The organism is Candidatus Pantoea soli, assembly GCF_007833795.1.
In the GTDB taxonomy this organism is placed as follows: Bacteria; Pseudomonadota; Gammaproteobacteria; order Enterobacterales; family Enterobacteriaceae; genus Pantoea; species Pantoea soli.
This window is the reverse complement of sequence record NZ_CP032703.1, coordinates 455,591-510,935: the sequence shown is the minus strand read 5'-3', so window position 1 is coordinate 510,935 and position 55,345 is coordinate 455,591. Positions and strand designations below refer to the sequence as shown.

General features: G+C 58.2%; 56 protein-coding genes and 1 pseudogene (1 of these 57 only partly in view). 26 read left to right on the top strand and 31 right to left on the bottom strand.

What is annotated here, in order from left to right; translation table 11 throughout:
* Positions 1–56 precede the first annotated feature (56 nt).
* Both D8B20_RS19800 and D8B20_RS19795 read right to left on the bottom strand, forming a co-directional pair.
* Complete coding sequence (locus D8B20_RS19800; RefSeq protein ID WP_145891511.1) at positions 57–527, bottom strand: OsmC family protein; 471 nt, start codon at positions 525–527, stop codon at positions 57–59.
* A gap of 240 nt (positions 528–767) precedes the next feature.
* Positions 768–1,670, bottom strand: a complete 903-nt coding sequence (locus D8B20_RS19795) for an alpha/beta hydrolase (protein ID WP_145891510.1) — start codon at positions 1,668–1,670, stop codon at positions 768–770.
* A gap of 522 nt (positions 1,671–2,192) precedes the next feature.
* Here D8B20_RS19795 and D8B20_RS21690 point away from each other — a divergent pair.
* From D8B20_RS21690 to D8B20_RS19775, 4 genes and pseudogenes are all read left to right on the top strand, one after another.
* Positions 2,193–2,543 carry a DcrB-related protein gene (locus D8B20_RS21690; RefSeq protein WP_186454449.1) on the top strand — a complete coding sequence of 117 codons (351 nt, stop codon included), beginning with the start codon at positions 2,193–2,195 and terminating at the stop codon, positions 2,541–2,543.
* Between the two features lie 452 nt (positions 2,544–2,995).
* Complete coding sequence (locus tag D8B20_RS19785) at positions 2,996–4,159, top strand: PAAR domain-containing protein (RefSeq protein ID WP_145891508.1); 1,164 nt, start codon at positions 2,996–2,998, stop codon at positions 4,157–4,159.
* Between the two features lies 1 nt (position 4,160).
* On the top strand, positions 4,161–4,388 hold the full coding sequence (locus D8B20_RS19780; protein WP_145891506.1) for an Imm74 family immunity protein: 228 nt from the start codon (positions 4,161–4,163) through the stop codon (positions 4,386–4,388).
* 298 nt (positions 4,389–4,686) lie between these two features.
* A pseudogene (locus D8B20_RS19775) lies at positions 4,687–4,981 on the top strand (chorismate mutase).
* 62 nt (positions 4,982–5,043) lie between these two features.
* On the opposite strand, the gene D8B20_RS19770 reads toward D8B20_RS19775, so the two are convergent.
* The 3 genes from D8B20_RS19770 to D8B20_RS19760 all read right to left on the bottom strand — a co-directional run bounded on the left by D8B20_RS19770 (position 5,044) and on the right by D8B20_RS19760 (position 7,205).
* Positions 5,044–5,445: a VOC family protein gene (locus D8B20_RS19770; RefSeq protein ID WP_145891504.1), complete on the bottom strand. Its 402-nt coding sequence runs from the start codon at positions 5,443–5,445 to the stop codon at positions 5,044–5,046.
* Positions 5,442–6,290, bottom strand: coding sequence for an alpha/beta hydrolase (locus D8B20_RS19765; RefSeq protein WP_315901179.1), 849 nt, complete (start codon positions 6,288–6,290; stop codon positions 5,442–5,444). Before D8B20_RS19765 ends, D8B20_RS19770 begins: the two co-directional genes overlap by 4 nt.
* Before the next feature lie 294 nt (positions 6,291–6,584).
* Complete coding sequence (locus D8B20_RS19760; RefSeq protein WP_145891502.1) at positions 6,585–7,205, bottom strand: protein phosphatase CheZ; 621 nt, start codon at positions 7,203–7,205, stop codon at positions 6,585–6,587.
* A 206-nt stretch (positions 7,206–7,411) separates the two neighbouring features.
* Here D8B20_RS19760 and D8B20_RS19755 point away from each other — a divergent pair, with 206 nt between their 5' ends.
* Complete coding sequence (locus tag D8B20_RS19755; RefSeq protein ID WP_186454448.1) at positions 7,412–7,681, top strand: hypothetical protein; 270 nt, start codon at positions 7,412–7,414, stop codon at positions 7,679–7,681.
* A 266-nt stretch (positions 7,682–7,947) separates the two neighbouring features.
* On the opposite strand, the gene D8B20_RS19750 is transcribed toward D8B20_RS19755, so the two are convergent.
* Together D8B20_RS19750 and D8B20_RS19745 are read right to left on the bottom strand one after the other, a co-directional pair.
* A complete protein-coding gene (locus D8B20_RS19750) occupies positions 7,948–9,486 on the bottom strand; it encodes a methyl-accepting chemotaxis protein (protein ID WP_145891500.1) in 1,539 nt (512 codons plus the stop codon).
* A 771-nt stretch (positions 9,487–10,257) separates the two neighbouring features.
* Complete coding sequence (locus tag D8B20_RS19745) at positions 10,258–10,752, bottom strand: MarR family winged helix-turn-helix transcriptional regulator (protein ID WP_145891498.1); 495 nt, start codon at positions 10,750–10,752, stop codon at positions 10,258–10,260.
* Between the two features lie 195 nt (positions 10,753–10,947).
* On the opposite strand from D8B20_RS19745, the gene D8B20_RS19740 reads away from it, so the two are divergent.
* Complete coding sequence (locus D8B20_RS19740) at positions 10,948–12,096, top strand: MFS transporter (protein WP_145891496.1); 1,149 nt, start codon at positions 10,948–10,950, stop codon at positions 12,094–12,096.
* A 1,375-nt stretch (positions 12,097–13,471) separates the two neighbouring features.
* Here D8B20_RS19740 and D8B20_RS19730 read toward each other — a convergent pair.
* A complete protein-coding gene (locus D8B20_RS19730) occupies positions 13,472–14,110 on the bottom strand; it encodes a glutathione S-transferase family protein (RefSeq protein ID WP_145891494.1) in 639 nt (212 codons plus the stop codon).
* A gap of 118 nt (positions 14,111–14,228) precedes the next feature.
* Positions 14,229–14,852 (bottom strand): TetR/AcrR family transcriptional regulator, encoded by a 624-nt coding sequence (locus D8B20_RS19725; protein ID WP_145891492.1) that lies wholly within the window; start codon positions 14,850–14,852, stop codon positions 14,229–14,231.
* Between the two features lie 148 nt (positions 14,853–15,000).
* Between D8B20_RS19725 and D8B20_RS19720 the strand changes: the two genes are divergently transcribed.
* Both D8B20_RS19720 and arsC read left to right on the top strand, forming a co-directional pair.
* The gene (locus D8B20_RS19720) at positions 15,001–15,417 is read left to right on the top strand and encodes a RidA family protein (RefSeq protein ID WP_145891490.1); all 417 of its coding nucleotides are present in this window, start codon (positions 15,001–15,003) and stop codon (positions 15,415–15,417) included.
* A 237-nt stretch (positions 15,418–15,654) separates the two neighbouring features.
* Entirely contained in the window at positions 15,655–16,083 is a 429-nt protein-coding gene (arsC, locus tag D8B20_RS19715; RefSeq protein WP_145891488.1) for a glutaredoxin-dependent arsenate reductase, read from the top strand.
* 221 nt (positions 16,084–16,304) lie between these two features.
* Here the strand turns inward: arsC and D8B20_RS19710 are convergent, their stop codons facing one another.
* Entirely contained in the window at positions 16,305–16,517 is a 213-nt protein-coding gene (locus tag D8B20_RS19710; protein WP_145891486.1) for a hypothetical protein, read from the bottom strand.
* 519 nt (positions 16,518–17,036) lie between these two features.
* Between D8B20_RS19710 and D8B20_RS19705 the strand changes: the two genes are divergently transcribed.
* Positions 17,037–17,606 (top strand): DUF4142 domain-containing protein, encoded by a 570-nt coding sequence (locus D8B20_RS19705; protein ID WP_145891485.1) that lies wholly within the window; start codon positions 17,037–17,039, stop codon positions 17,604–17,606.
* Positions 17,607–17,869: 263 nt separating this feature from the next.
* A complete protein-coding gene (locus D8B20_RS19700; RefSeq protein WP_145891484.1) occupies positions 17,870–18,046 on the top strand; it encodes a type II toxin-antitoxin system MqsA family antitoxin in 177 nt (58 codons plus the stop codon).
* A gap of 234 nt (positions 18,047–18,280) precedes the next feature.
* Here the strand turns inward: D8B20_RS19700 and D8B20_RS19695 are convergent, their stop codons facing one another.
* A complete protein-coding gene (locus D8B20_RS19695; protein WP_145891482.1) occupies positions 18,281–19,030 on the bottom strand; it encodes a DeoR/GlpR family DNA-binding transcription regulator in 750 nt (249 codons plus the stop codon).
* A gap of 78 nt (positions 19,031–19,108) precedes the next feature.
* Here D8B20_RS19695 and D8B20_RS19690 point away from each other — a divergent pair, with 78 nt between their 5' ends.
* Together D8B20_RS19690 and D8B20_RS19685 are read left to right on the top strand one after the other, a co-directional pair.
* Positions 19,109–19,699: an NUDIX hydrolase gene (locus D8B20_RS19690; protein WP_145891480.1), complete on the top strand. Its 591-nt coding sequence runs from the start codon at positions 19,109–19,111 to the stop codon at positions 19,697–19,699.
* Complete coding sequence (locus tag D8B20_RS19685; RefSeq protein WP_145891478.1) at positions 19,696–20,061, top strand: NUDIX hydrolase; 366 nt, start codon at positions 19,696–19,698, stop codon at positions 20,059–20,061. The genes D8B20_RS19690 and D8B20_RS19685 overlap by 4 nt, the downstream gene beginning before the upstream one ends.
* Before the next feature lie 116 nt (positions 20,062–20,177).
* On the opposite strand, the gene D8B20_RS19680 is transcribed toward D8B20_RS19685, so the two are convergent.
* The gene (locus tag D8B20_RS19680) at positions 20,178–21,098 is read right to left on the bottom strand and encodes a LysR family transcriptional regulator (RefSeq protein ID WP_145891476.1); all 921 of its coding nucleotides are present in this window, start codon (positions 21,096–21,098) and stop codon (positions 20,178–20,180) included.
* Positions 21,099–21,213: 115 nt separating this feature from the next.
* Here D8B20_RS19680 and D8B20_RS19675 point away from each other — a divergent pair, with 115 nt between their 5' ends.
* Positions 21,214–21,963 (top strand): SDR family oxidoreductase, encoded by a 750-nt coding sequence (locus D8B20_RS19675; protein ID WP_145891474.1) that lies wholly within the window; start codon positions 21,214–21,216, stop codon positions 21,961–21,963.
* Positions 21,964–22,103: 140 nt separating this feature from the next.
* Positions 22,104–22,415 (top strand): hypothetical protein, encoded by a 312-nt coding sequence (locus D8B20_RS19670; RefSeq protein ID WP_145891471.1) that lies wholly within the window; start codon positions 22,104–22,106, stop codon positions 22,413–22,415.
* A gap of 48 nt (positions 22,416–22,463) precedes the next feature.
* On the opposite strand, the gene D8B20_RS19665 is transcribed toward D8B20_RS19670, so the two are convergent.
* Positions 22,464–23,621 (bottom strand): MFS transporter, encoded by a 1,158-nt coding sequence (locus tag D8B20_RS19665; RefSeq protein WP_145891469.1) that lies wholly within the window; start codon positions 23,619–23,621, stop codon positions 22,464–22,466.
* A 200-nt stretch (positions 23,622–23,821) separates the two neighbouring features.
* Here D8B20_RS19665 and D8B20_RS19660 point away from each other — a divergent pair, with 200 nt between their 5' ends.
* Positions 23,822–24,712: a LysR family transcriptional regulator gene (locus tag D8B20_RS19660; protein ID WP_145891467.1), complete on the top strand. Its 891-nt coding sequence runs from the start codon at positions 23,822–23,824 to the stop codon at positions 24,710–24,712.
* Positions 24,713–24,747: 35 nt separating this feature from the next.
* On the opposite strand, the gene D8B20_RS19655 is transcribed toward D8B20_RS19660, so the two are convergent.
* From D8B20_RS19655 to D8B20_RS19625, 7 genes are all read right to left on the bottom strand, one after another.
* A complete protein-coding gene (locus tag D8B20_RS19655; protein WP_145891465.1) occupies positions 24,748–25,947 on the bottom strand; it encodes an MFS transporter in 1,200 nt (399 codons plus the stop codon).
* A gap of 40 nt (positions 25,948–25,987) precedes the next feature.
* Positions 25,988–26,749 carry an SDR family oxidoreductase gene (locus tag D8B20_RS19650; RefSeq protein WP_145891463.1) on the bottom strand — a complete coding sequence of 254 codons (762 nt, stop codon included), beginning with the start codon at positions 26,747–26,749 and terminating at the stop codon, positions 25,988–25,990.
* Between the two features lie 54 nt (positions 26,750–26,803).
* A complete protein-coding gene (locus tag D8B20_RS19645; RefSeq protein WP_145891461.1) occupies positions 26,804–27,619 on the bottom strand; it encodes an SDR family NAD(P)-dependent oxidoreductase in 816 nt (271 codons plus the stop codon).
* 149 nt (positions 27,620–27,768) lie between these two features.
* Complete coding sequence (locus tag D8B20_RS19640) at positions 27,769–28,707, bottom strand: GlxA family transcriptional regulator (RefSeq protein ID WP_145891459.1); 939 nt, start codon at positions 28,705–28,707, stop codon at positions 27,769–27,771.
* A 56-nt stretch (positions 28,708–28,763) separates the two neighbouring features.
* Positions 28,764–29,729 carry a LysR family transcriptional regulator gene (locus D8B20_RS19635; protein WP_145891457.1) on the bottom strand — a complete coding sequence of 322 codons (966 nt, stop codon included), beginning with the start codon at positions 29,727–29,729 and terminating at the stop codon, positions 28,764–28,766.
* 316 nt (positions 29,730–30,045) lie between these two features.
* Complete coding sequence (locus tag D8B20_RS19630) at positions 30,046–32,439, bottom strand: glycoside hydrolase family 31 protein (protein WP_145891455.1); 2,394 nt, start codon at positions 32,437–32,439, stop codon at positions 30,046–30,048.
* A gap of 11 nt (positions 32,440–32,450) precedes the next feature.
* On the bottom strand, positions 32,451–33,752 hold the full coding sequence (locus tag D8B20_RS19625; protein ID WP_145891453.1) for an MFS transporter: 1,302 nt from the start codon (positions 33,750–33,752) through the stop codon (positions 32,451–32,453).
* Positions 33,753–34,111: 359 nt separating this feature from the next.
* On the opposite strand from D8B20_RS19625, the gene uxuA reads away from it, so the two are divergent.
* The 5 genes from uxuA (at position 34,112) to D8B20_RS19600 (ending at position 40,056) form a co-directional block, all read left to right on the top strand.
* Entirely contained in the window at positions 34,112–35,290 is a 1,179-nt protein-coding gene (uxuA, locus tag D8B20_RS19620; protein WP_145891451.1) for a mannonate dehydratase, read from the top strand.
* A gap of 77 nt (positions 35,291–35,367) precedes the next feature.
* Entirely contained in the window at positions 35,368–36,849 is a 1,482-nt protein-coding gene (locus D8B20_RS19615; RefSeq protein WP_145891449.1) for a fructuronate reductase, read from the top strand.
* A complete protein-coding gene (gene uxaC, locus D8B20_RS19610; protein WP_145891447.1) occupies positions 36,846–38,264 on the top strand; it encodes a glucuronate isomerase in 1,419 nt (472 codons plus the stop codon). The genes D8B20_RS19615 and uxaC overlap by 4 nt, the downstream gene beginning before the upstream one ends.
* A 74-nt stretch (positions 38,265–38,338) precedes the next feature.
* Positions 38,339–39,115 (top strand): Uxu operon transcriptional regulator, encoded by a 777-nt coding sequence (gene uxuR / locus D8B20_RS19605; RefSeq protein WP_145891445.1) that lies wholly within the window; start codon positions 38,339–38,341, stop codon positions 39,113–39,115.
* 239 nt (positions 39,116–39,354) lie between these two features.
* Entirely contained in the window at positions 39,355–40,056 is a 702-nt protein-coding gene (locus tag D8B20_RS19600; RefSeq protein WP_145891443.1) for a DJ-1/PfpI family protein, read from the top strand.
* A gap of 44 nt (positions 40,057–40,100) precedes the next feature.
* On the opposite strand, the gene D8B20_RS19595 is transcribed toward D8B20_RS19600, so the two are convergent.
* Complete coding sequence (locus D8B20_RS19595) at positions 40,101–40,709, bottom strand: NAD(P)H-dependent oxidoreductase (RefSeq protein ID WP_145891441.1); 609 nt, start codon at positions 40,707–40,709, stop codon at positions 40,101–40,103.
* A 209-nt stretch (positions 40,710–40,918) separates the two neighbouring features.
* Here D8B20_RS19595 and cybB point away from each other — a divergent pair, with 209 nt between their 5' ends.
* Positions 40,919–41,443, top strand: coding sequence for a cytochrome b561 (gene cybB / locus D8B20_RS19590; protein WP_145891439.1), 525 nt, complete (start codon positions 40,919–40,921; stop codon positions 41,441–41,443).
* A gap of 84 nt (positions 41,444–41,527) precedes the next feature.
* Complete coding sequence (locus D8B20_RS19585) at positions 41,528–41,878, top strand: DUF3147 family protein (RefSeq protein ID WP_145891437.1); 351 nt, start codon at positions 41,528–41,530, stop codon at positions 41,876–41,878.
* 54 nt (positions 41,879–41,932) lie between these two features.
* Here the strand turns inward: D8B20_RS19585 and D8B20_RS19580 are convergent, their stop codons facing one another.
* The 8 genes from D8B20_RS19580 to D8B20_RS19545 all read right to left on the bottom strand — a co-directional run bounded on the left by D8B20_RS19580 (position 41,933) and on the right by D8B20_RS19545 (position 50,412).
* On the bottom strand, positions 41,933–42,643 hold the full coding sequence (locus D8B20_RS19580; protein ID WP_261388112.1) for an ArsR/SmtB family transcription factor: 711 nt from the start codon (positions 42,641–42,643) through the stop codon (positions 41,933–41,935).
* The gene (locus tag D8B20_RS19575) at positions 42,640–43,032 is read right to left on the bottom strand and encodes an amino acid-binding protein (RefSeq protein WP_145891433.1); all 393 of its coding nucleotides are present in this window, start codon (positions 43,030–43,032) and stop codon (positions 42,640–42,642) included. The genes D8B20_RS19580 and D8B20_RS19575 overlap by 4 nt, the downstream gene beginning before the upstream one ends.
* Positions 43,025–43,348 carry an antibiotic biosynthesis monooxygenase family protein gene (locus tag D8B20_RS19570; RefSeq protein WP_145891431.1) on the bottom strand — a complete coding sequence of 108 codons (324 nt, stop codon included), beginning with the start codon at positions 43,346–43,348 and terminating at the stop codon, positions 43,025–43,027. The genes D8B20_RS19575 and D8B20_RS19570 overlap by 8 nt, the downstream gene beginning before the upstream one ends.
* A gap of 115 nt (positions 43,349–43,463) precedes the next feature.
* The gene (locus D8B20_RS19565) at positions 43,464–44,174 is read right to left on the bottom strand and encodes a hypothetical protein (protein WP_145891429.1); all 711 of its coding nucleotides are present in this window, start codon (positions 44,172–44,174) and stop codon (positions 43,464–43,466) included.
* A 52-nt stretch (positions 44,175–44,226) separates the two neighbouring features.
* Positions 44,227–47,304: an efflux RND transporter permease subunit gene (locus D8B20_RS19560; RefSeq protein WP_145891428.1), complete on the bottom strand. Its 3,078-nt coding sequence runs from the start codon at positions 47,302–47,304 to the stop codon at positions 44,227–44,229.
* Positions 47,301–48,449 (bottom strand): efflux RND transporter periplasmic adaptor subunit, encoded by a 1,149-nt coding sequence (locus D8B20_RS19555; RefSeq protein ID WP_145891426.1) that lies wholly within the window; start codon positions 48,447–48,449, stop codon positions 47,301–47,303. The genes D8B20_RS19560 and D8B20_RS19555 overlap by 4 nt, the downstream gene beginning before the upstream one ends.
* A gap of 101 nt (positions 48,450–48,550) precedes the next feature.
* Complete coding sequence (locus tag D8B20_RS19550) at positions 48,551–49,720, bottom strand: sensor histidine kinase (protein WP_145891424.1); 1,170 nt, start codon at positions 49,718–49,720, stop codon at positions 48,551–48,553.
* Positions 49,717–50,412 carry a response regulator gene (locus D8B20_RS19545; protein ID WP_145891422.1) on the bottom strand — a complete coding sequence of 232 codons (696 nt, stop codon included), beginning with the start codon at positions 50,410–50,412 and terminating at the stop codon, positions 49,717–49,719. Before D8B20_RS19545 ends, D8B20_RS19550 begins: the two co-directional genes overlap by 4 nt.
* Positions 50,413–50,537: 125 nt before the next feature.
* Between D8B20_RS19545 and D8B20_RS19540 the strand changes: the two genes are divergently transcribed.
* Positions 50,538–51,317 carry a MipA/OmpV family protein gene (locus tag D8B20_RS19540; protein ID WP_145891420.1) on the top strand — a complete coding sequence of 260 codons (780 nt, stop codon included), beginning with the start codon at positions 50,538–50,540 and terminating at the stop codon, positions 51,315–51,317.
* A gap of 336 nt (positions 51,318–51,653) precedes the next feature.
* Entirely contained in the window at positions 51,654–52,880 is a 1,227-nt protein-coding gene (locus D8B20_RS19535) for a sensor domain-containing diguanylate cyclase (RefSeq protein ID WP_145891418.1), read from the top strand.
* A 46-nt stretch (positions 52,881–52,926) separates the two neighbouring features.
* Here D8B20_RS19535 and D8B20_RS19530 read toward each other — a convergent pair whose 3' ends face one another.
* Positions 52,927–53,163, bottom strand: a complete 237-nt coding sequence (locus D8B20_RS19530; RefSeq protein ID WP_145891416.1) for a DUF1330 domain-containing protein — start codon at positions 53,161–53,163, stop codon at positions 52,927–52,929.
* A 257-nt stretch (positions 53,164–53,420) separates the two neighbouring features.
* Here D8B20_RS19530 and D8B20_RS19525 point away from each other — a divergent pair, with 257 nt between their 5' ends.
* On the top strand, positions 53,421–54,053 hold the full coding sequence (locus tag D8B20_RS19525; protein ID WP_145891414.1) for a LysE family translocator: 633 nt from the start codon (positions 53,421–53,423) through the stop codon (positions 54,051–54,053).
* 64 nt (positions 54,054–54,117) lie between these two features.
* Here the strand turns inward: D8B20_RS19525 and D8B20_RS19520 are convergent, their stop codons facing one another.
* The gene (locus D8B20_RS19520; RefSeq protein WP_315901173.1) at positions 54,118–54,882 is read right to left on the bottom strand and encodes an SDR family oxidoreductase; all 765 of its coding nucleotides are present in this window, start codon (positions 54,880–54,882) and stop codon (positions 54,118–54,120) included.
* Between the two features lie 155 nt (positions 54,883–55,037).
* Between D8B20_RS19520 and D8B20_RS19515 the strand changes: the two genes are divergently transcribed.
* On the top strand, positions 55,038–55,345 hold the 5' end (the start) of the coding sequence (locus D8B20_RS19515; RefSeq protein WP_261388110.1) for an AraC family transcriptional regulator. The gene runs 565 nt beyond the window's last position; the window shows 308 of its 873 coding nt (coding positions 1–308); it begins with the start codon at positions 55,038–55,040; its stop codon lies beyond the right edge, outside the window.

Genomic DNA, 55,345 nt, shown 5'->3' with positions numbered 1-55,345 from the left:
GCAAAACAGAAGTGCCGCAAATAACTCCTCTTAATTCTGTAGGAGGAAAATTGGTTTTACAGATGACTGATTACAAATTCAGGCTCATACAAGACAGGGAAATTTACCGATCTTGCAATAAAACAGACTTTATGAATTTCATGATGAATAGCTAGTGCTAAGTCAAGATCAGTACCCTCCGCGACAGTAATTTTAGGTCTCAATACCGCCGAAACAAAGCGACCGGCACCGCTCTTTAGAACTTCACCAGTAGCTATGGGGGAATCTTCATACTCCAGAACAGTGATCCCGGCATCTGAGGCAAGGTGCAGATACCAGAGCATGTGGCAGGCAGAAAGCGATGATATCAGAAGGTCTTCAGGATTCATTTTACTGGCATCACCTCCCAGTAACGGATCGTTGGAGCAATGGATGATTTCTTTGCCGGCTACAGCGATGTCCCATGTCCGCGCATAGGTTTTATAGCCCGATGTGCCCGTGCCCAGATTCCCTGTCCATAATATGCGCGATGTGTATTGGTGCTCCATGTTCACGACTCTCTTAATAATGATAAAAAATGGGCTCCCGCCAAAATCACAGATATGAGCCACTTCTGCTGTTACTAAACCACCATACTTTGGCTCATAAAATCATCATAATCGAAATCGCAATAATGTCCGCTTCTGACACAAAGCGGGCATCGATAATACGCAAGGTCTGTTATGAGCGAGCAGCGCACGTTTCACTTATGACAGCTGAGTGGTTCTAATACGTTGAACATAACTTTCTTATTGCGCTCTTGAAGTCAGGCCAGTGAAGTGTTCCCTCACCATATCCGTTAACTCGAAAATACAATCGAGATGTGTACTATCTGCCACAACTCGACTGCTTACATTCGGATTGCCGCAGTTCCTGAAAAACTCTTCCATACGGCTTACATCAAACAGTTCATCATGCTCAGCAAGCATGATTGTTACTGGAATAGAGATTTCTTTAAGTTGCCTTTCGGGATTACGAGGGGTGAGGGCGTTAGCCATATTAACGCTGTATGTCTGAACAAAGTCAGGCCTTGCATTGATAACCTCACAGGGGAAATTAAGCCTTACTCCTGCACGACGTCCAAACAGAAAACCTGCACTCATTGCATTGATCATGAAGCTCAAACGGTTTATCGATGCAAAGGGAGAGGAAAAATCGCGGTTCAGAGCAGGAGGTGAAAAAGGACCTAATGCTGGGGCTAGCAAGATCAGGCTTTCAACAACCCTCGATAGAGAGTATCGGGTAAAGTAATTTATCAGCATACCGCCTCCACTTGAGTGCCCAAGCAAGTGAATTCTGGCATCAGGAAAAGAGGTTCGGACATAATCAATGACGACATCCACATCACGCCAGATTTGAACAGGACTGGAAGCTTCTCCCCGGACACCTACCGAACGACCGTGCCCACGGATATCGACGAGACAAACACACACGGGCAGATCGTAACTCAACTGTCGTGCAAGAATGTCGTAGCCAGCGTCAGAGTTGACCCCGCCACCATGGTAGACAATAAGAACCTCATCAAGGGCTGCCATTGGCCTGTATACCCGGATATATAAATCATTGATCCGGCTTTCGGTTATGTTATTAAAAGGGAGTAATGAGGCGTTAAACTGCTCATAGCGTTCGACAAAGCGGGTGAAGTCAATCACGTCCTGAATTCCTTATTCAATCGGATTCACTACCTGTGAATTTGTGACATGAAGCATGCAACATTTCCTGTATGCACGAGAGTTTTTTAATATAAAAGTGTCTGCTGCACCGCCTGAAAAGCCCTCAGCGCTTTTCTGCGGCCTGAGGGCTGTTTCCGGCATCTTTCCTGTCCGAAACACTGACAAACGCCCCTGATGATTCCTGTGTATCTGTATGGTTATGCAGTGAAAGCTATTCTCCACAGGTTAGTGCATACAGATGCCGGAAACGTCCGCTTCTGGCATAAAGCGGTCTTACGAACATACCCGTGTCCGTTCCGTTATAAACAAAAAATGCACATCCGTAGCTGTCTTTACACTTAGAGAATTTGCTTGCATAGTCGTGTATTCATTAATAGGGAGCAAATCAAAAGGTGCAAAGATACTCTTTAAATTAGGTCAAATTTAAATAAGAATCACTTAGAGAACATTTTCATAAACGTTGATATTCTGTTCCAGACTCACGGACCGGAGAAGTTTTACATGTCTGAATATACCCTGCAGGACTGCAACATTACGGTGCCTGACGTATTTCGCGATCGTACCATGAACCTTTTTACACTCAGCCATACGAATGCCAATGAATTCAACTTTGTGATTTCACGTGCAACGGCTGCTGCAGAAGACACGCTTCAGTCAGTATCTCAGAGGCTGTCATCAGAACTGCAGGCGACTCTGCAGGATCTCTCACTCAGCTATGCCCGGCTCACTGAACTCAATGGCAGGCAGGCACTGGAACTATTCTACAGTTTCAAATCCGGCGAAAGAATTATCTTTCAGAAGCAGCGGGTGGTTTTGAGATCTGAAAACAGTACGGGGAAAAAGCTGCTCTGATTTATTGGCACCTGCCCGGATGCGTTTGACGATTACCATGGCCGAATCTACGACAGCATCACGGATAGCATTACGTTTCCGGACGATGCAAAGGATTCCCCCGTACTGGGCAAACAGATCCCTGCCGACAGTCAGGAAATCTTCTTCAGTTTTGACCGTGACAGCCGCGAGCTGATCGTATTCTCTTCAATTTCTGACCTCTACTCATCGATTAATCTCAGCCGGGCGAGGAACGGCAGCTATTTGTTCTTTGACGCAGCTGGCGGACCTCTGATGCTGTCCCCAATACCTGACGGCGAGCATTCCGGTCGCTTTGCACTGTGGAAGATGACAGGTGCCAAGGTACCGGGACTGATCTCAAGCCTGCTTCTGACCAGAAGTGTCCGGGGTATTGATGGTCTGGATACTACTGAAGCCGTTGAGGATTACCTCAGTCAGCGGATGAATGAAAAATGAGTGTGGCCGCTGAAACCTTTTCCGCTGCACGCGTGGGAGACGGCATAGAACATTCCGCCTCTAAAGGCTGGCTGGTGCTCGGACTGATAGGCGGGGCCATTGCCGGTGCGGCGTTCACGCTGGCCACGGGAGGCGTCGGAACGGTAGTCCTGGCCGCTACGGTCGCCAGTGCAGCTGGCGGCGGCGGGCTGGGAGAAGTTCTGGGCAGCATGTCCTGGGCCCCCCACTACGAAAGTGGCCATCTGGTCATCGGCTCATCAAACGTGTTCATCAACGGAAGGCCGGCGGTGATGGCGCATATATCTGTAGGTGACTGTGGCGAGCACGGCCCAGCCTTGCAGCGGGTAGCCGAAGGGTCTTCACGCGTCTATATAAACGGACTACCCGCTGCCAGGACGGGGGATCGCCTGACATGCAGTGGTATCATCAGCGGCGGCTCTCCCAACGTCATTGTTGGTGGTAGCAAAATACAGACTGATGAAATCAGTCCGGAAGTCCCGGACTGGGTGGACAGAGTACTACTGGGCGTAGGCCTGGCGGCCACGGCCGTTCTGGCGGGGCCGACGATAGCCCTATTGGGTTTTGCGGGAGGCTTGGGAGGAGGCTATGGTGGCTCTTACATTGGCGGGAAATTATGGGGAGAAGGTTCTGACGGTCAGAAGTGGCTTTCGCTGGGCGTTGCGTTTGCAGGCGGCCTTGCCGGCGTAAAAGGAGGCGCTGCCTTCAATGCGTGGCGTAACACGCCCAGGAGCCTCATCAACCTTAAAGAAATAGAACCCCAACTGGCCACCGATCCGAACAGTGCCTTTTTCTGGTCAGGACGCACTGAAGGTGTCGGCGGCCCCGATGTCGCAGAAGTCATCGCGAAGTCCCGGGGCGGTGTCACGCTCGAATCCACAATCAAAGATAAAAACATTAAAATGCCTGAATGGGATTTCGATAACCCGCAGAGTATCAAGGCCTGGGAGGACGTCTCCGCATCTTATGCAAAACAGGTATTAGGAGAAGTCAGAGCCGTAGTAGGACAGTCGCTGCGTGAAGGGAATATATGGGAAAACGTTGAGCTACCGCGCTTGATGGGCAATGATAATGTGACGAAAATCACAACAATCGATCCGGTATCACAAACGGAAAAAGTCATTTTTGTAAGGGAAAACTGATATGAAAATTACAGGCACCAGTTCGTATGTGATGCTCGATATCGACGGCAGAAAAATCAAGGCAGAGGGTGAGATGGTCGTAGGCGGTTTTGTGGCTGATAAAAACACCATGAAACAGTTTGAACCCCCCTATGAAAGTGAACCCGTAACTGATGCCGTCCGCCAGCATTATATCGATGAAGCAATCAAAAAAACCCAAGGATCTCATATGGTCCTGAAATTTGTTTAAATCTGTACCGGGAAGGTGACCTGCTAATCACTTTCACATCTCACTCCCGCCACAGCATTCAGGCAGACGGAAAGGGGGGCATTGCCGTTCTGGCCTGCCCCCGTAAACTAACCTATCATGATGCAAGCAATGTCCGCTTTTGACACAAAGCGGACTCAGATTAAATCAACCGCTATGAGCGAGAAGCGGATTTCTGCAATGCCTTGCCTGATCCGGGCCTTTCTCAGCTTCTAAAGCTGGCATCAGACAATATTTACGGTATCCTGTGGACTCGTGTACTAGTCTGAGGGTTCAGTGTATGTGCTTTTCCGGTATTGAAGAAGTCAGAGACCGTATCGATCACATTGATCGCGAGCTGGTCAAACTTATTGCGCAGCGGGCAGCGTGCGTTAAAGCCGCTGCTGCGTTTAAAACCGACTGTCACGCTGTGCGTGCACCTGCGCGCGTGGAGCAGGTGATTGCTAAAGTCCGCGCGCGCCGGTGAAGAAGGCCTTCCTGAAGACATTATTGAGAAAGTTTATCGCAGCATGATCGCGGCATTTATCGACTATGAACTCAATCAGCATCAACAAGCGCAACAGCGTAAAAACTGACAGCCTGCGCTACCAAAAACCCGCGTGAAACCGGCGTTTAACGGAGGTGCGCAGCGGGCAGATTATGATTGTGCATTCTGGTAGAGGTCCCAGCGGTTACCATACATGTCCTCAAATACCACCACTAACCCGTATTCCTCCTGGCGTGGCGCTTCGCAGAAACGGACGCCCTTTGCCTGCATGGCGTGGTAGTCGCGCCAGAAGTCGTCGGTTTGCAGAAACAGGAAAACCCTTCCGCCGCACTGGTTGCCGATAAATCCTTGCTGTTGCTCGTCAGACGCGCGAGCCAGAAGAAGATGACAGTCACTCTCCAGGTTCGGCGTCACCACGACCCAGCGCTTGCCCGGCTGCGGCGTATCCTCGACCAGGACAAAGCCCAGCTTATCGGTGTAGTACTCAATCGCGCGATCGTAATCGTCGACCACGATCGCGACATATCCCATACATCGCTTTTGCGTTCTCATTTTTTGCTCCGTGTGTATTCAGTCTCACAAGACAGTAACAGGAACTGAGAGACGTTTTCTGCCAGTGCTTGCAGGAAATCGTTGCGGGAGGGGTGAGGGTCGGTCACCTGTGGAGGGAGCGTATTCATAAAAGTAAAGTGGCCCGCGTTCTCAACGATGTGTAATTCTGCGCAAACGCGATCGGCTACTGCCGCCTGGAGAAACCTCGCCTGGGCAGGCGGAGTGATGACATCTTTATCACCTGCCCACATCTGCAGGGGGGTATTTAAGGCCGTTAAAGCGTGTGGAGCGTGAAAAAAATCGGCGGGAGGTGCTAAAAGTACCAGTCGCTCAAGCAGGGTTGGGCCTTCAAACGACACCGCATCTCTGGCACGGGTAGTGGCTATCGCGCCAGCGTAGATCAGCAATATTACCGCGCCCAGCGAATGCCCGACACCGGAAACAGATATACCGTCCGTGCAAAACGTTTCTGCCGCCAGATGAAGGCGTTGCACCCGTTCCAGCAGCTCAGCCCCGGCAGGAAAAGGCGAGGTTAATAACGCAAAATGTGGCGCAACAACGGATATGCCCCGGGCGGCAAGGCTTTGCAGAAAGGCCATATGCCGGACGGGATCGCCGCCACGCCCGGGGGCAAAAAGAACGCATTGAGTGGCGCCCTCAACCCGTAATACCGTCACTGCGAAACGTCTGCCGGCGTTGATAAGCGCGAAGGTTTCTGGCCTGATCCCGTTCATCTGAAAAGCATCTCCATACCGGAAAGCTGGAAATATACCATTTTCATTCAGCGCCGGAGGGGGAAACCGCGCAGGCAAAAAGCCGTCATCCGCAACAGGGAATATCTGCATGCGGGATAACGGCTGCACAGGTAAGAAGGGGAGTCATGGCCGATCGTTGCGCCATGCCGTTAGCCTGCGGAATGATGAAAGCGAAGGCAACATTGCTTTATACATTCATGGGTATTCCGCCTGTTCAGGCGGGACAAGGTTTGCCATTTCGTGACTGAGAACGCCGCGGCGCGTAAATCCGTATACGGCTTAACCGATATTGACTGCCGTCAGGCATCCTCCCTAAAAGCCGGACAGCAGGGCGCTGTTGTCAGCCTGCCTGCTGCCCGGTGGTCAGTGAAGTGGCCGCGGAAATCAGATGCCCAGGCTCGCCAGCAGATCGTCCACGTCATCCTGAGTGGCGGCTTGTTCTGCGGCGCAGGGCGCCTGCGGTGGCGCTGCCGTCTCCCGGTGACCCGGTCCGGCCGCGCTGTCGCGCAGTACCTGTATTAACTGCTTCTCAACCTGATTCAGCACCGCCATCATGCGCTGCACGATTTGTCCGGTCAGATCCTGGAATCCCTGCGCCATCATAATGGCGTGCAGCTGCTGGCGTGTCAGTTCGGTGATTCGGGGTACATCATCCAGCCAGGCCAGGGTATCTGCCGCTAACTCACGGGTTTGCCCTTCATCTAATGGCTGCGCGCTGGTGGCATCCCAGCGTTGCGTTAACCCGCCTGCTTTCTCTGCCAGCAGGGTTTGCATCGGCTGGGTCATTTCCACGCTGTTAATCACGCCATTCGCAGCTTCCCGGGTGAGGGTGACCACATAACCCAGTCGCTCCCGGGCGTCCGGAATGCTGCCTGCGACATCGGCGATGGTTTTATCAAGCCCCAGCTGTTGCAGACTGTCGCGCAGCGTCCGCAGTATGGAGCCAGTGCGCACGGTGATCTCGCGGATCTCCTGCTGCCCACTGTGGGTATCGGGTAATGACATGTAGGGTCTCTCCTGTGTACGGGATGTCGCTATCTGATGTTATCGGCAGAGGACGGCGGTTTTTAAATTTCCCGTACTTTCGCTGTGCTATCAGCAGGGTGCAGCCTCTGAACAGTGAACTCACCGGTAGCCGGTGAGGCTTTTCAGGCGTATCGGGTCTACAGTCATTAGTGAGGTTGTCATTGACGCGTAAAGGAGGCTTTTAAGTGTCTTACCACGACGACGATAAGCACAACGTTATCATCGGAGAAGCAGCTTTTCATCTTGCCGTTGCCGGAGAGGCCATCAGCGTTGAATCCCTGATAGGGGAGTTAAACCAGATGGCCGAAGACGCACTGAGCGATGCCCGGACCGAAGAGATTTCTGAGGTCAGTCAATGGCTGAAAACGTTCAGACGCCCCGGCATGGTGGGTAACAAAGCGGATCTTCATCTGGTGATGATGGCGAGCCCGGACGACGAGAGTAAACACAATTAGGACGTAGTCCGGCTCCGGCCGGAAGACGACGAAGATAAGCCAGCCTCATATCGGGCACGCGCTGCGCTGTCCCGGCCGGAGAAACTGTCAGGGATGACAACCGGCACCCGCACAGTATTCCCCCCGGTAATGCGTAAAGCGGCACTGTGCGTGATGCGCGTCAGCAGCTTGTGGCTGACGTTAAGGTGAACGTTCACAAAGAAACCGTGAGGCCAGAAAGTGACACCCGCAGATGGCTTTCTGGCCCGGACCGGCAGGATGACGGGTTAAAGTTTGAAACAGCTGACTTCTGCCAGCAGTTTACCGGCTTGCTGACTCAGTGAATTGGCTGCGGCCGACATCTGCTCAACCATCGCGGCATTTTGCTGCAGATTGCTTTCCATCTGATTAACCGCGGTATTGACCTGATCGATACCATAACTCTGCTCTTTGGAGGAGTTGCTAACCTGATTGATCAGCTGTGTGGTTTCGTCAACCACCGCCAGGGCTTCATTCATCCGCGTGGTGACATTGGCCGCGTATACCACGCCTCTGTCCACATTCTTGATCGCTTCCTCAATCAAACCGCGGATATCCTGCGCGGCAACCGAAGAACGCTGCGATAGTGAACGCACCTCACCGGCAACCACCGCAAAGCCTTTACCCTGTTCGCCGGCGCGTGCCGCTTCAACGGCTGCGTTCAGCGCCAGTATGTTGGTCTGGAAAGCAATCCCGTCAATAATTGAGATAATTTCGGAAATTTTGTTTGAAGAGGCAGATATATCGTTAATCGAGCCTTTTAATTCGTTCAGTTCCCGGTTGCTGTCATTGACGATGGTCTGTACTTTACCGATGAAATTATTGGCGTCTGTCGCGTTATCCATATTGTGTTTCACGGTGGCAGAGAGCTGATTCATACTGGCAGCGGTCTGCTCCAGGGAAGAGGCCTGAGACTCCGTACGCGATGAAAGATCGTCATTGCTGTGGGCGATTTCATCAGACGCGGTATCCACCTCTTTACTGGCGTCTCTGACGCTGGCGAGAACGTCCCGGAACTTCTCCACCAGCGCATTAAAACTGCCGGCGGTTGCGCCCAGTTCATCCTTTTTCTTCAGGTTCACCCGCAGCGTCAGATCCAGCGTTTCCTCAATGGCTTTCATACTGCCCTGCAGGTTTTGCAGGCCTTTTTTGATGTAGCTGAGAATGGAATAGGAGAACGCGGCCGTCAGAATGACAGCAACCACAATAATGACACCCAAAAACCACAGCGTGTGCAAATACTGGGCATGGTTAGTTTCTGAGAATTGCTGAGCAATATTATAATTGTACGCCAGCAGCTCTTTGAGTTTCTGGCTTACAACCACGGAGGATTCCGCCGTCTCTCCCCGATCGGACACCATCTCTCTGGCGGCATCCAGTCCGTTGGTTTCATAAACTTTCACCATCTTGTTTACTTTTTCAAGATAGATATTGAAGTCCTGAATGGTTTGATTGATTAACTGCGCATCCTGCTCATTCGATATCAGATGCGATTTATAATAATCCAGCGCTTCACCGGTTTTGGTTAAATATCCCTTTGCGGTTGCCAGGTGCTGATAAAAAACATCTTTATTCGTCACCAGCAGTCCCATCAATATCTGCCGTCTTGCCTCTTCACGCAGCTGAGATATTTCACCAATTTTATTGATGCTGGGCAGGGAGTTGGTGGTGACATAATCGAACCTGTCCTGGGCGCTGCCCAGCGATCGAATGCTGATAACGCCCAGGAAAAGCAGTGCCATTAACGTAAAGGCAAAAACAAACGTCAGTTTTTTGAGAATCGTCATGAGGGTAACCCGGCAGTAGAATTAAGATACCTCACATTTATCGGCTATCTGAAATCTTCCTTTACAGTGACAGGATAAAAATGGTCAGAAATATTTATCTGTTTTAATGGTGAATTCAGCGTTTTGTTAATGAAGTTTTCTTATTATTGATTTACCTCAGTTTTAAGCCGGCGATAGCCCGCCATGCCGATTTTATAGCGTTGCGCTTAGGCAGATGGGGGTTACGAAAAGAAAGCAAGCCAGTGAAGGGCGCTTGCCTTATCGGCCGGAAAAGCTTACCTGCTGACGAAAAGAACAGAGCGCTGAATACGGTTAAGTCTGTGAAGTATAAGGATGGATTAACCGTATAATTATTGCGCCTAAACCTGTGCCGGTCTGCACATCAGCGCCACTTCTCTGTTATTTCTGCACGGCTGCTGGCATCCGCAACCTTCCTGCTTCCGACAGTGGCGCGGCAAATGTATGCCTTTTGCTACCGCGATGAGCGCCAGCCGGGCGGGAAAGGGCGGGCGGGGAGCGGAATCGGCATGACTGCCTCAAGCCGCAGCAGCAAATCGCACTGCTTTGCTGTCAGGTGGGGGGCTCAGAGGCTTCTACCCTTGCTGACTGCGCAGCGGTAAGGCCGCCCGGCGCAGCCAGGCATTCAGAAGAAAACCGTTCTGCGGCGAGGAGGACGCGCTGAGCCGACGGCAAAAGCGGCCTTCTGGCGCAGGCGCTCAGGCAGGCCGCCAGAAAAGCGATGACCGCAGGCCTGCAGAAACAGGGGAAAGTTTACCGATCTGTTTCGCTGGCAATAAGCAGCTGGCTGAGCAGGGTTTCGAGCTGCTGCTTTTGCGTGGCATCCAGTGCAGCCAGCAGTCCGTTTTGCGTCTCGGTGTGTATGTTAAGTGCCTGCTCAATTTTTTCCCTTCCGCTATCGGTCAGCGCCACCCGCATGCTGCGCTTGTCTGCAGGATCGGCAACGCGCTTAATCAGGCCAGCCTCTTGTAAATGGTTGAGGCGGTTGGTCATGGCGCCGGATGTGACCAGCAGTGACTGATAAAGCTCAGTGGGCGAGAGGCAGTAGGGCGATCCGGCACGGCGGAGGGTCGCCAGCACATCAAATTCGCCTTCCCGAAAGCCAAAAGCAGCCAGCGCGTCAGCGCGCGTTTTCGCCAGATTTTTCATAATACGCAGCATACGTCCAAAAATGGCCATGGATGACGCATCCAGCGCTGGCATCCCCTGCGCCCACTGCTTAATCACATAATCAATATGATCTGCCAACTTCTCTCCCCTCTGGCCGCAGGTGTTGAGCCTGCCTGCTGTGTCTGACCGGTTTTATCTCCAGGCAGCGGACCAAAAAGTGTCAATCCCTCTGCCTGCCCTTGTTCTGAATGTGTTCATTTGTGCCTGGGGGCTATAACCACCCCGAAAAGTATCTTAATGTTAAGATACTTTTTTGCACATAAGGAGTGACCTGTGAACCGCACTTTACCGGCAGCTGGCGTGTTTTCGTTACTGATTTTTCTCATCGCCCTTAATCTGCGACCCTCTGTGGCGGCATTAGGGCCGTTATTTCCGTTGCTGCAGCACAACGCGACCCTCACTGCGACACAACTGAGTCTGTTAACTGCACTGCCGGTGGCAATGATGGGGCTTTCCGCACTGGCCGGCCCGCTGCTGCAGCGCACGCTGGGGGAAGTGAAAGGTATTGCTATCGGCTTGTCACTGCTGGTGCTGGCGAGCGTCGGGCGCGGCGTTACGCATTCTGCTACCGCATTAATCATCAGCGCGCTGCTGGCAGGCGCAGGGATTGGCGTGATTCAGGCGCTGATGCCGGCGCAGATTAAACGATATTTCGGTACCAGAGCGGGTACCTTAATGGCGTTGTACACGACCGGCATCATGGCCGGTGCGGCCATTGCTGCAGCCAGTGCCGCGCCGCTGGCGAACCGTCACGGATTAGCCCTGACGCTGGCCATGCCGGCTATTCCCGCAGCGATTGCCCTGCTGTTTTGGTGGTTGACCCAGCCTGGTGACGCTTGCCGGCCACACGTTCGCCCGCCACGTGCACTGCCTGCGCGACGTGCCTGGTTATTGATGATTTTCTTTGGTATCGGCACCGGTGCTTATACGCTTGTGCTGGCATGGCTGCCACCTTACTACCAACAGCACGGCTGGCTGCCGGCACAAAGTGGCTACGTGCTGGCAGCCTTAACGCTGACAGAGGTGCTGGCCGGATTCATGCTGGCGGCGCTGATCCACCGTTTTCGCGATCGTCGCTATCCGCTTCTGGTGGTGCTGACACTGGTTCTGCTGGGGTTGGTGAGTCTGATCGTCCTGGGCGGCGCGCAGGCGTGGCTGCCGACTGTGCTGCTGGGGCTGGGAATTGGCGCCTTGTTTCCGCTGTCGCTGATTGTCACGCTGGATCACGCATCGCAGGCGGAAGAGGCGGCTTCTCTGCTCTCGTTTGTGCAGGGCGGCGGCTATCTGCTGGCGGCATTTATGCCGTTAATTGCCGGCCTTGTTCGCGATCATACCGACACGCTCTCAGGTGCCTGGGGAATAATGAGTGGCGGCGTGTTGCTGTTAATGCTTATGGCACTGCGGTTCAGACCGCAGACCTGACGTCAGTAAAAGCGGCGCACCTGTTATCAGAAATGACTGCGCAAACGCGCCCGGTTAAGGCCGGGCACTCTCCTTTTTGCCTGGCGCTGGGGAATGCCTTGCCCCCAGGCCTGAAAGCGTGGGTTTTCGCGCGCAACGCGCCCGTATCCGTGAAGGTTTCCTCGGGTGTGTCCGTCGGGCGATAGAATCAGGTGAACTGGCAGCAGAAATGGATGCAGCAGTCCTCGCCAGCTATTTACACAGCTTTGAGACAGGGCTTTCAACCGAAGCGCGTGATGGAGCCACAGGCGAAGAACTGGATGCTGCGGTCACTTTCGCCATGAAGGCCTGGAATGCGAACCGGGTGTCCTGATTAATGAGTTGATTTCGCGGGTAAGGCCCGTTTCCGCTACTCAGTATTGGTTACAGGCCGATGTCCGCTATGAGCGAGGAGCGGACGTTAAACGGACTCACTTCAGGATGAATTTCGGGTCGATTTAAACTCTTTCGCAGCAGCATGTGGCCAGCAACGTTCATAGATTATCGACGTGTAATCTTGACCGGTATCACTCGTTATCAGACAGGTGCACTGAAAAGGTTCGCCTGAGGCGGTGCATTTGTGTAGTCGTGCCAGTTCCACCTTAGGATTAAAGTCAATCTTAATGACAGCGTTACTCACCCAATGGTTAGGTAACTTCTGTTTTATTAACAATAATTTGAGCATGTTAGCGTAGTAACAAACCGTGTAACCTTGTAGTCCAGATGTGGAATTAGCCCTGGATAGCATAAGAGGAAAAGTCATTGAGGTAATGCCGTTATCAAGAGCGAGTGATTTAAGCTGGCCAATAGTCCAGTATCCTTTGAAGTCGTTGTTTCTACTTATGAAACTCTCATTAATAGCATTTGCTATGCCTTTTAATTCCCTTCGGCGGGCCATAACTGATTCCTTGATTTTACCTATAATCTATTTGAGCAACTTTAATGTTCATCATCTTGAGAATGCAAATTTTAAGGCTGGCATCTACGAAATAATGGGTTTATCAATCATTACCATCGGGAAATTTTTGTGTCCGCATCTGGCACAAAGCGGACGCATACATAACCGAGGTCAGCAATAGCCTGTAGCAGACGTATAACCGGAGCTGAAGAGGTATTCAGGCAGGATTCGGTCAAAAAGGTTTTTTCATATTGCCTTTTTGAGTGGATGCGATAATCCTTTTCCTGTCTCGCGATAGCTCGCTGCGTAAAGTCCTCATCATCGCATTTTAATCAGCGCTTTCTCTGCAGTATCAGCCGTTACCGGGGATAACACCCTGCGGTAAATTTTGCGCCTGTCCTCCGCTGCGCTAATGGGTTTTAACTGAGGTGGCCAAGCAGGTTTTCAGGCTGCCGGCGCTTATGCCCTGAGCTCATCATAAGAGACCATGACATGTTCCCGGAAAGCCGGGCGGGCGGTGAGACGGTGATAATACGCCTGTACCTGCGGAAGCGACTGGCGGTTGATCGCGATGTCATAGTATCGGTACAGAACATGGCCAAACTGGATATCTGCCAGCGTAAACGTATCGCCCGCTAAATACGCGTGCTTTGCCAGACGCGCCGCGGCAATCTGCAGCTTCGCTTCAAAGAAATGCACCGCTGCATTTATGGCGTCAGCGTCTCGTTTGTCTGCCGGCGTGCGTACCACCCGCCAGAACACAGGCGCAGTAAAAGCCTGCGCAATATTGAGCTTTGACCACTCTGCCCAGCGGTCAACGTCGGTTCTCGCTAACAGTTCTGCAGGCCAGAAGCTGTCAGGCCCGTACCGGGTTGCGAGATAACGTAAAATAGCGCCTGTTTCCCACAGCGGTGGATTGGAACCATCCTGTAATACCGGGATAGTACGATTCGGGTTTAGCGCATAAAAGGCAGCCGAATCTGTCCCGCCATATTTATGACCAATATCGTGACGCTGGTAGTCCAGCCCCAGTTCCCCGACACACCACATCAGGGCCTGCACGTTTGATGACGTTTTTCTTCCCCATATTGTCAGCACATCTGACTCCTGTTTTGAGTGCCCGCAAGCATCTGAAGGCACCTTGATTTCTGGCCCTGACTGCATCTGGCCGATGCCGGTGAGTTTAACTGCTCAGCGTATGTGCCGGTTTTCTGAACTATTCAGCTATATCACCCATCAACGCCTGAATGGTGTTCTCACGCAAGCCGGATGCTAACTGCGTGAATGCCTCAATTATTCTGGGCAAGGCGCGCTGCGGATCCGCACTGGCTGCAATCCACAGGGCGGAATTCAGCGCGGCGCTGTTTAACAGATAGGCCGCCGCATCTGCGTCCACCGCTTTAAACACCCCTTTTTCTATCAGCCGCACAACCGTCTGACGGGTGGCTTCCTGACAGCTATTCTGGCTGGGCCAGTGTGCCGGATCGCCCAGGAAAGCCGGGCCATCAAGCAGGACAATGCGGCGCACTTCTGGATCCAGCGCCATCCTGATATAAGCCACACCTTCAGCCAGTAATTTTTCCCAGTCGTCTGTGGCGGTCGCCGCGGCGGCTTTGGCGCGCTGCGCCATTTCGCCATCTACCTGCGCTACAACCGCAGCAAGCAATCCTTTTTTATCGCCAAAGTTGTGATAAAGCGCGCCCCGGGTCAGGCCTATGCTGGCGGTCAGTTCATCCATAGAGACAGAAGCAAAGCCGTGTTCGGCAAAGGCTTTTCGCGCTGCACTTATTAATCGGGCGCGGTTCTGTTCCATTGTTTCAGCGCGGCGTGTGACAGCCATACTCTCTCCTTTTTCATCCTGCACAGGAAATGTCATTTGAAATACACAGCGTATGTGATATTAATTTCACATACGCTGTGTATGTGAAATCGGATTCTCCGCAGCGTACACCCCATCACGCAGTGGCTTACTGAACAGAGGAAATATCATGATCTCACGCGAACCTGTTTTCCCCGCTAACCGCCATGCCCTTTATGAACAGCACGGCTATTCCGCAGCCATCCGCTCCGGTGATATGTTATTCGTTTCAGGCCAGGTTGGCAGTCGCGCAGACGGCACACCAGAACCAGATTTTGCCGCGCAGGTACAACTCGCTTTTGATAATCTGGCAGCCACGCTTGCAGCCGCAGGCTGTACGTTTGACGATCTGCTTGATGTTACTACCTTTCACACTGACCCGGAAAAGCAGTTTCCGACCATTATGCAGATTAAGCAGGCCATTTTCCCGGCGCCTCCTTATCCGAACTGGACGGCGGTGGGCGTGAACTGGCTGGCGGGATTTGATTTTGAAATCAAGGTGATTGCCCGGATTCCGCCGGTTGTGCAGCAGGCTGAAAACGCCTGACATCGCAGGCAGCAGGGGGTGACATCAGCACTTTTCACCAGCCGCGTTGCTCTGTATCAGCCGCGACAGAAAGCCGCAGGAATGACTCTTCTTCCAGCATGCGGACATCTAAGCGCTGAGAAGTCAGCGGAGCGTGCGTCCATGGCAACGCCGGGGCCGGCGTGCGGTTATCAAAGCCGCTGGCACTCTACCTTTAAGCCGGAGCCGAAAGTGAAGCTCCTTAACGGAATCACGTGAATGACTGACATCACTATTTATCACAACCCGGATTGTGGCACGTCGCGTAATACGCTGGCGCTGATTCGCAACAGCGGCACAGAACCGGCGGTCATTCGCTATCTGGAAACGCCGCCGGCACGTGACGAATTACAAAAGCTGATTGCGGATATGGGCATCAGCGTGCGTGACCTGCTGCGCAAAAACACGCCGCCATATGAAAAACTCCGCCTTGCCGAAGCGCAGTTCAGCGATGAGGCGTTGCTGGATATGATGCTGATGTATCCGATTCTGATTAACCGGCCGATAGTGGTCACGCCGCTGGGTACCAGGCTATGTCGTCCGTCCGAAACGGTTCTGGATATTCTGCCGAATCCGCAACGTGAAGCCTTTACCAAAGAGGACGGCGAACAGGTCGTGGATGAGCAGGGCAGGCGGATCCGTACCTGAGGCTCTCTGGAATGGCCCGCTGCTGCGTTATGCTTTCCGATTTCAGCAGCCTTCCTGCGGCTGATTTCATCAGCACCGCCACGGGTGGATCAACCGCACCTGGCAGCGGGCCGGAGGTAACGCTCAGCTGATCTTCTTTGACTGCATAACCTCTCGACCGGGAAAGCAGACCCATTTCCGTCAGGAGCGGGCCGTGCAGGCGCAGCATCCGCTTGAGTCGCTTAGTCACGCGCCCAGGGTTGATCCTCAGTTACCAGACGAATGGCCTGCGCATAAATCATTTTCATACCGTCAACTGCCTGTTCTTCAGACTGCCGCAGTTGCGCCAGAATGCTGCTTTTTTCAACCTCTATACCGGATGAAATCAGGCTGGATATTGCCCGCCCGATGACCAGATTAATTTCTTCCATCGTTTGTGAAGACCCGATATTCATTGCGCCTCCTCACTCTCCATATTCACATTATGTCAGCCAGCACCGGTTTCATGCCCCGTTACGAATATCACTGGCAGCGCGCAAAAATTAAAGCGCAGCCGCAGCGTGTCTGCCAGATCTGTATATCACACAAAGCGCTGCTGTGACGAAATCACGACTTTCTGGCAGCGAGTGATTGTAATAAAAAACAATAACCTTTTGAAATTAAAAGTTTGTTAAATTTTTCCGCGACGAACGTTTTATTCGTAATCGCTGGCGTACGGAAGCGGTTTATCCTTTATTTTCTATGGATTACGCGGCGTTATGGCTGCTGATTAAAGGCGATTTACCGCTTCGTATATCATCAGCATCAGGTGGCTGGCTTTATTTTCTCTGCACATATTTGTGCAGAGAAAATAATTAAAAATGCTGAGCAATAACAGCGCGACTATACTGACCCTTGCACGTGTCATTTTCCTGCGAGGCTGCGCAGGGTGTATTACCTGAAATTCGCCTCATTGATTATTTTCGGAGAACAACATGCAAAAAAGTAAAACACTGAAAGGGCTGCTGGCCATATCCGCTGTCGTCGCGATGTGCAGCAGTGTTGGCGTGCAGGCTCAGACGCCAGCGAGCCCTGCGCAAAGCAGCAGTGCAGGGCAGAGCGCATCCGGCACCAAACTCAGCGCCGGCGATGAGAAAGCACTGAAGGACATGGCGCAGGCCAATATCAATGAAATCGCGGCGGCGAAGATCGCGCTCAGCAAAGCGAGCAGCGACGAAGTTAAAGCCTTCGCTCAGAAAATGGTTGATGACCATGGCGCAGCCCTGACAAAAGTGCAGACGGTCGCGCAGCAAAAAGGCGTGAAATTACCGACTGAGCCAGACGCTAAACACAAAGGCGTGGCGGCCAGACTGGAAAAACAGAGCGGCAAAGCCTTTGACAAGATGTACATGGAAAACGCCGGCACGAAGGATCACAAGATGGTGCTGTCAACGCTGCAGAGCGATGCCAAAAAGATCAAGGATCCCGACGTGAAGGCGCTGGCCGATGCGCATACTCCAGTTGTGGAGCAGCATCTGAAGTCCGCGCAGGCGATGTCGATGTAACCTGCTTTCGCGATCGAACATCAAGGTTGTTCGGTGGGCACCGCGCCCTGCATTCTGAACAGCCCTGGTTCCAGCACGACAAAATAAAATGCCCTGCCTGACGATCCCTTTTGCCGCGTATATGGCCGCTCCCGCAGCGGGTTTTTTATGTCGGTACAACGCGGGTATCCGTACAGGCCGAAAAGAAATAACCGTGGCGCTGCCGCATGGCTTCTGTTCTGTCAGCTACGCTTAGCGATACACCAAGGCAGGGGAGCAGCAGCATGAAATGTCCGGAATGTGGTAACGAGGGTTTTGTTTACGGTAAGCGCGACGTTGAGCTGGAGACGGGCGATGTGGTGCCGGCAGTGCAGGGCAGTCATTGCCTGACCTGCGGTGAGGTGCTTTTAAACCTGGCAGACGCTGACGCCATGCTGGAACGGCTGGATAAGCTGGAGTAAGTAAAGGCACCCCCTGAGCACAAGATAACGGTCCGCGTCATGCGGGCTGTTTGCTTTCCGGCATGGCCCGCCATCGCCGGTTGTGGATACAAGCGTTGCCCGGCCAGCTGAGCAACGGTTATGCAGTAAACTTCTCTCTGCGTTTTTCCTGTCGTGCCCGCCGGGAGACGCAATGATCGTTCCTGCCTGCTGCGCGCCTTGTCACATGTTCAACAAAAACCCAGCCGCCTCGCCTTACAGCAGCGCTACCTGCTGCTGCTGCAGCGCCTCGCGCATGGCGCTGTCCGGCTCGCCATCGACAATCAGTGTGCTGGCCAGCGATAAATCCCCAATGGCAAACGCGGAAGCAGAGTTAAGTTTCTCGCGGGAAACCATCACCACCGTTTCTGCGGCGCGGGCTGCCAGTGCCCGTTTCACGCCCGCTTCTTCATAGTTGCCGGTCGTCAGGCCAGCCGTTTTGTGGACGCCGGTCACGCCCATAAAAAACAGATCGGCATTGATGAGCGCGACAGCCTGCAGCACCGTCGCACCCACATTGACCACCGAATGCCGGTAAAGCTGGCCGCCCAGCATAATTACCTCCACCTGCGGAAAATCCACCAGCGCCACTGCAATGCCGGGACTATGGGTAATCACCGTAAAAGCCAGATCTGCTGGCAGCGCGCGCACCAGTTCCGTGGTCGTGGTGCCGCCGTCCAGAATCACCACCTGCCCGGGCTGGATCAGCTGCACGGCTTTGCGGGCAATCGCCTGCTTGGAACTGATTTGCACGTTTTTGCGTGTTTCAAACGGTGCAATGGCCGCCGAGACCGGCAGGGCGCCGCCATGCACGCGCTGCAGCAAGCCTTCTGCCGCTAACTCACGTAAATCGCGGCGTATTGAGTCTTCGGAGACGCCAAATCGCTGGCTGAGTTCGCGCGACATCACCTGATTCTCGGCGGCCAGCAGGGCGAGTATCTGCTGTTTTCGCTGGACAGAGAGCATAAAAAGCATCCTTATTTTTTCTTGAATGTGCACGATTATGCATGATACGGTGCCTGCTGTCATCCACAGGAGCGCACTATGCAAGCTAACGTTCGTAATATTCGTGAGCAGCTGTTATCCGATAACTGGTACACCCTGAAAAAATATACCTTTGAGTTACAGCGCAGCGATGGCTCGTGGCAGGAGCAGCAGCGCGAGGCCTATGACCGGGGCAATGGCGCGGTCGTTCTGCTGTATAACCGCGATAAGCGCAGCGTGGTCTTGACCCGGCAGTTCCGGTTGCCGGTGTTCATCAACGGCCATCACGGTTATCTGATCGAGGCGGCCGCCGGCCTGCTGGATAACGCCTCACCGGAGGCGCGCATCGTGGCAGAGGCGGAAGAAGAGACCGGTTTTCGCGTCAGCCGGATCGAAAAAGTGATGGAAGCCTACATGAGTCCGGGGTCGGTAACCGAAAAACTTTACTTTTTCATCGCAGAATACACCGATGCGGATCGCTGCAGCGACGGCGGTGGGCTGGCGGAAGAGGGCGAAGATATTCAGGTGCTGGAGTGGCCAATGTCACGGGCGCTGGCTGCTGTCACCCGCGGTGAAATCATGGATGCTAAAACCATTATGCTGTTGCAGTACCTTGCCCTGCATGGGCCATTTCAGGAGAACGCCGCATGATGATTCTCATTGCCGGACCGGTGCGCAGCGGCACGCAGGGCGACCAGACGCGTATTGCGGCAAACCTGCAGGCGCTCAATCAGATGGCGTTACAGGTTTACCACAAAGGGCATACGCCGGTCGTGGGTGAATGGCTGGCGCTGCCGATTGCCAGCGCCGCCGGCTCTGCGTGCATCGGTGATGCCATCAGTGAGCGCTATCTGTATCCGGTAGCGCACCGGTTGATCCACAGCTGTGATGCGATACTGCGCCTGCCCGGCGCCTCTGGTGGGGCGGATAACGATGTGGCTCTCGGCCAGCAGCTGGGGCTGGAAATCTTCCAGCACATTGATGCCGTTCCGGAAGTCAGTCCGCCGGTCTGAAGCTATCAGCAAGCCGCCGGGCTGAAGGGCGAAGGACGCAGCGCTTTTTCCGGCCGGCGTCTGGCGGCGTGCTGCGCAGCGGCCGCCAGCGTGCCAGACGGCTGTCACCTATTACCTTACCGTTCAGGCCAGCGCCACACGGGCTGGCTGAGTTGGCTGGCAAAGAAATCTGATAGCACGCTTACCTTCAGCGGACGACTGCGCGCCGTTGGTGTCACAAAATACAGTCCACCCTGCGTCATTGACCAGCCATCCAGCACCTGCACCAGCCGGCCATCGCGCAGGTATTCCGCGGCAATAAACTCCGGCAGCTCGGCAATCCCCATTCCCGCCAGCAGAGAGGGCAGCAGCGCGTCGGAGTTGGTTACCCGCAGCGGGCCAGCTGGCATCACGTCCTCCTGCTCACCGGAAGCGTGCGTAAAGCGCCAGACCTGACTGCGGGCGCGGTAGGCATAGCTGAAGCAGGGATGCGCCGCCAGGTCGCGCGGATGTTCAGGCAGGCCATGGGCCTGCAGATAGGCGGGTGAAGCCACCAGAAACTGCGTCACGGCGCAGATCCTGCGCGCCACCAGCGAGGAGTCGGGCAGGGCGGCGATACGCAGCGCAGCGTCGAAGCCGTCGGCAATCAGGTCGGTGGGCGCATCAGAAAGGTGCAAATCAATGCTCAGCGCCGGAAACTGGCGCAGCAGCTGTGGCAGCAGCGGCGCGATCCAGCGTAAACCAAACGCCATGGGCACCGCCAGACGCACCTGGCCGCGGGGCTGCACCGCCAGTTCAGACGCGGCGCTTTCTGCCTCTTCAGCCTGGCGATAGATCGCTGAGGCTTTCGTCGCCAGACTTTGACCAAACTCAGTCAATGCAATCTGCCGCGAGGTCCGGTTCAGCAGCCGCCCGCCCAGCCGTTCCTCCAGTCGTGCAATCGCACGCGACACCGTCGGCACGGATACGCCCATTACCCGGGCCGCTGCGGCGAAAGAACCCTCTTCCGCTACCCGGGCAAACATCGCCAGTCCTTCAAAATCAGGCAATTTCTTCATTTCAAATCTGCAATGATGAGTTTCAAATCATTCTATTTTGAAAGGCGTTTGGCGTCGATATGCTCTTTGCATCGCGACAACATCCGTTGTCGCCAGTGAATTCAGGAGCAATATCATGGGTAACAAACTTGCAGACAAAATCGCATTAGTCACAGGCGGCAGTTCCGGTATTGGTCTGGCGTCCGCACAGGCACTGGCCGCGCAGGGGGCGAAGGTCTGGATCACCGGCCGTCGTCAGGAAGAATTGGATGCGGCGGTTGCGCTGATTGGCCCGTCGGCAACCGGCATCCGGGCGGATGCATCGGTATTAAGCGATCTTGATGAGGTTTATGCCCGTATCAGCAGTGAATCTGGCCGGCTTGATGTGCTGTTCGCCAATGCGGGTGGCGGAGACATGCTGCCGCTGGGGGCGATTACGGAGGCGCATTTCGACCGGATTTTTGGCACCAATGTGCGCGGTGTGTTGTTCACCGTACAGAAGGCGCTGCCGCTGCTCAGCACCGGCGCCTCCGTGATTCTTACCGGTTCTACCGCAGCGGTGAAAGGGGAAGGCAGTTTCAGCGTTTACAGCGCCAGCAAGGCGGCAGTGCGCAGCCTGGTGCGCTCGTGGGCGCTGGATTTAAAAGGGCGCGGCATCCGCATCAATGTGGTTAGCCCGGGACCGGTTCGCACACCCGGATTGGGTGGACTGGTGCCGGAAGAACAGCGTCAGGGGCTGTTTGATGCGCTGGCGGCGGGCGTGCCGCTGGGGCGGCTGGGTGAGCCCGAAGAAGTCGGCAAGACGGTGGTTTTTCTCGCCTCGGACGATGCCAGTTTCATCAACGCGGCAGAAATTTATGTCGATGGCGGCCTGGCGCAAATATAACCGGATGACAAACTTTTCTGCGGTTCAGCTTTGCGTCACCGGCGCAGATCGGCATTATCGGTGGTCAACTACTGCGCCACCGATCGTGCCTCTCCGGCATGCCCGGGGGCGTTAATCTGTCTGAACTGAGAGGAAAGCACATGATCGTAAGGACCTGGCACGGTTGCGTGCCGCTGCAGCATGCAGAAGGATTTGCCCGCCATCTGGAAAAAACCGGGGTACAGCATGCGCGTACCGTCGCCGGTAATCGCGGGGCTTTTGTCCGTCGCGAAACGCAGGCGGATCGCGAACACTTTTTCCTCGCCACCTACTGGCAGGATCTGGATGCCGTCAAAGCCTTTGCCGGTGAAGCGTATCACGTCGCAGTCACCTACCCGGATGACGAGGCCTTTGCGCTGCTGTCCGATCCCTATGTGTTTCAGCATGAGGTTGCGGCTGTCGTGCCGCTGTAAGCGTTCAGCCGGTGCACTCGCGCACCGGCTTTTCCGCCTGGGCAGTGTCTACAGCAGTGCGATCGCCGCGGCAATGATTACGGCTGCCAGCAGCACCATGTGCGGTAACCCGGTCATGGTTAACAATACGCCTCCGACCAGCGCACCGCTGCCGATCGCCGCATTAAACACCGCAACATACAGCGCGGAAGCCGCCGCGGTCTGCGCGCCTGCGCGGCGCAGCAGCAGGGTCTGCAGGCCAACGAAGACAATGGCCATGCCCGCCCTCCACACTGCCAGCAGTGCCCCTGTCAGCCACAGCGGCATGGCGAAACTCAGTGCCAGCGTGCCCAGCGCCGCGGCACCCGTCAGCAGCGCAAAACAGACCAGCGGTTTAAGATGACGGTCAATCAGCCTGCCAGCGATAACGTTCCCGGCCAGACCCGCCAACCCGGAAACCAGCAGCAGTGCGGCAATCATCGCTGCCGGTACGTGCCGCACGTCCCGCAGTAGCGGCTCGACATAGGTAAAGGCGGCAAAATGCGCGGAGATGATGCAGGCTGTCGCAGCGTACACCGTCAGCAGACGCGGGTTTTTCAGCAGATGGCCGCAGCTGCGCAGCGGCTGTGCAGCAGAAAGTGCCAGCGCCGGCAACGTGCGCAGTAAGGCGCAGGCAGTCACGAGTGCCAGCAGCGAAATAACCGTAAAAGCCTCGCGCCAGCCGGTAACCGCCGCAAGATAGCTCGCCAGCGGCACGCCCAGCACGCTGGCGGCTGACACGCCGCCGAAGATCACGGCAGTGGCGCGCCCCAGCTTCTCTGCCGGCACCAGCTGTACGGCAACGCTGCCAATCAACGCCCAGAAGACGCCATGCGCGATGGCCCCTGCCAGCCGCGCCGCCATAAACAGCGGGAATCCCGGTGCCTGCGCGGCAGCCAGGCTGGCAAGCGCAAGCAGCAGCATCAGCGTGACCAGCAGCGTTTTACGCGAAATGCGGGCCGGCAATGCCACGGAGAGCAGGGCGGCCAGTGCCGCCACCCAGCCGTAAACGGTCACCACCTGGCCGGTCTGCGCCGCCGTTTGCTGGAACGTCTGCGCCAGCGCCTGCAGCATGCCAACCGGGGCAAGTTCGCTGGTAACGATGGCAAACGCACTGATGCCCAGTGCGCCTGTGGCAAGCCAGGCGCGTCCGCGCGGCTGGTCTGCAGAGAGGGCCGTGTTATTCATTTTTTACTGTCCTGTAAGTCGCTTAAACCCGGAGCGTGCATGCTCCGACGGGAACGCCGCGCGAAGCCAGTGGTCACCTCAGGTCAAAACGGCCTGACGACGGGTGGCTTTTCATGGCGGCAGAGGCTGCAGTATCATCCCGTCAGGTTTGATAAAACAGCCAGCAAAACGGAGGGCTGTTTTCCAGAAACGGAAAAAGCATGGACATGAATTTTAACTGGGACGACACGCGGATTTTTCTGGCTATCGCGCGAGCTGGCACCCTCAGCGGCGCCGCAGACGCGCTGGGGCTGGGAGTAGCCACCGTGTCGCGGCGGCTCGATCGGCTGGAGCAGGCGCTGGCAGTGCCGTTGTTCAGCCGGCATCAGAGCGGCTATCGCCTGACCGATGACGGTGAAGCCTTGCTGGAGCGCGCCGAGGCGCTGGAATACGCCGGTCTGGCGTTTGGCGTGCGCGCCGCGCAGCAGGGACAGGTTTCCGGCCTTGTCCGGCTGGCGACCTCGGACAATCTGGCCGCGCAGGTGATCCTGCCGGCACTGCCAGATTTTCTGCAGCAGCACCCGAACCTGCGGGTTGAGGTGGTCAGCGGGGTGCCGTCCGTTAATCTGCATCGCCGCGATGCGGATTTAGCCATTCGCATGGTCAAACCGGAAAGCGGCAATCTGACGCTGAAACGCCTTGGCACGGTGGGTTTTGGTCTTTATGGCTCCGCAGAGGTTGCCGCCCGCTACCGGGCTGACGGCGACGCCGGGCGGGCAGCGGCGCCGCTGATTGGCTGGCCGGACTCGCACCAGCATCTGCCTGCTGCGCAAGCGGTAGCGCGTTTGCTGCGCGGCCGGCCCTGCCGGATAGAGGCCAACACGCTGGTGGCCCAGGTTTCGGCGGTGGCGGCCGGCCTCGGGCTGGGCGTGCTGCCGCATTTTATGGCCAGGTCGCAGGGGCTGCACTGCCTTCAGCCGGATATCGCTGCTGACCAGCCGTTATGGCTGGTCATGCATTCCGACCTGGCCGGCTCGCGGCGGGTGCGGGCGCTGGCCGATCATCTGATTGCGCTGTTCGGGTCCCGGCAGGCAGAGCTGGCACGGCCGTAGCGCATCTCTGACGCAGAAACGCGCCTGCCGGGCGGTTACGCTTCACCGCGGCAGCATGCGGCGGCGGCGGGTTTTCTCCGCTGTTCCGATGCGCGCAGGCTGAGTAACGCCAGCAGAATAAACAGCGCGGACACGGCGATCAGGCCGTTAAAGCCCATCAGCGGATAGATCCATGAGGCGACGGCAGAGCCGAAACCAATGCCAGCGAACATAAAGGCGCTGGTCAGCGCCAGCGCAATGCCGCGATGCCTGGCAGAAGCGATCTCCACGATTCGGCGCTGCTGGCTCGGCCACAGCAGATCGGTGGCAAACGCCCAGAACAGCAGCGCAACCAGCAACCCGCCCAGCAAGGCCGGCAGCAACACCAGCAACAGCATGTCCGCGAGCAGCAGCATCATGCCGGCCATCAGCAGTTTTTCGGCAGAGTAGCGGACCGCAACGCGTGACACAGTGAGATTTCTCAGCACGCCGGCCACGCCCAGCACCGCCAGCGCAGAAGAGACAGCGTGGCTGCCGCCCGCATAGGTATCGCGTACCACCGGCGCAATAAAGGCATAAAAGCTATAGACGCCGGAGGTAATGAAAAACACCACCAGAAACGCGGTCAGGTATTGGCCTTCACGCAGCACCTGCGTCAACTCTGTGAAACGAATGCGCTGACCGGCGCCATTAGCGGGTACCGTCAGCAAAATATGCAGTCCGCTTAACAGACTGACGCCCCCTGTCAGGGCAAACAGCGCCTTCGCGCCCCACAGGCTGGCGATCCACGCCGCCAGCGGGATGCCCGCCAGGCTGGCCAGTGAAACGCCCAGCAGCACCCGCGCAATCGCCTGGCCGCGCTGCGGTTCCTGCACCAGTTCCGCACCCAGCGCCACCAGCACCGGGCCGATAAAACCGGCCCCGATACCCATGATCACCCGGGCGGCAATCAGGCCAGGGTAAGCAGGGGCAAGGGCGAAGGCAAAAGCACCCAGACCAAACAGCACCATGCCGGTCAGCACCAGCTGGCGGCGGCGATGGTGACCAAAAAACACCTGTACCAGCGGGGCAGCCAGCGCGAAGGTCAAACCAAACAGGCTTAATAAGCGTGCGCTCTGGGCGTCAGACAGATGCCAGGCTGCTGAAATGGCCGGCAGGCTGCCCGCCACGCAGAGCGCGCCGGTGGCCTGAACAAAGTAAGCGATACTTAACGCGCGCAGGGCGCGGCGGGAGGCAGACGACAGCGGGTTATTCATGATTGTGCTCCGGAAAAAGGGGCGTGACGCCCCTGATGAGTCACTGCACGGGGATGGGATTATCGGCAACGGACTGGTTGAACTGATTAACCAGCGTATGCTCGTTCATACCGGGGTTGTCGCGGATGGGCAGCACGCGGTCGACAATGGCTTCGAGGGTGTCGGTCGCCAGCTTGTCAAAGGTTTCGCGGATAAAGTCATCCAGCGGCATGGCGCGCGGGTCGCCACTTTTGTAAATCAGGTCGGTATCTACCCAGGGTGGCGCAATCTCAATCACTTTCACCGGGGTATCCCGCAACAGGAAGCGCTGCGACAGGGTGTACGAGTGAATGGCGGCTTTGGTGGCTGAATAGAGCGCGTTGCTGGCGAGCGGCAGGAATGCCAGCACCGAACTGTTGTTGATCAGCACCGCATCCGGCTGCTGCTTCAGGTGTGTAATAAAGGCGGCGCTAACGCGCACCGGGCCGAGAATATTGGTATTCAGCAACGTAACGGCCTGTTCGTCATCCAGTCCAGCGTCGGCATGATCGAACGGCATGATACCGGCATTGTTGATCACCACGTTGAGTGCCGGGTAACGCTGCAGTACGTCCTGCGCCGCCGCCTGAATGCTGTCAGCGCGGGTCACATCCAGCACGACATAATCCATGCCTGGGTTAGCGGTCGTCACCGCTTTCAGCAGGGCTTCGCGGCGACCGGAAATGATCACCTGATTGCCCAGCTGGTGGAATTTTTCCGCCATTGCGCGGCCAATGCCAGAGGTACCGCCGGTAATAAAAATGGTGTTTTGTGTCAGTTTCATGGTCTTGCTCCTTCAGAATGAAATACGGATTGATGTGCAGGACTGCGCTGGCGATCAGTGCACCGCAGCGGTCTGATAACGTTCTGCCGGGGCATCGCTGCCCAGATGCGGAATCATGGCCTGACGCGCCTGTTCATAGCGGTCCCACAGGGTTTCATCGTGCAGGGAAGGAATGGTGACCCGTTCGCCGCGGGCAAAACCGGTGAGGGCGGCATCCACCATCTGCTGTGCGCTCATGACAATTTTCGGGTCCAGCTGGCTCACAGGCAGGCCACCGTTATCCCAGAAAGGCGTGGCGGTGGCACCGGGCAGCACTGCCTGCACCTGAATGCCTTTATCCGCCAGCTCATGATGCAGTGACTGACTGAAGGCCAGCACGTAGGCTTTGCTGCCGCCGTACACGCCGTTCAGCAGTTCAGGCGCAATGCTGACAATCGACGCGATGTTGATGATCGCGCCCTGACCGCGTGCCACCATGCCAGGCACAACGGCGTAGGTCAGCCGGGTCAGCGCGACGACATTCAGGGCAATCATCGTTGTCATCTGCGCCGCGCTGCTTTGCAGCAGCGGCGTATGCGTACCCATACCGGCGTTATTCACCAGCAGCGTGATGCTGGCATCCTGCTGCAGTTTCTGTTCCAGCGCAGCCAGTTGTGCGGGATCGGCCAGGTCTGCTGCCACCACTTCCACGTTGCGTCCGCTGTCGGTCGTGATATGTTCAGCCAGCTGATTCAGGCGGTTGTGGTTGCGTGCAATGATAATCAGGTCATAGCCCATGCGGGCCAGACGGCCGGCGTACAGTGCGCCCATGCCGGTAGAGGCGCCGGTGACGACGGCGGTGCCGCGATGAGAAGAAGTGTGCTGCGTCATGATATTCACCTTGTCTGTTATCGGGTTGGTGAATTCAGGATACGCAGTCTGACGCGTGGCGGACTGACATTGAAGGTCGTGTTTTCGGACATCATGACGTCCGGAATCGGGACGTCATGATGAGCAACGGGTCGACAGAAGGGCGGGCGCTACACTTTACCGCTGCGCAGCGACTGCGGCGGGATCCCGTAGCCGCGGATAAACACCTCGCGCATGTGGCGACGGTCGCGGAAGCCCGATTCGCGTGCGATCACCTCCATTGATAACCGGCTCTGCTCGATCAGCAGGCGGGCATTCTCCAGCCGCAATCCTTCTATCGCCCGGGCCGGTGATTTGCCGGTTTCTGCACGAAACAGGCGGCTCAGCTGACGAGCGCTGACGTGCACGGCATCGGCGATATCTTCAATGGTGAGCGGTTTACTCAGGTTTTTGCGCGCATACTCCAGCGCCGACTGCAGGCGATCGCTGCGCGGGGAAAGCATCAGCATTTCAGAGTGCTGTGTCTGACCGCCGGAGCGGCGATGGTGCATCACCAGCAGATGCGCGACGCTGCGCGCCACCTCTGCGCCAAGATCCTTTTCTACCATGCCCAGCGCCATATCCAGTCCGGCTGTCAAGCCGGCGGAGGTCCAGATGCGATCGTCAATGATAAAAATGCGGTCCTCTTCCACCCGCGTTGACGGGTTTAGCGATTTCAGGCTCAGGGCATGCATCCAGTGCGTCGTGGCGCGCCGATCATCCAGCAAACCCGCCTGTCCCAGCACAAAAGCGCCGGTACAGATGCCGGCAATGCGGCGGGCCTTGCCTGCGTGCGTTTGCAGAAAGTCCACAACGCCCGGCGTGGCAGGCAGTTCAAGCGGCGTCAGTACGCCCGCCACCAGCCAGGTGTCGATGGCCAGTTCTGCGTCCAGCGGCTGGCTGTCCACGCCAAATCCATACGAGGATTTCACCGCGCCGCCATGTTCGGAATAGACCGTGCAGGCATAAAAGGGCTCGCCAGCCACCTGATTAGCAAATTCGAAAATACTGAGCGTGGAGAGCCCCAGCACCTGAAAACAATCAGAAATCAAAAGGCCAACCCGGTGCATCGTTTTCTCCTGTCTGAACCCGGCGGCAGTGCACGACGGGCAGCTAACGGTAACTGTCAGGCGCTCTGGTTTGCGGGCTCTGCCGGCAGGCTCGCCGGTACACAAGCCGGGTGCGTGCGCAGCAGGGCGGTAATGGCGGTGAGATGCTCGCGCAGCTGTGCGTGCAATTCACGAATCGCCGGTGAAAACTGTTTACGGTGCGGACAGATCAGGTTAAGCGGCGTGGCCTCACCCGGATGCTGCGGCAGCAGAATTTCCAGCCGACCGGCCAAAACATCCGCGCTGACGTCAATCCAGGATTTATAGGTGATACCCATGCCCGCCACCGCCCAGCGGTGCGCCAGATCGGCATCGTCGCACAGCATGCGGCTGCTGACGGTAAGCTGGCGCTTCACGCCGTTTTCCGGAAAGGACCATTTGTCATAGGCGTGACCGTGCAGCGTGTAGAGCAGGCAGTGATGGGCAAGCAGATCGTCCAGCCGCTGCGGGCGGCCATGCTGTTGCAGGTAAGCCGGTGATGCGGCCAGCACGCGGCGGTTATCCTCAGCCAGCGGCAGTGCCACGTAACTGCTGTCCGTGAGGGCGCCGTAGCGAATAGCGATATCGACCGGATCGCGAAAGACATCGCTGATGTTATCGGAAATAAAAATCCGCAGCGAAATTTTGGGATGCTTCTGGCAAAAGGCGGTGATCACCGGCAGCAGGACGTTGCGTCCGATATCTGACGGCAGGGCAATTTTCAGCTCGCCCTGAATTTCATCTTCGCTGCCCTGCAGTCGCTCCGTTCCGGCGTGCAGAATGTTCAGCATCTCCTGGGCATAGGGCAGCCAGGTTTCGCCTTCTGCTGTCAGGCGCAGGCTGCGCGTTGAACGGGCAAACAGGCGTTTGTTCAGATCCCGCTCCAGCCGGTTAACGGCCGCGCTGACCTGGCCCGGCAGAATATCGGCCTCGCGGGCGGCGCGGGAAAAACTGCCCAGTGCCGCCGCACGGACAAACAACGTAACATCTTCAAGACGAATCATGCAGGCTCCAGAGACATAACTGGCCGTGCTGCCAGGCCGGATGAATGCACTGTCCGGTAGACGGCATGCGCGGCCGGGCCAGTGAATCGCCCCTACTATAAAACGCCTCTGCCAGAAGCGCTATATCAGCCCTGCAGCTGCACGCCGGGATAGCAGGCGGCGGGAAAGCCGGTGGCCTGTCGGCACTGAAACGGGCCGGGAAGCGGGCAGGTGAGCCGCGGACGGGAACGGTGCGTGTCAGGCGGATAAAAAGCAACGCGGCACTGCCACCTGCAGTACCGCGTTTCAGCCGGCGCAGACCGGCGGGATCAGCGTGTCAGCTGCGGGCAATCTGCGCCAGCGTCACCGCCGCCGCGCTGGGCTGCACCGCCACGCCGTCGATAAACAGCGGGCGCTGTTCGCCAGCTGGCAGCGTAACCTGCAGCGTGTTCCATGCTGGCTGGTAATCGCCGCTGCGGCTGAGGTTCAGGTGAATCGCCGCTGCCTCACAGCGCATCTCCCAGCGCAGCCAGAGTGCGTGACCCTGCTGATAACCCCAGGATTCGCCATCGTCCTCGAACAGTTCGCCGTGGCACGTGCCTTTCCCCTGCAGGGGATAGAGCTGCAGCGTGCGGCGATCGTCCGCGGCGGCGTCCACATGGCGAATACGCTGGCTGAGCGGTAAAGCCGCCCCGGCGCGCACCAGCATCGGCTGGGTCTCCAGCGGCGCAGGCAGCGTGATCCACTGACCGCCGCTGTACCACTGCTGCGTGGCAAAATCGTACCAGCCGGTGTGATTATCCGGCAGCCATAGCCGGCGTTCACGCTGGCCCGGCTCCACGACGCTGGCGACCAGCAGATCGCGCCCCAGCATAAATTCATCACACTCGGCAAAGGTTTGGGGGTCGTGCTCGTGATCGAGAAAAGTCGGGCGCAGCATCGGTTCATCATCGTTATGCGCCTGCCACAGCAGCGTATAGAGATAGGGCATCAGGCGGTAGCGCAGCGCAATCGCCGCGCGGATGGCGGGCGTGACGGCAGGATACATCCACGGCTCATTGACGGTGCGATCGTCATTCCAGGAGTGAATGGTAAAGCGCGGATGCATCACGCCATTCTGTACCCAGCGCACAAACAGCTCGGCATCGGGCTTATCACCGGAAAAACCGCCCACGTCGTGGCCCACGTTATACAGGCCGGACAGACTCATGCCGAGGCCCATGCGAATGTTATAGCGCAGGGACGTCCAGTTGGTGCGGTTATCGCCGCTCCAGGTCTGCACATAACGCTGCATTCCGGCACAGCCGGAACGCGAGATCAAATAAGGCCGTTTTTCCGGCGCAAAGCGCTGCTGCGCTTCCATGGAGGCGCGCATCATCAGCAGTGGCATCACCGGACGAATATGCTTGATGGCAACCGGTTGACCAAAACCGTGGCAGCGGGCTTCACCATCCCACACTTCATACTCATTATTGTCATTCCAGGTGGCGTCGATGCCTTTCTCCAGCAGCTGACGGGTGACATTTTCCTGCCACCAGGCCACAGCCTGCGGATGGGTAAAATCAAGGTGCGACCCTTCGTCGTCCCAGAACACCGAGCGCTCCGGCACATCCGCTTCAGAATCCCGGATAAACAGCCCCTGCGCCGCCACTTCTTCATAGCGCGGGTGATCCTGCAGCAGGCAGGGTTTGATATTGGCCGCCAGGCGCAGGCCCGCATCGTGAAAGGCCTGACTCATCACTTCCGGCTGCGGCACTTTGTCGTAGTTCCAGTTAAAGACGTAGCGCTTATCGTTAATCGAGGTATAGCCGGAAGAGAGCTGGAAGGAGTCGCAGGGAATGTCGTGCTCTTCACACAGGCGGATGAAGTTCATCAGCTGATTTTGCGCATCCGGGGCGTCGGTATAGTGCATGGTGGAACCGCTGTAGCCGAGGCTCCATTTGGGGCCGAATAGCGTTTTACCGGTCAGACGCACAAAGGTCCTGGTGATATCCAGCACGCGGGCGCCCACAAACAGGTAGTAGTCAATGTCACCGCTTTCCGCCTGCCAGCGGCGGTAAGGCTGGTGATAGTTGTCCAGTTCATTACCCAGATCGAACCAGCTGGTGCTGAGGTTATCGTAATAGAGCCCGAAGCTGACGGCATCACGACGCGTAATGGTAAAAGGCACATGTTTATACAGCGGATCGGTTGATGCGGCGTTGTAGCCCATGGCATCCAGGTTACGCATTTCATAGCGTTTGCCGTTGCGCTGCAGATCGCCGGTTTTTTCGCCGAGGCCATAATAGCGATCGTCGGCCATGCGGCGCTGATAATGCGCCACGCCGTCGCCGTGTGGGTTGATCTGATAGGCGCTGGTGGGGCGATCCTGCGTCAGTAATTGCCACTCCCCGTCAGCATCGCAGTACTGCCACTCCAGCGCCAGCGGCTGATGGACTATCACACGCAGCACATCGGTGCTGATCGTCAGCGTATTGTCTGTTTCCTGCAGCGTAAAGCCGGGCAGGGTGAAACCGGCCAGACTGTCACGCGAACGTCCCTCCCACGGCACATCCTGCTCCGGTGCAATACTCCAGGTGCGGTCGAGGCTCCAGTTACCCTGACGCTTAATCACCACGCGGAACAGCCCCGGTTCCAGCACGTACAGACACAGGCTGTGTTTACCCTCGACAGTAAGCTCAACATGATGGCGATCGGAGCGGGCTACGGACCAGTTTTTTAACGTTTTCATTGTTACCTACTTCATCGGTTGGCTGAACGACGCTCAGCAATAAAAGCAATCAGGAAGACTGCACCAATCAGGTCAAAAAAGCCCATGGCGACAAACAGCGGGTTGAAGCCGATTTTGTCAGCGGTTACGCCAATCACCAGTGAGAACAAAAAGCTGGAGATCCAGGCAAATGAACCGCGCATGCCATTCACCGTGGCCATCTGCCCTTTATCAAATTTCTCCACCACCAGCGCGCTGAGCATGCAGGAGATGATCTGGTGACCAAAGCCGCCAATGGAGATCAGGGCAATCGCGACATAGGGATCTTTTGTCACCGCCACCAGCGCCAGCGAGAGCATCAGAAATGCGCCGGTAACCGAGCTGGCAACCACCGAGTTGACCAGACGCAGGCCAAACAGCCGGGTATAGAGACGGGTAAGGTAGCCGCTGGCCGCGCTGCCCAGATCGGCCGCAAGAAACGGCAGCCAGGCAAACATGGCAATCTGCTTCAGATCCATTCCCAGATCTTTCGCGAGGTAGAGCGGCACCCAGAAGCTCAGCACGCCCCAGGCCGGTTCTGCCATAAAAGCGGGAATAGCGATGCCGTAAAAGCGCTTGTTTTTTGAGACAGTACTGAGTGCTTTGAAGAAGGGCAGTTTGACGGCCGGTGGCTCGTTGTCCTGGCGGATAAATTCCCGCTCAGCGGGGCTGAGATTCGGGTTACGCTCCGGATCGCGATAGAACAGCCACCACAGCACCACCCAGCCAAGCGCCAGACAACCGGTAAACAGAAACGCGCCCTGCCAGCCAAAGGAAGCATGCGCAAAGTAGATGATCGGCGGTGCCAGCATTGCGCCGATGGAAAAGCCAACCCCGGCCCAGCCAGCCGCAACGGGACGCTCTTTTTTCGGGAACCATTCGCCAATCACCTTGGCATTGGCCGGCGTGGCTGCCGCTTCTGCACCGCCCATGACGAAGCGCAGGATAGCCAGATGCAGCCAGCTGGCCGCACCGGCATGAAACAGACACGCCAGTGCCCAGACGGTGGCGCAGATAAAGAAGCCAAGCTTCAGGCCAATCACGTCAATCAGCCAGCCGCAGATGGGCTGGAAAAAGGTATAAGCCAGCTGGAAAGCGCCGACGATCCATGAATATTGTTCGGTGGTGATGCCCAGGCTGGTTTTCAGCTCAGGGGCCAGAATGCCTAACGAGTTACGGGTGATGTAATTGACGGTAACGCCCGCCAGAAACAGCACCAGCACCCACCAGCGCAGGTTACGGATAATGCGCTTAGTGCCGGTTGCGGCAATCCCTGGATTTAAACTGCGGTTCATCTGGTTCTCCATTCATTATTAACACCATGCGTGAGCAACGTTGCTGACTGTCCTGCCGGTGGAGCCATACCGCGCAGGACATCACGTCTCCCATGTGTTTAAAGGCGTGACTTTACTGCGTCCTCTTTAACCATCGCCGGGAGTGAACCACAGTTAGGGCAGGTGGTCGCCAGCCAGCTGCTGCATTTGTGATCTGGTTAACCAAAATCATCTGCCAGGTTGACATCTTCCGGTGAAAAGCCGAACTTGGTGTGGCGCAGGCGCTTCTGACCCCGGTCGCAACGCCTCACACGAAAAATAGGTCAACCAATATGGGAATTGTCCTGAGTATGCTGCTCAGGCCCGCAGGAGATAACAACATGAAGCAGACCTGGCGCTGGTATGGCCCCAACGATCCCGTTTCCCTCGCTGATGCCCGACAGGCGGGTGCAACCGGCATTGTCACTGCCCTGCATCACATTCCTAACGGCGAGGTGTGGTCAGTTGAAGCGATCCTGCAGCGCAAAGCGATGATTGAAGCGGCTGGCCTGGAGTGGTCAGTGGTGGAAAGCGTGCCCATTCATGAAGAGATAAAAACCGGCATCGGCCAGTGTGAAACGTGGATTCGTCATTATCAGCAGTCGCTGCGCAACCTGGCGCAGTGCGGTATTCATACGGTTTGCTACAACTTTATGCCGGTGCTGGACTGGACGCGGACCGATCTGGCGTATGAACTGCCTGATGGCGCAAAAGCGCTGCGTTTCGATCAGATTGAGTTCGCGGTGTTTGAGCTGCATATCCTGCAGCGCCCGGGTGCCGAAGAAGATTACAGCGCGGCTGAAATCGCCGAGGCGGCCACCCGTTTCGCCAGCATGAGCGAGGCGCACAAAACCCGGCTGACACGCAATATCATCGCCGGGCTGCCGGGCGCCGAAGAGGGCTATACCCTGGATCAGTTCCGTGCGCAGCTGGCACGCTATGACGGCATTGATAAAGCACGCCTGCGTGAAAACTTTGCCACCTTTTTGCGCGCCGTGATCCCGGTTGCAGAAGAGGTCGGTGTGCGCATGGCGGTGCATCCGGATGACCCGCCGCGTCCGATTCTCGGCCTGCCACGCATCGTCTCGGACGCCGATGATTTGCAGTGGATGATTGACACCATTGATAGCCCGGCCAACGGCTTCACCTTCTGCACCGGCTCTTACGGTGTACTGGAGAAAAACGATCTTCCCGGCATGGTGAAACGCTTTGGCCCGCGCATTTACTTCGCGCATCTGCGCTCAACCCGGCGCGAAGCGAATCCGAACACCTTCCACGAAGCGGCTCACCTCGGGGGCGATGTCGACATGTTTGCGGTGATTAAAGCGATTGCGGAAGAAGAGCAGCGCCGCCGCACCGCGGGACAAGAGGATCTGATTCCAATGCGCCCCGATCACGGTCATCAGATGCTGGACGATTTGCATAAAAAGACCAATCCGGGCTATTCCGCGATTGGTCGTCTGAAAGGTCTGGCGGAGATCCGTGGCGTGGAACTGGCAATTCATCGCGCCTGTTTCTGAAGCACATCGCCCGGCGGCGATGTGGCATGTGCGTCCCTGAGGCGGATCTGCGCGCACCAGGGCAATCAGGAGTTTATATGAAACACAATCTTGCTGACGCCCGTATCAACGTGGCGCGGCCTGCATGGCAGCATCAGCGGCTGGTGCCGCGCATCGTGCATATCGGCTGCGGCGCGTTTCACCGCGCGCATCAGGCGTTGTATCAACACCATCTGCTGGAAGTGAGCGACAGTGACTGGGGGATTTGCGAGGTCAATCTGATGTCTGCCAGCGGTAAAGCACTGGTGGAACAGCTGCGCGCGCAGGATTTACTGTACAGCGTGACTGAAAAAGGGGCGACCGGCCAGGTGGTAAAAATTATCGGCGCGATCCATTCTGCGCTGCATCCGGCGCTGGATGGATGCGAGGGCATTTTACAGGCGCTGGCGCGGCCGGAGACCGCCATCGTGTCCCTGACCATCACGGAAAAGGGCTACTGCACGCAGGGCGCCACAGCAGAGCCGGATTTCAGTCATCCTCTGCTGGAGCAGGATCTGGCGCATCCTCATCAGCCTGCCTCCGCCATCGGTTTTATTGTGGAAGCGCTGCGTTTGCGGCGTGAAGCGGGCTTGCCCGCTTTCAGCGTGCTTTCCTGCGACAATCTGCGCGAAAACGGCCACGTGGCGCGGGCTGTTGTTACCGGTCTGGCGCAGCAGCGCGATCCCGATCTGGCGGCCTGGATTGACGAACACGTGACGTTCCCCTGTACCATGGTTGACCGCATTGTCCCTGCGGTGACGGAAGAAACACAGCAGGAGATCGCGCAGCTGCTGGGCACAGAGGATCCGTGCGGCGTCGCCTGCGAGCCGTTTCGCCAGTGGGTCATAGAAGACAACTTTGTTGCGGGGCGTCCCGACTGGCAGCGCGTCGGCGCGCAATTTGTTACGGATGTCGCACCGTTTGAACTGATGAAGCTGCGGCTGCTGAATGGCAGCCACTCTTTCCTGGCGTATCTGGGCTTTCTTGGCGGCTGCGAAACCATCGCAGACACGATGCAGCTTCCCGCTTATCGTCGCGCCGCGCTGGCGCTGATGCTGCAGGAGCAGTGCCCGACGCTCTCGATGCCGGCAGGTGTCGATCTGGTGGACTACGCGCATCAGCTGATTGAACGCTTCAGCAATCCGTCGCTGCGCCATCGGACAGCACAGATTGCCAGCGATGGCAGTCAGAAACTGCCGCAGCGTCTGCTGGACGCGCTGCGTTACCATCTGCGCCACGGCAGTGACTGTCGCCATCTGGTGCTCGGTGTGGCGGGCTGGATGCGCTACATCCTCGGCGAAGATGAACAGGGGCAGCGTTACACGGTGGCAGACCCGCTGGCGGCAAAATTTGCGCAAATCAATCAAGAGTATCCGTCAGGTGCCGGACGCGTGCAGGCATTGCTTGCGATTGACGCGATCTTCCCTGCGGATCTGGCCGCCAGCGATACGTTCGTCACGGCTCTGCAGCAGGCTTATGCCGCGCTGTGCGAACAGGGCGCCAGAGCAGCCGTAGCCTCACTGAATCCGGAGTCAGCATGAAACCTTTTATGGATGATGATTTTCTGTTGCAGAGCGAGGTGGCGCGTCGTCTGTACCATGAGGTGGCAGCCGAAATGCCCATTTACGACTATCACTGCCATCTTAATCCGCAGGAGATTGCCGAAGATCGTCAGTTCGCCAACCTCGGTCAGATCTGGCTGGAGGGTGATCACTATAAGTGGCGGGCGATGCGGGCTGCCGGTGTCGATGAAGCGCTGATCACCGGCCATGCTACCCGCGATTATGACAAGTATCTTGCCTGGGCGCAGACAGTGCCAAAGACGCTGGGAAACCCGCTTTACCACTGGACGCACCTTGAATTACGCCGGCCGTTTGGGATCACCAACACGCTGTTTGGCCCGGACACGGCCCCGCAGATCTGGGACGCATGCGCAGAGCAACTCGCCACGCCAGCGTTCTCAGCGCGCGGCATTATACGCCAGATGAAGGTGCGTATGGTCGGCACCACTGACGATCCGGTGGATTCGCTGCATTACCACCGGCAGATTGCAGAAGACAGCAGCTTCGATATTGACGTCGCGCCCAGCTGGCGGCCGGACAAGGTATTTAAGATTGAGCTGGAGGGCTTTCCCGACTATCTGCTGCGGCTGGAAGCCGCTGCAGATGTCGCCATCAACAGCATGGAGACGCTGCGCACAGCGCTGCAACGCCGTCTCGACCACTTCTCGGCTCACGGCTGTCGCGCCGCCGATCACGGCATAGAGACGCTGCGGTACGCGCCGGTGCCTGATGACCGCGTGCTGGATGCGATCCTGGCCAAACGGCGCAGCGGCGGCCTGCTGAGCGAAGAAGAGGTGGCACAGTTCAGCACGGCGGTGCTGGTCTGGCTGGGCGCAGAGTATGCCCGCCGCGGCTGGGCGATGCAGCTGCACATTGGCGCTATCCGCAATAACAGCACGCGCCGGTTCCGGCAGCTGGGTCCGGACAGCGGGTTTGATTCCATCGGCGATGGGCCGATTGCCTGGCCGCTGGCGCGCCTGCTGGATGCGATGGACAGCCAGGATCGGCTGCCGAAAACCATCCTTTACTGCCTCAACCCGCGCGACAATGAGGTGCTGGCAACCATGGCCGGAAACTTCCAGAGCGCGGAGATGCCGGGCAAAATGCAGTTTGGATCGGGCTGGTGGTTCAATGACCAGCGTGACGGTATGTTGCGGCAGCTGGAACAGCTTTCACAGATGGGGCTGCTGAGCCAGTTTGTCGGCATGCTGACCGATTCGCGCAGTTTCCTCTCGTACACGCGGCATGAGTATTTCCGCCGGATTCTGTGCAATCTGTTCGGGGAATGGGTGCGTGACGGCATTGTGCCGCATGATGAAAGCGCGCTGGGCGCGATGTTGCAGGATATCAGCTTCCACAATGCCCGGCGCTACTTCACCCTTAATCCACGGTGAACATCCCGCCCTGTGTTATAGTGCAGGGTGGAAAATCTGGCGGCTCAGCGCCTGAAACAGCAGAAAAGAGCTCTATGAAACTACAAGCTTCCGCACAGCGCCCCTATCAGGAAGTGGGGGAGATGTTACGTAACATGATTATGCAGAAACAGTATGCCGTGGGCGAGCGTCTGCCGCCGGAGCGTGAGCTGGCGATGCTGCTCAATGTCACGCGCACGCTGGTGCGCGAAGCGCTTATCATGCTGGAGCTGGAAGGGCTGATTGAGGTGCGGCGCGGAGCGGGAATCTACGTCGTCAACGACACCCCGGCACCACGCGCCAGCGCTCAGCCGGCCTGTAACGCTGCGGGACCGTTTGAGATGCTGCAGGCCCGCCAGTTGCTGGAGAGCAACATTGCCGAATTTGCTGCGCTCCAGGCTACGCGTGAAGACATCATCAAAATGCGTCAGGCGCTGGCGCTGGAAGAGCGTGAACTGGCCTCCGGCGCGGTCAACGAGAGTGAAAATGGCGATCGCAATTTCCATCTCGCCATTGCTGAAGCCACGCATAACAGCATGCTGGTCGAGCTGTTTAAGCAATCCTGGCAGTGGCGTGAAGACAATGTGATGTGGAGTCAGCTTCATCGTCATCTGGTGAACACCAGCTATCGCAAACAGTGGCTGGAGGATCACAAAAAGATCCTCGCTACGCTGATTAAAAAAGACGCACGCGCTGCGAAACAGGCGATGTGGCAGCATCTGGAGAACGTTAAGCAGCGGCTGCTGGAGTTTTCAGACGTGGATGACATTGATTTCGACGGCTATCTGTTTGAGTCCTGGCCGCTCTACTCTGCCAGCACGCCGGAAAGCTGAGGCCGTCCCCCAGCGCCTGTCGCCAGTACCGCGTCAGGCGCTGACCACGCCAGGCACAGCACGGTGATGCAACCGCGACTCACTACCCATACGCTTCCGCTCCCCATCGACACCGGCACCCGCCGCCATCATACAGCCGTTAAGAAAACGCTGGCGCCAGGCGGGAAAGCCGGTGCATGCTGTTCGCACAGCCTGATTCACCCTGCTGTTGCCATTGTTTCTCACCGAAAAGGAAAGCTATGAGTGATTCTGCCACCACCGCCATTGGCCTGCTGCTGTTTCCGGCCCTGACGCAGCTCGACCTGACGGGTCCATTCGAAGTGTTTGCCCGCGCCCCGCATACTCAGGTTCATCTCATCTGGAAAACGCTGGAGAGCGTCACGTCTGATCGCGGGATGAAGCTGCAACCCACCACCACTTTTGCCACCTGTCCGGCGCTGGATGTGATTTGTGTGCCCGGCGGGCCAGGTCAGATTGATCTGATGGCGGATGAAGAGGTGCTGACTTTTCTGCGCAGGCAGAGTGAGCAGGTGCGTTATGTAACCTCGGTCTGTACCGGCTCGCTGGTGCTGGGTGCCGCCGGTTTGCTGACCGGCTATCAGGCCACCACGCACTGGGCTTCGCTGGATCAGCTGGCGTTATTGGGTGCACAGCCGGTCGCGGAACGCGTGGTGCGCGATCGCAACCGCATTACCGGGGCCGGCGTCACGTCAGGGATTGATTTTGCGCTGAACGTGGTCGCAGAGCTATATGGCAGCGAGGTGGCGCAGGATCTGCAATTGCAGATGGAATACGATCCCGCACCGCCGTTTGCCACGGGTTCACCGCGCACCGCCACTCCGGCACAGCTGGAAAAAGTACGGACGCAGATCGCGCCATTCATAGAAAAGCGGCGGATGGCAACGGTTAACGCCGCAGCAAAACTGCATACGTTGCCGTGAACAGGGCTGCCCGGCAGCGCGGGCTGACCCTGCGGCAGATAACGTTAGCAGGCGTTTGCCTGGTGAACAGCTTCGCTGCTTTGCTGGCCCAGCGCGCGCGCCTGGGCTAATCCCGCCTGTTGTGCCGCGCTGTCCAGCGGATGCAGCAGTGTCAGCGCGGTCACCTCAACGCCGCAGTAATCAAAAATGCCCTCTGCCACCTGCTTGCGCAGCGCATCCAGGTAGCCGCGTCGCAGGTAGGTTTCCTGCGGGGCGCCCGCAATGCCAATGATCTGCGCTTTCAGGTGCGTTAAGCGTTTTTGCACGCCGGATTCCGCATCGTAATCAAACGCCCAGCCCTGGGTGAATACGCGATCAATCCAGCCTTTCATCAGCGCGGGCATTGACCACCAGTAGACCGGAAACACCAGCACCAGCCGGTCCGCCCGATCGATACGCTGCTGTTCTGCCTGCGTATCGGCGGCGGGTTCGCTGCGGCCATTGAACACGGCGTTATCCTGTGCGTTAAACCGCGGGTCAAAACCTTCTGCGAACAGGTCAGCCACTTCCCAGCTATGACCTGGTAATTCTGCAAGCCCGGCAATAAACGCCTCTGCTACGGCTTTGGTGTAGGAGTCGGCGTCGGGATGAGCAGTAACAATGAGGGTGTGCATAGCAGATAACTCCTTATTTAAAGAAGAGGCGCGCGAAGCACAGACGCATAATCTGCTGAGCATAGAGGATGCCGCGCCCGCGAACTAAACGGCGTGTGCGCTGGCGGCCGGATAAGCCGCGCAGTTGTCGTCAGCAGCCGTAACCCCTTAATATTCGCATAAGAATTCGCTGATATAGTGAAGCAGGGCAAACCAATGAGAATAAATCAATGATGAACAAATACGCACGGTCGCAAATCCTTTTTCACTGGCTGACTGTCTTACTGCTGGTTGTCGCCTATGCGACGATTGAGTTGCGTGGCCTGGCAGAGAGGGGCAGCTGGCAGCGCAACGCCGTGATGATTACTCACTTTTCTGCGGGTTTTTGCGTGTTGCTGCTGATGCTGGCGCGTCTTTTTCTGCGCACACGGAAAACTACTCCGGCCATTACGCCGCCGCTGGCGCGCTGGCAGACCGGATTATCGCATCTGGTGCATACGCTGCTGTATGCGCTGTTCGTGACTTTACCGGTGCTGGGGCTCACCTCCCGCTATCTGCGCGGCAAAGCGTGGTCGCTGTTTGGACTGAATATGCCGGTCGCCACCGCGCCCGATCCGGAAACGGCCGCCATGCTGATTGACTGGCATGAAACCCTGGCTCCGCTGGGTTACTGGCTGATTGGTTTGCATGCGCTGGCCGCGCTGTTTCATCACTATTTTCTGCGCGATAACACGCTGCGCAGGATGATGCCGTAACGCGGCAGGCTGCTGGCACTGCGGTGCCTTTTCTCACCGGCATCGCCTGCGCATGCCGGTTTACCTTTCTGCAATGGAATCCAAATGGTCTGGTTGATCGCCAAATATGCCATCACCGCGTTTATGGTGGTGCTCATCTCCGAAACGGCAAAGCGCAGCGATCGGCTCGGCGGTCTGCTGGCGGCTTTGCCGCTGGTCACCGTGCTGGTGCTGATCTGGATGAAACTGGAAGGGCAGACGCAGGAAAAAATCAGCGCCCATGCCTGGTACACGTTCTGGTATGTGGTGCCGACCCTGCCGATGTTTATTCTGTTTCCCTTTTTTTATCAGCGCATCGGTTTCTGGCTGACGCTGCTGCTCTCCTGTGTCATCACCGTGGTGCTGTTTGCGCTGTGGGCGCTACTGCTGAAACGCTTTGGCATCGTGCTGCTGTAGCCGACGTAATCAAGCCTGCGCCCGGCGATGCCAGTAAAAAATATGCCGGGCGGGTCAGGCGTCAGGCAGGTTGAAGATCCGCTTAAGCGCTTGGCGCCCTCGCGCTGTGACCTGAACTTCACGATAGCCGGTCACGCGGGTCATCCACGCTTTGCTGATAAAAAACGTCATCATGGCCGAGCCCGCCTCACCGCCCAGATGGAACCGCCGCTCGCTCCAGTCCAGACACGCGCAACAGGATTTGCGGCGGGCGGCAGGATTCAGCAGGACGCCCATCTGTGCGAACTGGTGTTTTCCGTCCGCTGTCAGGGCGCTGCCATCACTCTCCAGCCATCCCTGCTGTAGCATAAATGCATACATCTCAACCGCCAGTTCACCCGCCAGGTGATCGTAACAGGTGCGGGCATAGCGCAAATGCGCTGGCGTCCGCGTGGCAGGCGGAACAGCGGCGTGCATGGAGACGCCCATCAGATTCTCCAGCAATCCGGCGACATGCTGCCCTGCCAGACGGTAATACCGATGCCTTCCCTGTGAAAGGCAAATAACCAGCCTGCTGTTCAGCAGTCTGGCCAGATGACCGCTGGCGGTGGAGGCGGCAATGTCGGCCAGCACCGCCAGCTCCGTGGCGGTCCAGGCACGACCATCCATCAGCGCGCAGAGCATCGTCACCCTTGATGGGTCAGCTAAGGCTGACGCAACCTGTGACATTGATGTCTCCAGCGCGTCAGCGGATGGCGCGTTATAGCCGGTATTCAAACCCTTCATTCGGTCATGATCGCCCATTTGCGGGTGACGTCTGCGGCACGACGATTATCATCGGTAAGCAGAATCAGTCGGTTAGCGTGATCGCTATATTGAACCAGAATGTTAATCCCATTCTGTGCCAGGGTGGCAGCAATTTCGCCCAGTTCGCCAGGGCGTGCCTGGGCTAATTTTCTGATTACCGGACGCGCCAGGCCGCGTACCTCGAAACCGTTAGCCGTTAGCAGCTGCTGCGCCTTCTCACCCTCTTCAACCAGAAAATGGGCATGCGCTTCTGCGGAGGTGGTAAACACGCCACCGCCCTCCAGTCCGATACCGTGAGCGCCCAGCAGCGTGCCCAGTGCCGCCAGTTCACCCGGCGAAGAGTTAAGCTGAACATGTACATCAAACATGGGCCGAATCCCCTTTCTCTGATGCGTAATCCCGCAGCACATGCGCAACGCGAATGCTGTAATGCGCGAAGATCGACTGTTTGCCCTCCAGCCGGGCTGCCTGATGTTTTTCATTCTGCTTCCATGCTGCGATGGACGCCTCATCGCGCCACCACGATAGCGACAGAATTTTCCCAGGCTGATGCAGGCTCTGGAATCGCTCTACAGAGACAAATCCCGGTACGTCTGCCAGCAAAGGTTTCATTTCTGCTGCCAGTTCAACATAGCGCGCCAGCGCCTCTGGTCGTGCTTCAGCTTCAAAAAGGACGGCAATCATGGTTTAGCTCCTGCGTGAATGTACAGAGAGTTTATCGTCGCGCGCGCAGCATGCTTCGGTGCACACCGAAATATGCCTGCCTGTTGATTTCCGCGGGTTCTGCAGCAGGGTGTCGTCAGCGATCCGCTTCCCGCTGCGGCGCGGGCATCGGATGATCAATCGGCTCGCATACCGTCCAGTTGTAGTTGACGCGCGCCAGCATGAGCGGGGCTGACACTGCCCCAAAGTCAAAGGTTTGCTGGCGAAAAAAACAGGCCCGCAGTGGCGCAGGCAGGCGGTCTGCCTGATAACGCAGCAGCGTGCTGTGCCAGAACGGCGCGGGTAACGGACCGCTGCCGTGTCGCTGCCGCAGTTCATTTTGCCAGGCAGAACCTGCCACCCGTTCGCAAAAGGCGTGGCGCAGGGCGATCGCCGGGGCATCGGGGATCCCGGCCAGCAATAGCTGTGCGGGTAACGCCACCAGCCGGAGTTGCCGGATGACAATCGGCTGCGCGCGATAGGGCTGCCAGAGGTCAACCAGCGCGGTGGTTTTGGCCGGCAGCGGCGCGTTTGCTGCAAACAGCGGCAGGGTGATCGGCAAAAAGGTGAAATGAAAGCCGCTTGCCGGCAGCACATCGGCCAGCGGATCGCCGGCTGTCAGCTGCTGCAGACCTTGCAGCAGCCGGGCGACCGGATTGGTCAGCGCCGGTTTTATGCCGGCTGCCAGCGCCAGCCGGTCAGGATCATAATAGTGCGATGATTTAACGGCACCGATGTCCGCCTTTTCCTGCCACAGGGCCAGCGTCTGCTGGTTGGCTGCACGGTAGGCGCGTTCAGGATCTGTCATCGTCAGGTTACCTCTGTTGCGGGCTGAAAAGCGTTGCCGGATATCAATCGCGTTATTCCTGCTGGCGGCGCAGTGCCGTTTTGCGTTGCGCGCGCGTCTGTTCCGCCTGCATCAGCAGGCTTAATAATGCCGGCAGCAGCGTCAGGGTTGCCAGCGTGGCCACCACCAGTCCGCCAATAATCGCACGTGCCATCGGCCCCCAGAATACCTGATGCGCGATGGGCAGCATGCCAAGAATGGCTGCGCAGGCTGTCAGAATGATCGGACGGGCGCGATGCAATGCGGCACAGGCAATGGCGTCATCGGCCGCATAGCCTGCGCGCCGGTTGCTCTCTGCTTCGGTGATGAGTATCACCGCATTGCGGATAATCATCCCGGCGAGTGCGATCACGCCCAGCAGCGCCACAAAGCCCAGCGGCGTGCCGGTGGGCAGCATCGCCAGCACCACGCCCGGCAAGCCACAGGGCGCCATCGCCAGTGCCAGCAGCATACGTGATATCTGCTGCAGCTGGATCATCAGCAGCACCAGCATGATCACCAGCGTCACCGGCAATATGCTGATGACGGACTGGTTACCTTTGCCGGATTCCGCAACGACGCCTTCCTCCTGCAGATGGTATCCGGGCGGCAGCTGCGCCCGAAAGCGGGTGATGGCCGGCTGTAATCCGGCAGAGACATCCTCTGCGCGCAGGCCGGGCGCCGCATCCATCTGCACGGTGATAAACGGCAGCCGCTGCCGCCGCCAGATCACGGCGTCTTCCAGCCCGGCCTGAGGATGGGCAATCTGCGCCAGCGGAATTTTTGCGCCGCTGGCGGAGGTCAGCACCAGCGAGGCGATCAGGCTGAGATCCTCCCTGGCACTGGCGTCAGCTTTCAGTACCACATCAATCAGCCGGTTGCCCTCACGCACCGTGGTCACCACGCGACCCGACCACAACGTGTTGAGATACTGCGCCAGTGCGGCAGAAGAGAGACCAGCCGCCCTCGCGGCGGTCTGGTTGACAACAAAGGTGATGACACGCTGCGGCTCGCCGGCGGTCTGATTCACCTCACGCGTCAGCGAAGAGCTGCCAAGCACGCGCGTCAGCGTTTCTGCCAGCGAACGTACCCGGGCGTAATCGGGCCCGCTGATCCGGTAACGCACCGGCCAGCCAACCGGCGGCCCCAGCTCCAGCGGCGAAACGCGGGTCGTCAGCGTATGAAAATCCCGCGCCAGCAGCGCGGTCAGCTGCGTCTGCAGGCGCTGGCGGGCCGCCAGATCGCGCGCCACCACCACGAACTGCGCGGTGTTTTCATCGTCTGGCAGCACCTCCATCGGCAGGTAAAAACGCAGCGCACCGCTACCCACATACGCAGAGTAGTGATCAATGGCGGCGTTGCCCTGCAGCGCCTGCTCCAGCCGCTGCACCTCACGTAGCGTGGCTGCCTGCGAAGCGCTGGCTGGCAGCGTCAGGCTGACCAGCAGTTCCGGCCGGTCGGACGCGGGGAAAAACCCGCCCTGCAGCGACATCGCTCCCAGCGTGGCCAGTAACAGTGACATCAGCGCCAGCGTCAGCGTTATCCGGCGATGCTGCAGCACCCAACTCAGCAGCTGACGATAGAGCCGGCCAGCCAGGCCAGGTGCAGAGGTGGGCGATGCAACGCGCGCCGGGAGCAGCCAACTGCCAATCAGCGGAGAAAACAGCACGGCCACGACCCACGAACTGAGCAGGGCGATCAGCACCACCGCGAACAGGGAGTAGCAGTATTCGCCAGCGCTGGAAGCGGCAAATCCCACCGGGATAAAACCGGCAATCATCACCAGCGTGCCGGTCAGCATCGGGAAAGCGGTGGTGCGGAACGCATAGCTGGCGGCATCGCGGCGGCTGTCGCCGGCTTCCAGCCGGGAGACCATGGTCTCTACGGCGATCATGGCGTCATCGACCAGCAGGCCCAGCGCAATAATCAGCGCGCCCAGAGAGATGCGCTGCAACCCTATGCCCGCCAGGTGCATACCGCTGAAAGTCATTGCCAGCACCAGCGGAATCGCCGCCGCCACCACCAGGCCGGCACGCAGGCCCAGTGAAACAAAGGAGACCGCCAGCACAATGGCGATCGCTTCGATCAGCACCCGCACAAAGCCGGCTATCGCCTCGCTGACCACGCGGGACTGGTCAGCCACCTGAATCAATGACATGCCATGCGGCAGACGCTGCGCCTCCGCCTGCATGCGCGCGCGCAATGCCTGTCCGAAAGCCAGCATATTCCCGGAGGGTGTCATGGCAATGGCCAGCCCGACCGCTGGCTGGCCATTAACACGAAACAGCGGCGCGGGCGGATCGGCTGCCTGCAGGGTCACGGTGGCAATCGCCGTGAGCGGCACATAGTGGCCATTCAGGTAGAGCGTCACCGCTTGCAGGCTCGCCGCGCTGCGCCACGCGCCGCTGACGCGCAGCGCGATCAGGTCATCCGCTGTGCGCACGGTCCCTGCCGGCTCAACCGCATTCTGCGCCTGCAGGGCATCGCTGACCTGCTGCAGGCTCAGACCCATACTGGCCAGCCTGCGCGGCGAGAAAGCGATAACCAGCTGCTGCTCCTGCTCACCGGGCAGCGTGATTTTTTCCACATCCGGCAGCGTCATCAGATCGCGGCGTATCGCCTCCGCCCGGTCGCGCAGCGCGCGCAGACTGAAGCCGTCTGCGGTTAAGGCATAAAGGGTGCCGTAAGTGGCGTCAAATTCATCATTGACCGCCGGGCCCTGTATACCCTGCGGCAGCGAAGGCGCGCTATCCTGCATCTTTTTACGGATCTGATACCAGATTGCCGGCACCCGATCTGGCGGCGTGTCGTCACGCAGATTGACAAAAATGACGCTGCGCCCGGCGTGCGTTTCGCTCTGAACATTATCGAGCCAGGGCAGCGTCTGCAGCGTTTTTTCCAGCGGATCGGTCAGCAGCTGCACGGTATCGTTAAGCGGCGCGCCCGGCCATTGTGCAGAAACCACGGCAGTTTTGATGGTAAACGCTGGATCTTCGTTGCGCGTCAGCTGCTGGTAATAGAATACGCCGGTCGCCATCAGCAACAGCATCAGAAACGCCATCAGCTGCTGGCGCTGCAGTGCCCAGGCGGAGAGGTTAAATGGGGTTTTCATTCGTCGTTACCCGCCTCGCCAGCCACACGCTCATTATCGCGCAGGGTTCTGACCCCGGCGGTGACAATCTGCTCACCAGGGCGGATGCCCGCGCTGACAAATACGGCCGTGGCGGAGTAGTGATCGATGACCACAACGCGACGCTGCACGCGCCAGGTGCGGGTGTCCAGCACAAACACGGCGGGCTGTCCGGCCAGGCGCGTCAGCGCGGTGGCGGGCAGGGCAAGGGTCGCGGCACCGGCCGCGGGCAAGGTTACGATGACGCTGGCGCCGGGCATCATGCCTGGCGGCGGATTGATCAGAGTAATACGAACCCGCCACGTGCGGGTCTGCGGATCGGCCTGCGGACTGATGTCGCGCAGCCGTCCGGTGGCAGCAATTGCCGGGCTGTTAAGCAGCGTAACCTGCAATGGATCGCCCGCGTGGCGTGCGATCACGGCGGGGTCGGCCACATCCACGACCGCGTCCCGGCCATCGCCCTGTGCCAGCGTCAGCACCGTCTGACCGGCGCTGACCCCTTCGCCCGCTGCAACGCTGACGCCGGTAATCACGCCGCCGGCCGGGGCGGTGAGGGTGGCCCAGCGCAGATTCTCCCGGGCGGTATTCAATGCGGCGGTGCTGCTCTCCAGACGGGCGCGGGCGGTCTGCCAGTCGGACTGCGCCGTATCCAGTTGTACCCGGGCGATGGCGCCGGAAGGCATCAGCGCACGCAGGCGCCTGAGATTAAGCGCGGCCAGCTGTGCCGCAGCACGGGCGCTTTCCACCTCTGACCGGGCGCTGCTTAGCTGATTTTGTCCCGTCTGGTCATCCAGCGTTGCCAGTACCTCACCAGCCTCCACGCGGGCGCCAATGTCGACGCGACGCGTCAGCACGCTGCCCGCCAGCCTGAAGCTCAGGGCAACCTCATCATGGGCCCGCACCTCGCCGGTCAGGCTGAGGGACGCAGCACGGGTGGCCGCCGGTGCCGTCAGGGTTTTTACCGGACGCGGCGGCGCTGGCGCGCTGACAGGTGGCTGACCACAGCCGGTCAGGGTGAGCAGCAACGTGAGTGCGGCGGGCAGCAATGGCAGCAGGGCATTCAGCCGCCGCATGCTGAGCAAATGGTCAGCGGCGGAGCCGAGCAGGCGGGTCAGTTCATCAGTCATGGCGCATATCCTGTAATAAGACAGCGCCATTACATCCGCTGACTATCGAGATTCAGCGGATGGATGGTCAAGAAAATATCAAGATGGCAGAAAAGCGTGCGTCAGCGTGCGGGCAGGGTGATCCGCAGACATAAACCGCCGCCTGCCGGCAGGCTGGCGCAGATATCGCCACCGTGCGCGCGGCAGATTGCCCGCGCGATAGAGAGCCCCAGCCCGCTGCCGCCGGAATGACGCGCCCGCGAGGTGTCGCCGCGGCTGAAGCGTTCAAACATTGCGCTGAGAAAGTCGGGGGCCACGCCGGGTCCGGTATCCTCAAAGGCCATGACCCAGTGTGTCGCCTGCCGCCGCAGACTGATGTTCAGAGCCGTGCCCGGCCCGGCATAGCGCAGGGTATTTTCCAGCAAAATGGTAAACACCTGGCCCAGCCGAAACGCATCGGCACAGAGCGTGCCGCGATCGGCCACGTTCAGCGTCACGGTGATGGCTGCGCTATCCAGCTGCGGTTTCAGCCAGGCGATGCGTTCACGCAGCAGCTCCGCGGCGTCGCAGGCTGCCGGTTCAAGAATCAGCTGCCCGGCATCCGCCAGCGAAAGCAGGTGCAGGTCATCTATCAGCCGGCTGAGGTAGCGCAGCTGGCTCATGATCAGATGATGATGGCGGGGATCGGCCTCAAACACGCCATCGATCAACCCCTGCAGCCGGCCAATGGCCGCCGTCAGCGGGGAGCGCAGCTCATGCGCCATCGCCACATGCGAGGCCCGCAGTTCCCGTTCATAGTGCGCCAGTTGCTGCGTCATGCTGTTAAAGTCGGCGGCAAAGTGCTGCACTTCCGCCGGGGCTGCGGTAATCAGAGCCGAGCGGGCATCAAACCGCCCGGCGGTCACCGCGTCAGCGGCGTGGCGCAGCGCACTGAACTGCTGCGACAGCGGACGGGCATGACGCAGACCAAAGTAAACAATGAAAGGGATCGTTACCATGACCAGGATGCCGACGGTAATCCAGTCGGAGGAGGCGATAGAAGGATCGGTGTAGCGAATGCCCCACCAGCGATCGACAATCGCATGGTAGCGGGCCGGATCGCGTTCAGGATGTTCACGCAGCGCCTCAAAGGCCTGCAGCACCTCGGGCGGCATATGGTGCGTAATCCATAAATACTGCACCGTGAAGCGCAGCCACATGCACAGCGCGATCAGCACCACGGTGCCAATCGCCAGCGTCAGGATGCGCAGACAAAGCCAGCGCCAGAGGGTTTGCGGACGTTTCTCTTTCATGGCTGGCGAAACCGGTAGCCGACGCCGCGGACGTTAAGCAGCACGTCATGGATGCCGGCGCTCTCCAGCTTACGGCGCAGGTTATACACGTGGGTATCCACCACGCGCTCCAGCGCATCGCTCTCCGGCAGGCACTGTTCCAGCAGATACTGGCGGCTCAGCGCGCGCACCGGTGCCCGCATCATTGTCACCAGCAGAGAGAATTCCGTTGGCGTGGCGTCAACGCGGGTGTGCCGGGCGCCTGGCCCGGTGACCGTAATGGTCATCGCGGCGGTATTGACCTCCAGCCCCTGCCAGCGCAGGATCTCCTCCTGCGGTGTCCGCGCGCTGCTGCGCCGCAGAACCGCCTGCACGCGGGCGACCACTTCGCCGGGATGATAGGGCTTTACCACGTAATCATCTGCGCCATAGCGCAGCGCGCCGATGCGGTCCGGCGTGTCGCCCATTGCGGTTACCATGATCACCGGTACGTCGCTGACGCGTCTGATTTTCGCCAGAACTTCTGTTCCGTTCAGGCCGGGCAGCATAATATCCAGCAGCACCAGATCGGGCTGCCAGCGCTCTGCCATCGCCAGCCCGGCCAGCCCGTCTGCCGCAATACGCACCTGGTAATTTTCCCGGCGCAGATAGGCCTCCAGCACCTCAGCCGCATCGGCGTCATCCTCGATAATCAAAATAGTTTTGTTCTGCATGCTTCACCTTGACAGTTTCTTCATAAATCCCTGGTGGTTTATTGATACAACCACGGGATACTCCTGATGCGCACTGCGGCCGCCCGGGCAAGGGGCGGAAGAGAGACAAATAACGAGGCAACACGATGATAACCAGAAACGCATTTTTGTACATGAGTAGCCTGGCCTTAATCAGCGCCGCCATCCCGGTACGGGCGGATGACCCGCAGGATGGCGTGACCCTTGGGCTGGGCGCGCAGTCCGCGCCGCGCTACAGCGGCAGCGACAGCCTGCGCCTGCAACCGGTGCCGGTGTTTCAGGCGCGCAAAGGCGCTTTTTTTGCCGATGCGCAGAAAGGGATTGGCTATGACCTGCAAACCGATAACGGCATTTATCTGGAGCATTCGCTGGGCTACAGCCTGGGCCGCAGCGATCGCGATTCGGACTGGCGAGACGGCGCAGACAGGCTGAAAGGCATGGGGAGTATTCGCGCTACGGCAAATACCGCTCTGGCGCTGGGCTGGTCGCTGACGCCGTGGCTGATCGTGGAAGGCAAAGCCACGCTGCCGCTCAGCGACGCGCAGGGCGTGAACTATCAGGCGTCAGTAACGCTGGTTCCGCTTCAGGGAAGCACTGACACGCTGGCGTTCTCTGCGGCAGGGTTATGGGGCGATGCGCGTTACATTAACACCTGGTATGGCGTCAGTGCCGCACAGAGCCGCCGCAGCGGTTTTCGTCGCTATGACGCCGCCGGCGGATTTTACGGCATGACCACCAACCTTAGCTGGAGTCATCAGTTTGATGCGCACTGGGGATCGTTGCTGAGCGCGGGCTATACGTGGCTGGACGCGCACGCAGCGGAGAGCCCGCTGGTGGCGCAGCGTAACCAGCTCAGTGCGCTGGCGGGGTTTACCTACACGTTCTGACGCGCAGAGGGAGAAAGGGCAACCGGATGTGACGCAGACCGCATAGTCTTCCTGTGCAGCGGTGCAGATTAAAGATTCGCGGCGGCATGGCCGATAACCCGGGTAATGACTTCTGACCCGGAATCCCGTCATACAGGCGTGTCTGCCCTGCAGTGCATGAATGACGCCGTGCGAATGGCTACCCTCTTCGTCACCGGCCAGCATGGAAGTCGCGTAACTGAACATTTTTACCGCACTCCCTCCCGGCGGGTGAAGGCGGCAACGATGGCGATCAGAAAGTCTGTAACACCGGGCAGCCTGCCCGTTTTGTATCGTCAGCAAACAACGGAGCCGACCATGACCCCTGTGATCACCCCTACTTTTTCCGCTGTCTGGTCCACGGACGCACGGGGCATCTGCGTCAGCAGCCAGGAGAGTCCGGCTGGCCTGATGCCGGCGCTGAAAGGTGTGACGCTGTGCGCCTGGCTGCGGCTGGCGCAGGCGGATGAAGATGGCAGGATAGCGCTGCAGCTTACCGCCGCGCTGGAGTGTGTCTCCCCGTTTCATCTGGAAGTGCCCATTCAGTGTCTGGACGGCATCACGCGGCACGTCATTGTATCCGGCCTGCCGGATGACCATGCCGGTGCGTCACACCGGCAATATAACGGCTTCATTATTGATATCACCGGCCAGCGCAAAGCGCTGGAAGAGGCGCTGCGTACGGCAACAGAGTACCGGCTGCTGATTGAAAACAGCACCGATTTGATCGCGCACTGCGATACCGAAGGGCGATATGTTTCTATCTCTCCCTCCTACTGCGAAATGATTGGCTGGTCCGCCGATGAGATAATTGGCCGGCCGGTGGTGGATTTCCTGCATCCCGACGACCAGACGCCAGCCAGCGAGGCGCTGGGGCATATTTTTAGCGGTGGCGAGCTGGCGGACGTCGTCGAGGTGCGCAAGCTGCATCGCGACGGGCACTATGTGGCCCTTGGCACCAAGGCGTGCGGTGTCAGCGATCCCTCCAGCGGCAAAAACATCGGCGCGGTGCTGGTTTCGCGCGACATTTCCCGCGACAAAGAGAAACTGCACAAACTGGAAACGCTGGCGACCCGCGACACGCTGACCGGCCTGCCGAACCGGGCCTGGATCACTGACCGGGTGAAGCGGATGCTGGCGCAGCATCCGGCGCTCACCACGGTGATGTTTATCGATCTCAATGGCTTTAAAGCGGTGAATGATTCAATGGGCCACGCCACCGGCGATGTGCTGCTGCAGCAGGTCAGCGAGCGGCTGCAGCGCTGCATGCGTCCGGGCGATGCCGTGGCGCGACTGGGCGGCGACGAATTTGTGGTGGCCGCGAAGTGCGGAACGCGTGACGCTGCCGCCGGTATCGCCCGGCGGATGCTGGAAACCCTGCGTGAGCCTTTTTTAATGAATAACATGGAAGTGCGCATTGGCGCGGCGATTGGCATCAGCCTTGCCGGCTCTGCAAAGCCGGATGCCGCCGTGCTGTTTGAGCAGGCCGATAAAGCGATGTACCAGGCGAAAGCGCGCCGGGGTGGTTCCTATCAGTTTTTCTGACCGGAAGATCTGCCGTTGCGCTAAGCCGGCAGTACAGTGTCTTTCCTCAACGTCCCGCGCCCTCCACCAGTACAAACGTTGCCTGAGCCGCCCCGGCGCGTAGCGCTCTCGCCTGCTGATAAGCCGGACTGTCGTAAAAGCGTCTGGCTTCAGCAAACGAAGGAAATTCGAAAATCACATGTTTTTCATGGGATTCTCCCTCCAGATTCGCATATTGCCCGGACCAGGCAAGGATGTCGGGATTAATCCCGCGCCGCCGGGAGCGACTGTTATGATTGCCCACCGGCGCACTCTGTGCTGACGCATCAGAGCCCTTTAAGCGTGAACTGACGCCGTATTGACCCCTTTATCAGATGATTTTCCTGTGCAACCTGTACGCTGTCAGCCCTCGCGGCAGGCTATGCCAGTCATACCCTGCAACCGGCGAACGTAACGCCGTAAGGCGCGGCGTCTGCAGGCCTGCTGCACGGATGAGGATGGTAATGTGTTACGCAGGCCGATATAACAGGGGAGTAAGGATCATCCACCGCAGAGGACATTATGGCGCTGACACAGGAATTACTGTTGATTTACACCACCTATTTTGTCGCCACGGCCAGCCCGGGGCCGAGCAATATGGCGATCATGGGGACCGCCATGAAAAACGGTCGCGGCGCGGCCCTGGCGCTGGCGGCCGGCGTTATTGGCGGCTCTATGCTGTGGGCCCTGCTGGCTGCCTGCGGAGTGCTGACCGTACTGGCCACCTTCGCTCAGCTGCTGATTGTGCTGAAAATCGCCGGCGGGCTCTATCTGTTATGGCTGGCGTTCAAAGCCGGGAAGTCGGCGCTGCGTAATGCAGAGGTGAGCGGGCCGGAAGAGAGCCTGGCGAAAAGCAGTTTTGGCCGGCTGTTCCGCCAGGGGATGCTGATGCATGTGGGCAACCCGAAAGCGATCCTGACCTGGGTGGCAATTATGTCTGTGGCGCTCAAGCCCGACGCGGCGGCTGCCACGCTACCGCTGATTATCGGCGGCTGCGCGGCAATCTGCATCACGGTGTTTTGCGGTTATGCGCTGCTGTTCTCGACGGCCGCCATGGGCGCATTCTATCGCCGTATCCGGCGCGGCCTGGATGCGCTGTTAGCCTGCTGCTTTGCGGTTGCCGGTCTGAAGCTGGTGTTCAGCCGCCAGGGATAATCGCGCGCCTGCCGATGTGCGGCATGGCCTGGCCGGCGGCTGAAACGGGTCCGTCGGCCAGGCGCTATTTCCCGGCTTTCCCGGTAGCGTCAGGCGCTTCCCGGTAGCTGCCGCCCCACGCCTCCGGCACGCCATCGCTTTGCGCCGCGCCGCTGATAATCAGCTGTAAAATCACCGCGGCAGCCTGCTCAGGGGAATGCATCACGGCTGCGCTCTCCGTTTCCTGTTGCGTTGCCTGATGCTGTCCGGACTGGACCGCCTGATAAAATTCGGTCGCGGTCATAAAGGGATAAAAAGTCGAGACGCAGATACCGGCAGACGCCAGCTCAAGGCGTGCCACGCCGGAGATCATATTCAGCGCCGCTTTGGTGCTGGTATACGCGGCCGAGCCCGGATAGATCCCCAGGGTGGCGCCGGAACTGATGTTGATGATGCTGCCGCCACCCTGCTGGCGCATAGGCGGAATCACAGCCTGCATCATCATCAGCGGCGCAATCAGATTAAGCTCCAGCAAGGCACGAAAGTCCGCTGCCGCAATCGCATCAATGCCAGCGTATAACCCCTGGCCCGCGTTGTTAATCAGCACATCAATGCGTCCGAAATGGCGAAGCGTCTGCTGCACGGCCTGCTGGATGTGATCGGTCTGGGTGACATCACACGCAATGGCCAGCGCAGCCGGAAGCGTCGCGGCCAGCGCGTCAATGCGCGCTTTACGCCGTGCTAACAGCACGACCTGCGCGCCTGCCTGTGCCGCCGCCCGGGCGGTTGCCGCGCCGATACCGGACGATGCGCCGGTAATCACTATCACCGCATTCTGAAGGTTCATCATCTTCTCCTGAGGGTTGTCTCCGGCACTGCCCTGCGCAATGCTGCGGGTCATGACAGCCTAACCGGCACCGCGCTGGCAAGCGGCCCTGATCCTGTCTAAAATTTGCCTGATTCTGCTTTTCTGCCCGCTGCGGCCTAACCAGTGAACAGCCCACAATGAAAGAGACGCTCGCCGTAATGAAAGCCTGGGTGAGGGACCACCATGAGGATGAACGTCTGTCAGCCCTGATGCCGCGCATTATGCTATACCGCGTGACACGCCCGCTCGACCTGGCGCCGGAAGTGTATCCGCCGTTTATCAGTCTGATCCTGCAGGGAGAAAAACAGCTGCAGATCGGCACACAGTCTGTGCATTACCGCGCCGGGGAGCTGTTTATCGCCGCAACTGATATGCCTGCGACGGGCAGGGTCACCGTGGCAGAGGCTGATGCGCCCTATCTGGCCGTGCGCCTGACGCTGGATTT

Excerpts from the sequence above, each read along its gene's own strand:
- D8B20_RS19700 (WP_145891484.1), top strand. The coding sequence starts at position 17,870 with ATGAAATGTCCGGAATGTGGTAACGAGGGTTTTGTTTACGGTAAGCGC.
- D8B20_RS19710 (WP_145891486.1), bottom strand. The coding sequence starts at position 16,517 with ATGAATATCGGGTCTTCACAAACGATGGAAGAAATTAATCTGGTCATC.
- D8B20_RS19690 (WP_145891480.1), top strand. The coding sequence starts at position 19,109 with ATGCAAGCTAACGTTCGTAATATTCGTGAGCAGCTGTTATCCGATAAC.
- D8B20_RS19770 (WP_145891504.1), bottom strand. The coding sequence starts at position 5,445 with ATGAGAACGCAAAAGCGATGTATGGGATATGTCGCGATCGTGGTCGAC.
- D8B20_RS19570 (WP_145891431.1), bottom strand. The coding sequence starts at position 43,348 with ATGATTGCCGTCCTTTTTGAAGCTGAAGCACGACCAGAGGCGCTGGCG.
- D8B20_RS19635 (WP_145891457.1), bottom strand. The coding sequence starts at position 29,729 with ATGATTCGTCTTGAAGATGTTACGTTGTTTGTCCGTGCGGCGGCACTG.
- D8B20_RS19705 (WP_145891485.1), top strand. The coding sequence starts at position 17,037 with ATGCAAAAAAGTAAAACACTGAAAGGGCTGCTGGCCATATCCGCTGTC.
- uxuR (WP_145891445.1), top strand. The coding sequence starts at position 38,339 with ATGAAACTACAAGCTTCCGCACAGCGCCCCTATCAGGAAGTGGGGGAG.
- D8B20_RS19685 (WP_145891478.1), top strand. The coding sequence starts at position 19,696 with ATGATGATTCTCATTGCCGGACCGGTGCGCAGCGGCACGCAGGGCGAC.
- D8B20_RS19650 (WP_145891463.1), bottom strand. The coding sequence starts at position 26,749 with ATGAAACTGACACAAAACACCATTTTTATTACCGGCGGTACCTCTGGC.
- D8B20_RS21690 (WP_186454449.1), top strand. The coding sequence starts at position 2,193 with ATGTCTGAATATACCCTGCAGGACTGCAACATTACGGTGCCTGACGTA.
- D8B20_RS19525 (WP_145891414.1), top strand. The coding sequence starts at position 53,421 with ATGGCGCTGACACAGGAATTACTGTTGATTTACACCACCTATTTTGTC.
- D8B20_RS19535 (WP_145891418.1), top strand. The coding sequence starts at position 51,654 with ATGACCCCTGTGATCACCCCTACTTTTTCCGCTGTCTGGTCCACGGAC.
- D8B20_RS19595 (WP_145891441.1), bottom strand. The coding sequence starts at position 40,709 with ATGCACACCCTCATTGTTACTGCTCATCCCGACGCCGACTCCTACACC.
- D8B20_RS19565 (WP_145891429.1), bottom strand. The coding sequence starts at position 44,174 with ATGACAGATCCTGAACGCGCCTACCGTGCAGCCAACCAGCAGACGCTG.
- D8B20_RS19615 (WP_145891449.1), top strand. The coding sequence starts at position 35,368 with ATGAAACACAATCTTGCTGACGCCCGTATCAACGTGGCGCGGCCTGCA.
- D8B20_RS19670 (WP_145891471.1), top strand. The coding sequence starts at position 22,104 with ATGATCGTAAGGACCTGGCACGGTTGCGTGCCGCTGCAGCATGCAGAA.
- D8B20_RS19720 (WP_145891490.1), top strand. The coding sequence starts at position 15,001 with ATGATCTCACGCGAACCTGTTTTCCCCGCTAACCGCCATGCCCTTTAT.
- D8B20_RS19630 (WP_145891455.1), bottom strand. The coding sequence starts at position 32,439 with ATGAAAACGTTAAAAAACTGGTCCGTAGCCCGCTCCGATCGCCATCAT.
- D8B20_RS19780 (WP_145891506.1), top strand. The coding sequence starts at position 4,161 with ATGAAAATTACAGGCACCAGTTCGTATGTGATGCTCGATATCGACGGC.
- D8B20_RS19675 (WP_145891474.1), top strand. The coding sequence starts at position 21,214 with ATGGGTAACAAACTTGCAGACAAAATCGCATTAGTCACAGGCGGCAGT.
- uxaC (WP_145891447.1), top strand. The coding sequence starts at position 36,846 with ATGAAACCTTTTATGGATGATGATTTTCTGTTGCAGAGCGAGGTGGCG.
- D8B20_RS19575 (WP_145891433.1), bottom strand. The coding sequence starts at position 43,032 with ATGTTTGATGTACATGTTCAGCTTAACTCTTCGCCGGGTGAACTGGCG.
- D8B20_RS19540 (WP_145891420.1), top strand. The coding sequence starts at position 50,538 with ATGATAACCAGAAACGCATTTTTGTACATGAGTAGCCTGGCCTTAATC.
- D8B20_RS19645 (WP_145891461.1), bottom strand. The coding sequence starts at position 27,619 with ATGACGCAGCACACTTCTTCTCATCGCGGCACCGCCGTCGTCACCGGC.
- D8B20_RS19600 (WP_145891443.1), top strand. The coding sequence starts at position 39,355 with ATGAGTGATTCTGCCACCACCGCCATTGGCCTGCTGCTGTTTCCGGCC.
- D8B20_RS19520 (WP_315901173.1), bottom strand. The coding sequence starts at position 54,882 with ATGATGAACCTTCAGAATGCGGTGATAGTGATTACCGGCGCATCGTCC.
- D8B20_RS19695 (WP_145891482.1), bottom strand. The coding sequence starts at position 19,030 with ATGCTCTCTGTCCAGCGAAAACAGCAGATACTCGCCCTGCTGGCCGCC.
- D8B20_RS19665 (WP_145891469.1), bottom strand. The coding sequence starts at position 23,621 with ATGAATAACACGGCCCTCTCTGCAGACCAGCCGCGCGGACGCGCCTGG.
- D8B20_RS19545 (WP_145891422.1), bottom strand. The coding sequence starts at position 50,412 with ATGCAGAACAAAACTATTTTGATTATCGAGGATGACGCCGATGCGGCT.
- D8B20_RS19560 (WP_145891428.1), bottom strand. The coding sequence starts at position 47,304 with ATGAAAACCCCATTTAACCTCTCCGCCTGGGCACTGCAGCGCCAGCAG.
- D8B20_RS19625 (WP_145891453.1), bottom strand. The coding sequence starts at position 33,752 with ATGAACCGCAGTTTAAATCCAGGGATTGCCGCAACCGGCACTAAGCGC.
- D8B20_RS19725 (WP_145891492.1), bottom strand. The coding sequence starts at position 14,852 with ATGGCTGTCACACGCCGCGCTGAAACAATGGAACAGAACCGCGCCCGA.
- D8B20_RS19550 (WP_145891424.1), bottom strand. The coding sequence starts at position 49,720 with ATGAAAGAGAAACGTCCGCAAACCCTCTGGCGCTGGCTTTGTCTGCGC.
- D8B20_RS19680 (WP_145891476.1), bottom strand. The coding sequence starts at position 21,098 with ATGAAGAAATTGCCTGATTTTGAAGGACTGGCGATGTTTGCCCGGGTA.
- D8B20_RS19580 (WP_261388112.1), bottom strand. The coding sequence starts at position 42,643 with ATGAAGGGTTTGAATACCGGCTATAACGCGCCATCCGCTGACGCGCTG.
- D8B20_RS19640 (WP_145891459.1), bottom strand. The coding sequence starts at position 28,707 with ATGCACCGGGTTGGCCTTTTGATTTCTGATTGTTTTCAGGTGCTGGGG.
- arsC (WP_145891488.1), top strand. The coding sequence starts at position 15,655 with ATGACTGACATCACTATTTATCACAACCCGGATTGTGGCACGTCGCGT.
- D8B20_RS19660 (WP_145891467.1), top strand. The coding sequence starts at position 23,822 with ATGGACATGAATTTTAACTGGGACGACACGCGGATTTTTCTGGCTATC.
- uxuA (WP_145891451.1), top strand. The coding sequence starts at position 34,112 with ATGAAGCAGACCTGGCGCTGGTATGGCCCCAACGATCCCGTTTCCCTC.
- cybB (WP_145891439.1), top strand. The coding sequence starts at position 40,919 with ATGATGAACAAATACGCACGGTCGCAAATCCTTTTTCACTGGCTGACT.
- D8B20_RS19555 (WP_145891426.1), bottom strand. The coding sequence starts at position 48,449 with ATGACTGATGAACTGACCCGCCTGCTCGGCTCCGCCGCTGACCATTTG.
- D8B20_RS19765 (WP_315901179.1), bottom strand. The coding sequence starts at position 6,290 with ATGCAGATATTCCCTGTTGCGGATGACGGCTTTTTGCCTGCGCGGTTT.
- D8B20_RS19585 (WP_145891437.1), top strand. The coding sequence starts at position 41,528 with ATGGTCTGGTTGATCGCCAAATATGCCATCACCGCGTTTATGGTGGTG.
- D8B20_RS19760 (WP_145891502.1), bottom strand. The coding sequence starts at position 7,205 with ATGTCATTACCCGATACCCACAGTGGGCAGCAGGAGATCCGCGAGATC.
- D8B20_RS19785 (WP_145891508.1), top strand. The coding sequence starts at position 2,996 with ATGAGTGTGGCCGCTGAAACCTTTTCCGCTGCACGCGTGGGAGACGGC.
- D8B20_RS19800 (WP_145891511.1), bottom strand. The coding sequence starts at position 527 with ATGGAGCACCAATACACATCGCGCATATTATGGACAGGGAATCTGGGC.
- D8B20_RS19750 (WP_145891500.1), bottom strand. The coding sequence starts at position 9,486 with ATGACGATTCTCAAAAAACTGACGTTTGTTTTTGCCTTTACGTTAATG.
- D8B20_RS19655 (WP_145891465.1), bottom strand. The coding sequence starts at position 25,947 with ATGAATAACCCGCTGTCGTCTGCCTCCCGCCGCGCCCTGCGCGCGTTA.